Here is a 57,671-nt window from a genome sequence, read left to right as displayed (position 1 = left end):
AAATAAGGTCCAGGACTGATTTCCGGTAGAAATATCTTTCCCTGCTGTCTTCGCTTTCGCTTCGGTAAGCGGCAAAGGCAAATAGCCGTTCCCAAATAATTTATTGCTTGTGCCTTGCTTCAGGTTCAGTCCGTCGGGTGGCCACAATACCCAGGGACTTAATTGCGCCACACCATATTTTCCTTTCGGATTATCCCAGTCTCTTCCTTTGCCGGCTCCTGTACCATTTGCCCATCCAACGAAATTTAACTGAACCCCACCCATAATAAATTTTGGTGTTTTTGTGGCATATTCTGTATCGCGCCACCAGCCAAGTCCTCCTTCAATATCCGTATACAGTTTTTCCACAGGTAAAGGCTCGTCATTCTGCGGGAACATCCAGGTCCCAAACAATCCCGTTTGGAAATCCCTTCCGGGATATTCCTTCAGTAACGGATAAGCCATAGCATACATGGAATAACCGGCATTAAACGACTCGTCCACTTTTTGGGTTCGCGTAATCAGATAACCTCCCACATTTCCTTTTTGTATTCCCGTGTCCTTTATCAGAATATCCTGAGCCGAAACAGGCGGGATAAAAAGTAACGCAAGGGTACAGACAATTAAGGATTTAAATATAATGTCTCTTTTATCTTTTGTTGTTTTCATATATTAAAATGTATTAAATATTATTTATCAAGTGTAATTAGTATTACGTCTGTAAGGTGAAGTAATCACATGGTTCTGTAAGAATTACCAGATTAAGTCAGCTTATCTAAGCTGGTATGGTTTATAATAGCAAGGCATTTGTTTTTTTACATAATCCGCTGGCTCAAAAAACAGTTAGTTATTTGTATTGTCATTCCAAATCAATGCTTGTTATTTATTTTATCAAAGATATTAAAACAATATTACAAACTCAAATTATTAGCTGTTATATACCAGCCGCTATGGTTGCATTTGCAAACAGCTATACACGTAATTTTCATATTTACCTTGCTGTATAAATGGAACAAAGGATCCACCTACCAATACTTTTGGGTTGCTATTTTATAATATATGAACCTTTAGAAATAGCGTATAGTAAAGTACCACATCGCAAGAAATATTTATTTTCTGTTTTATAAAATTTAAACCTTGAAAAGAACAAAATATACTGATTCTCCCAGTATTTTATTAAGTATTTTGAATCAGCTTAAAAAGTTGCATTTTAATAAAATATAATCTACTTTTGAAATTTACATTAAAAAGAATAATTGTTGTAACATATTGCAACTGGGAACAAATAATTGGAATATCTTGCAGCTTATATTGCGCTTAACCACGATATTAGATTAAGTCATCTACGCTAGTCTTATCTGCAGCACTAAACTGTATGGTGATTTAATTCAGGATGAATATAGATTTTGCTAGACGGGCAATCTTATCCTAAAAATTTAGGCAGTTTCTACCAAGGTGAAAATTGACGCGGAAGTAAATAAATCGGGGAGCAGTATTTAAGATCCCGTAAAAATGAATAATTAGTTTATTTAAGCATATGAAAAATTTGTTTGTATTACTGATCCTGGGCAGTCTTATCATGACAGGAGGATGCAAAAAAGAAGCGAATCCTCCAAATATTATCGTCTTTCTGGCCGATGATTTGGGCTACGGCGACCTGGGATGTTATGGCAACCCGATTATTAAAACACCCAACATCGATATGCTGGCTACAGAAGGCGTGCGTATGACCGATTGCCATTCGGGAGGTACCGTGTGTTCCCCATCCCGGGCAGCATTGTTAACCGGCCGAAACCCATACCGTAGCGGATTCTTCTACATTCATGGCAAAAAAACCTACCTTAAAGAACAGGAAGTTACCATTGCGGAGCTCCTTCACGAACACGGCTACGAAACTGCTTTCTGGGGAAAGTGGCACCTTTCAACCCTGGAGAAAAACAGATACAGCCACCCCGGACCCAGCGAACAGGGTTTTGACTACTGGATGGGTACCACCCTGAATGCTTTTGGCGGACCTAAAAACTATAAAAAATTCATTAAAAACGGAGAGCCAGTAGGCGAAGTGGAAGGCTGGTACTGCGATGTGATTGTGGACGATGCCCGAGAATGGCTGAAAAGCAAACGTGACAAAGAAAAACCGTTTTTTATGTATGTATGTTCGCACGAACCACATACACCGATAGCTCCGCCCATAGAATACAGCGCGAAGTATGACAATGCGAAAGTGAACAAGCTGGAAAAAGGCATGAAATACGGACGAGTGGCGCGGCCCCAAAAAGATATTTCGGAGTACAAAAAAGAATACTACGGGACGGTTAATCAGCTTGACGATGCCTTTGGCAGGCTGATGCATACCCTCGAAGAATTAGAGTTAAAAGAAAATACCCTGGTGCTTTTCACGAGCGACAACGGGCCGGAAGCGCCCGTAACCACAGAAGAGTCTCTGGGTAACTGGGATGACCCCATCCGTGACAAATGCTTTGGCACACCGGGTGAGTTGCGAGGCATGAAACGCTTTCCGTACGAAGGTGGCCACCGCGTTCCCGGAATTGTTCGGTTTCCGGGCGTGATCCCGGAAGGGACAACAAGCCGTGAACTTTTTAACGGTTGTGATATTTTGCCTACGATATGCCAATTGGTAGAGATACCCGTTCCAACCAACCGAAACATTGACGGGTCAAATGCATTTAACGCATTTCTGAACAAGAAGGTTGACCGCGTTGCTTCGCCTATCTGGTTCTATCCAAACCACGAAGACACCTATTTCAGAATGCCACAAGTGGCAATGCGAAAAGACAATTATACACTGATTGGCTGGTTACCCGAAAAAACTGATTCGTTGGATTTAAAACAATGGATAGCTAAAAACGATCCAGTGAAATTTGAATTATACAACATGAACACTGACCCTGCACAGACAAACAACATTGCCAATGAACATAACGATATTGTTGAAAACATGAAGCAGGAAATGATTGCCCAATGGAGGGAAATGCGTGACGAAGGGCTAGAAACCATTCAAAACAATTAAGACACTTAAAGAAGCATTAGTTATGAAGAAATTACTTGCATTTACGTTGATTATAACTTTAGTAGCCGGAACCATTATTACAGCACAGGCACAAGACACAAAGCCCTTAAAAATAAGCCTTGAAGATTTATACAAAAACAACGTTTTCAGGCAGAAAGGAATAAATACCGTGCGTTGGATGAAAGACAACAAAGGGTATTCAGCTCTTGAAACCAATAAAACAATCGGTGGGAAAGATATTGTGACCTACGATGCCCAAACGGGAACCCGCACGGTATTGGTTTCTGCCGGAAAGTTAATTCCCAAAGGCGCAAAAAAGCCCATCGTCATAAGTAGTTATTCGTGGTCGCAGGACAACAGCAAACTTCTGATTTTCACCAATACACGTAAAGTTTGGCGTTACCATACACGCGGCGATTACTGGGTGCTGGATTTAAAAACTGAAAAACTCACGCAAATCGGAACTTCGTTGGAAGCCACCTGGCTGATGTTTGCGAAATTTTCGCCCGATGCAGAAAAGGTTGGTTTCGTTTACCAACAAAATGTGTATGTGCAGGATTTGGGAACGGGAAAATTGGAGCAATTAACAACCGATGGGGGCGATAACATCATCAACGGAACCTTCGATTGGGCCTACGAGGAAGAGCTAAGCTGCCGCGATGGTTTCCGCTGGAGTCCAGACAGCAAAAACATTGCCTTCTGGCAATTGGATACCGAAGGGACCGGGACTTTCTACATGATCAACAACCTGGATTCAATTTATCCCAAGTTAATTCCACTCCCCTACCCTAAAGTGGGCACCGACAATTCATCCGCAAAAATAGGTACGATAGCTCTATCCGATAAAAACATCAGATGGATGGATATTCCTGGCGATCCCCGGAATAATTATCTGGCCCGAATGGAATGGGCAAATTCATCGGATGAGTTGATCATTCAGCAGCTTAATAGAGAACAAAATACCAACAAAGTATTTTTTGCCGATGCAAAAAGCGGGGTTGCCAAAGTTGTTTATACAGAGAAAGTAGAAACCTGGCTCGACATTTACGATAACCTTACCTGGTTAAACCACGGAAAAGAGTTTACCTGGCTCAGCGACCAAAGCGGATGGCTACACCTGAATAAAATTTCAATAGAAAACGGTGTTATTACACCTGTAACCTCAGGCGGCTTCGAGGTAATTAAATTACTGAATATCGACCAAGATAAAGGCTGGGCATACTATATCGCATCGCCCGAAAATGCCACACAACGCTACCTTTACCGAAGCAAACTCAACGGGAAAGGCAAAGCAGAACGGCTTTCTCCATTAGAGCAGAGCGGACAACATGCTTATAACATTTCGCCGGATTGCAAATACGCCATTCATACTTTTTCAAACCATGCTGCACCACCGGTTTACTCAGTAATTTCGTTGCCCGATCACAGGGTTCTGCGTGTTTTAGAAGACAACAGTAATCTGAAAAGCAAGTTGGCGAATTACGAAATCCCAGAAAAAGAATTCTTAAAAATTGAAACCGATGAAGGGATGGAGTTTGATGCCTGGATGATAAAACCCAGCAATTTTGACCCCTCGAAAAAATACCCGGTTATATTTTACGTTTACGGCGAACCGGCCGGATCAACGGTGCAGGATAAATGGGTTGGAAATTTATGGGATCAGCTGCTGGCGCAGGAAGGCTACATTGTAATGAGTGTTGACAACCGAGGAACCAATACACCACGGGGGCGCGAATTCAGAAAAAGTGTTTATGAAAAAATAGGAATTCTGGCACCTATCGACCAGGCAGCTTGTGCACGGAAAATTATGGAATGGGATTTTGTTGATCCGGACCGTATCGGAATCTGGGGATGGAGCGGCGGCGGGTCAAACACCCTGAACTGTATATTCCGTTACCCTGAAATTTACAAAACCGGAATTGCCATTGCATTTATCAGCAACCAGTTGTTGTACGACAATATTTACCAGGAACGCTATATGAACCTGCCTAAAAACAACATGGAAGGATATAGGGACGGGAGCCCTATTACTCATGCTAAAAACCTGGAAGGAAACCTGCTTTTGATTCATGGTTCGGGGGACGACAACTGCCATTACCAAAGCTGCCAGATGTTGGCAAATGAACTGATAAAACAAAACAAATACTTTACAATGATTGATTACCCCATGCGATCGCACAGCATCAGCGAAAGAGAAAATACCACCATGCACCTGCGAATGACCATGCTCAATTATTGGAAAAAGAATTTGCCGGCAGGAGCAAAATAAGAAATAGGATCATTTTAATAGGATGGTGATTGCGCACCATTTAGACAGGGGTAATCAGATAAACAATCCATGTGCGGATTTTATAAACAACAATACATCCATTAGGGATTAAAGTTCAGTAAATGAGAAAACCGATCAAAATAATAAAAGCAGGCGAGATTAAGCAAAATTATTCCATGCAAAAGGCAATTGATGCCATGGAACATGCATTTTCCTCCTTGTCGTCGGGCGAATCTTTTGTGCCGCAACGATTTATGACAACATTGCCCACAAAGGAATTGCTATTGCTTTTTAAGCCGGCTTTTGTTGAGAAAGACAAGAAGGTAAGTATAAAATTCCTGACCCAGCGCGAAGGGGTTTCTGTGCCGGGCATTCCAACCATCCAGGGAATTATCTTGTTAGTTGATTCGGTTACGGGAGAGATACTTTCGATGATGGACGGTGAGTACGTAACTGCACTGCGTACCGGAGCCGCAAGCGGATTGGCAACACGTTTTCTTGCCCGAAAAGATGCACAAAACATGGCACTGTTTGGTTGCGGCATCCAAGGTAAAACGCAATTGGAAGCGGTGCTATGCGAACGAAAAATAAAAAAAGTTTTTGTTTTCGATAAATTTCGGGAAGCTGCAGAACAGTTTATTCATGAGATGCATGAAAAATTTCAGATTGAAATAATTTATTCCGAGGAAACTTCTGTATTAAAAGATGTTGATATTATTTGTACAGCCACAAATTCTACGGCCCCCCTTTTCAAGAAAGACGAAGTAAAACCGGGGGTACACATTAATGCCATCGGCTCGTTTCAGCCCCATATGCAAGAAATCGACCCATATCTAATTAAAGCAGCCAAAGTTTATGTTGACCAAACAGAACCTTGTCTAAAAGAAAGCGGCGATCTGATAAAACCATTGAAAGAAGGAATAATCACAGCAAACCACCTTGTCGGCGAGATTGGCGAATATTGTCTGAATAAAATTGCTGGCAGGAAATCTGAGACTGAAATCACAATTTTTAAAAGTGTTGGCGTGGCCATTCAGGATTATGCGGTAGCTGCAGACATTTATGGCAACTCAATAGGCGAGTCATTTGGACAGGAAATTAATCTTTTTGAATAATGAAACAACTACCGAGCATTTTTAACGATGTAATTGGTCCGGTAATGCGGGGGCCTTCAAGTTCGCATACCGCGGCATCCTGGCGCATCGCCAGAACTGCCCTGGATATCTTAAACGAAGGGTTGCGGAAAGCATGCATTGAGTTCGCCGAAGATGGGGCCTGGGCACCAAACTACCGCGAACAGGGTACCTGCATGGGTATCAATGGAGGGCTTTTGGGACTTGAGATTACCGACCCTGCCATGAAAGATACCGATAATCTTGCCATTGAGAAGGAAATAGAAATTAGTTACCGGGTAAGTTCTTTTGAAACATCTCATGCCAATACGGTAAGATTAACCTTGTGGGGAACGTCAAATAAGAAAGTGCAGATTGTGGCAATCTCCAAAGGTGGCGGATCTTTTCAAATACAATCAGTCAATGGCTATAATGTACAGATAAATGGCGATTTATATGAAATTCTTTTCTTCACAAATATGAAGGATGATTTAGAATCCATGTTACCGAAAGGTATAGATCTTCAAGTATGTGAAAAAGAAAACAGTTATTTGTTTAAGCTCAAATCGTCTTTGCCTTTTAGTTCGGATTTTATACTTCAACTTCAAAAGAAATCAGGTGTTGAAGATATTTCCATTGTAAATCCCATTCTTCCGGTTGTTTCTGGCAGACAAACCCCAATGCCTTTCGGTTCGATAGATTCTTTACTTAGTTATGCCGATGAAATTCAAATGGATTTGGGAGATCTGGGACTTCTTTACGAAAAACATTTAAGCGGATTAACGGAGTCAGAACTAAACGAAAAGATGGCCACACTTGTACAGGTTGTACATAACAGCATTGATATTGGTTTGGCCGGAACAAAATATGAAGATCGGATATTGCATCAGCAGTCTCACTTGATTTCAAAAGCAGAGGGTGAGGGTAAATTGACAGGTTCTGTAATGAACAATATTATAGCCAACGTTAGTGCATTGATGGAATCCAAGAGTGCCATGGAGGTGATTGTCGCGGTTCCTACGGCCGGTTCCTGCGGAACTGTTGGCGGCTCGTTACGCGCAATTGCCGAAGATATTCAGGTAGACACTAAGAAAGTGGTCAAGGCATACTTTGCTGCCGGAATTGTTGGTGCATACTTTGCCATGGGGCCGGGTTTTTCTGCCGAAGAACACGGATGTCAGGTAGAATGCGGTGCTGCATCCGGGATGGCAGCAGCTGCTATTACGCAGCTTATAGGTGGAACTGCAAAACAAGCCGTCGGGGCTGCTTCAATGGCTATTCAAAATATGATCGGCCTGGTGTGCGATCCGATTGCCGATCGTGTCGAAGCTCCTTGTCTTGGCAAGAATATTAGTGCTGCGGTAAATGCTTATTCGTCTGCAATAATGGCTGTTTCGGGTTTTGATGCGGTAATTCCGCTTGACCAGGTAATCAATACCGTGGCAAGAGTGAGTAAAACCATGCCGTCCTGTGTGAAATGCACGGGAAAAGGTGGGTTAGCCATTACTAAAGAAGCAATTCGAATTAAAAATAAACTTAATCGGTCATGACACATAAATTGTTTTACTTCATCATCTTGTTATCCAGTTGTTATTCTGTTATAGCACAATCCCATACCGTTCAATCCCCTTCGGGAGAAATCAAAATCGAAGTGGAAGTGGATGATGTTTTAACGTATCGGGTGTTTTTTAAAGGAGAAGAAATCGTTGCAAAATCTGAAATTGCATTTTCGATTGATAACGGAATGACATTTGGAAAAGATGCAAAAGTCCGAAGTATAAAAACAACGAAAATTTCGAAGGAGATTCATCCTGTTGTTCCTCGAAAATTTAACCTCATTAAGGACGAATACAATGAATTGCAATTGGATTTTAAAGGAGGTTATTCATTACTTGCGAGGGCATATGATGAAGGTGTTGCTTATCGTTGGGTGTCGGACAGAACGGGCAGCTACACTGTTATGGACGAAACGGTGACATTCAATTTTAAAGACGATCATAGCATTTGGTTTCCCGAGGAGAAACAGGTGTATTCTCATCAGGAGCGCGAATACCTTCACTTGAAGTTGTCGGATGTCACCTCCGAAAGGTTCTGCTCAACAGGCACGCTGGTGGTGTTGGAGAACGGAATAAAAGTCTATATCTCGGAGTCGGACCTGGTGGATTATCCCGGAATGTTTCTTCGAGGATCGGACAAAAATCCACATGCACTTGTGGGAAAATTTGCAGGGTATCCGCTCGAGGTGTTACCAAAAGGAGACCGTAATGCTAAAGTAATAAAACATGCCGATTTTTTGGCCAAAACACAGGGGAAACGAAATTTTCCCTGGCGGGTAATGGTCGTTGCCGCCAATGATGGGGATCTGATTTTGTCGGAGCTGATTTATAAGCTGGCCACACCTTTGCAGCTGGATGATACAAGCTGGATTAAACCGGGGAAAGTGTCCTGGGATTGGTGGAATGCCAATAACATTTACGGTGTAGATTTTAAAGCCGGTATTAACACGGAGACCTATAAGTATTATATCGATTTTGCCTCGAAATATGGATTGGAATATATCAACCTGGATGAAGGCTGGTATCAGTCCGGTGATGTGCTAAATGTGATCGATGCCATTGATATCCAGGCATTGGTAAATTATGGTAAGACCCGAAACGTGGGGTTGATATTGTGGGTGACCTGGAAGGAGCTGGATGAAAACCTGGATGCCATACTTCAACAATTTGAAAGTTGGGGCATCAAAGGTATTAAAGTCGATTTCATGCAACGAGACGACCAATGGATGGTCAATTTTTACCACCGGGTGGCTCAAAAGGCTGCGGCCAAACATATGCTGGTCAGCTATCATGGGGCTTATAAACCAACCGGGATGAGACGTGCTTACCCAAATGTCATTACCCGCGAAGGTGTAATGGGAATGGAACAAAGCAAATGGGGTTTTGACGCCAATCCGAACAACGATTTGTTATTGCCCTTCATTCGAATGGTTGCCGGCCCCATGGATTATACACCAGGTGCAATGAAAAATGCAACCAAACACAATTTTAGACCCATCGGAAAAGAACCCATGAGTTCGGGAACCCGTTGCCACCAGCTGGCCATGTACGTTGTATTTGAAAGCCCGTTGCAAATGCTAGCCGACAATCCATCAAATTACCATCGAGAAACTGAATGTATGAAGTTCTTATCTGAAGTTCCTACCATATGGGACGACACAAAAGTACTCGATGCCAAGCTTGGGGAGTACATTGCCTTGGCGCGCAGATCCGGTGAAAAATGGTTCGTGGGCGCTATGACCAACTGGACAGAGCGGGAAATGCAACTTAACTTTGACTTTCTGCCCGAGGGAAACTATACCCTAAAAATTTGGCAGGATGGTGTAAATGCCCATCGGTATGCGGCTGACTACAAAATGAAGAAGCAATCGGTTCGGAAAGGAGATGTTTTAAACATTCATCTTGCTCCTGGAGGTGGTTGGACGGCAATTATTACAAAAAATTAATAATCCTATGACTACAAAATTTCATAACCTGTTTTTCTGCTTGACCTTAATATGGTTGTTCGCATGCACAGCTAAGGATCAAAAACCAAACGTTGTATTTATATTAACCGATCAGTGGAGGGCCTCGGCCTTTGGATACGCAGGGGATGTTAATGTGCAAACCCCTAACCTGGATAAGTTAGCCGGCGAAGCTGTTAGTTTTAAAAATGCAGTTTCGGTATGCCCGGTATGTACCCCTTATCGGGCCTCACTGTTAACCGGAAAATACCCAACATCAACCGGCATGTTCCTGAATGACTTATACCTTCCGGAAGAAGAACTTTGTATGGCTGAAATATTTAAATCTGCAGGATATAACACGGCATACTTAGGTAAATGGCATCTGGATGGTCATGGCCGGTTTAAGAACGTCCAACCCGAACGCCGACAAGGTTTTGATTATTGGAAGGCACTGGAATGTTCTCATGAATACAATAACATGGCTTATTATGAAAACGATTCTCCGGAAATAAAGTACTGGGACGGATATTCACCATTTGCTATTTCAAAAGAGGCTCAAAACTATATTGACGAACATGCACAAGATGAAAATCCATTTTTACTGTTTGTTTCCATAGCCGCACCGCATTTCCCACATCACAGTGCACCGGAAGAATACAAGGCTCTTTATCCAGAAGATGCGATTAAAGTTTCACCCAATGTTCCAGCAGAATTGCATGCCAGAATTAAAAAAGAGCTAAATGGTTACTATGCCCATTGCACGGCTGTAGATAAAGCTATCGGTGATTTATTAGATAAATTAGAGAAAGCCGATGTAATGGAAAATACAATTGTTGTTTTTACCTCCGACCATGGAGAAATGATGGGCTCACATGGCAACCGCCCCAAAAGCAAACAGGTAGCCTGGGATGAATCAACAAGGGTTCCATTTCTCATAAAAACTCCATTTAACACCGACGATGGAGAAGTTGTAAATGCGCCAATCACCACACCAGACATTCTTCCAACCTTGTTAGGATTAGCCAATGTAGATATTCCACAGACAATAGAAGGAGAAAACATCTCAGAGCTGGTTAAGTCACCCGATTCTGAAGTGGACCGCTCTGTTTTATTTATGAATGTCTGTCCCTTTGGGAATGAATATAAATTCGACGAGTACAGGGGAATACGTACAAAACAATATACCTATGTAAGCTCGCCTGAAGGCGCGATAATGCTCTTCGACGACATAAAAGATCCCGAACAATTAAACAACCTTGCAAATAAAGAGGAGTTCGCAAAAGTGCAACAATCACTTACCAAAAAACTTCAAAAGGAATTGAAAGAAATTGGAGATGAGAATTTTCAGAAACGAGAATATTACCTTGATAAATGGAACCTTAAATTGAATGAGGGAAAAGTTGTCGACTATTCAGGTTTTACGCGTGGTGAAGGAGTAGTTCAGTCTCCCAGACTTAGTACAAAATAATTGAAGAAAAACATGATTCAAAGAAATACAAAATTCATGAAAATATTAAGCTTATTTAGCCTAGGTTTTTGCATTGCTTTTGTTGCTTGCAATACAACAACGACAAAAAAGAATGTTGAATTTAACTCTGACGATAAGGCACAATGGATTACCGATGAAAGTGAATTGCCCAAATCCGATTCATTATTTTACCTCGATTATCCGGCGCCACTTTTTAGAAAAGACTTTACCACAGATAAACCGGTTGAGAAAGCAACACTGATTATTACAGCTGCCGGTTATTACAAAGCCACATTAAATGGTGAGCCGGTTGGAAAAAACGAACTAGATCCGGCCTGGACCGATTTTAGCACACGCATTTACTTTTCGGAATACGATGTTACTTCACAACTAAATACCGGCGAAAACTGTCTGGGCGTGAAAATTGGAAATGGGTTTTACAATCCTCTCCCACTCCGGAAATGGGGTCGCCGCAACTTACGCAACGACCTGGCCAAAGTAGGTAAGCCTACTTTTATTGCCAAACTCCATATCGAATATACAAATGGAAAGACTGAAGAAATAATTTCAGATACAAGCTGGAAATATGCCTATGGTCCAATGCTGAAGAACGATGCCTATTTGGGGGTTGCCTACGATGCGCGTCGTGATATTGCCGGATGGGACAAAGCCGGATTTAAGGACAGCAAATGGAAACCAGCATTAATTGGCGAAGCACCGGGAGGAGAATTACAAAAAGCGGTTTCGCCTGGAGTTCAGATAACTAAAAGAATAACACCCGTTGATATTTCATCGCCCAAAAAAGGAATTTATGTGGTAGATATGGGCGTAAACTTTACCGGAACGTACAGAATTAAACTAGCGGGTAATATGGGCGACACCATCACTTTCCGTTTTGGGGAACGCATTTACGACGATGGCAAACTAAATCCAATGACCACCGTAATAGGCCAAATTAAACGCAAAGGTGTTGGCGGTCCGGGTGCTCCCGAAATCGCATGGCAAACCGACAGCTACATAATTGGCAGCGAAAAAGCCGCCTGGTTTCAACCTGAATTTACCTACCACACCTACCGTTACATGGAGGTTTCAGGCCTAAAAGTCAAACCTGAACTTTCTGATATCGAAGGGCTGTTCTTTCATTCGAACGTAGAAAACAAAAACAGTTTCTCGTGTTCTTCTGAACTATTAAATTCAATTCAGGAAATTACCGAAAGAACCTTTAAAGCCAACTTAATTAGTGTGCAGTCGGATTGTCCGGCGCGCGAAAAATTTGGTTATGGAGGCGACCTGAATGCCACCAGCGAATCGTTTATTTACAATTTCGATATGCAGGGCTTTTACCGCAAAACCATTTACGACTGGCTAGATGCCATGCGCGATTCGATGTTTGTGGACACTGCTCCTTTTGCCGGTGTAAAATATTGTGGAATCAGCTGGGAATCGGCTTACTTGCTTACCCAATATTACGTGTATTTATACTACTACGACACCGAATTGGTTAAAGAACTTTATCAGAAAAATATAGCGTGGATGGACAAAGTTGCCTACCTGCACCCCGATGGTTTGGTTGACAAAGGGCTGGGAGACCACGAATCGATGATTCGAGTACCGGTGCAACTTACCGGGACATGCCACTATTTGCAGTGCGCCCGCATTATGGAAACCTTTGCCAAAGAAATGAACGATACAGCAAATGAAGAGAAATACCGTCAATTGGCTGAAAAACTAAAAGGCATTGTTAAAGCTGAGTTCTGGGATATACCGGTAACATTTAAAATAAACAAACAAACCTTATTCTCGGCTTTGCTTTACCACGATATTATTCCTGAAAATGAAATGGAAGCCGCCAGAGACTCGCTAGAGCAAGCCATTAAGAATGGCCCTTCCGGACATTTTAGCACCGGTATTTTCGGAACAAAATACGCACTGGAAGCCCTTTCGGCAAATGTTTCTCCGGAGGCTGTTTTCGATATTGTGAACAGCACGGAATATCCCGGTTGGGGATTTATGATCGACAACGGCGCCACCACCGTTTGGGAAACCTGGGAAGAAAGCGACAACACTTTTTCGAATTGTCACCCCATGTTTGGCACCGTTACCGAATGGTTTTACCGCTGGCTGGGCGGTATTCGCCCGATGCCCGAAGCTCCGGGATTTAAAAAGTTTGTTCTCGCACCTTCCACTCCAGAGGAATTAGATTTTGTGAATTGTTCGTACCAATCTCCTTACGGAGAAATTATTTCGAACTGGAAAAAAGAAGAAAACGGAACTTGTGTTTTTAAAATGACAATTCCTGAAGGAACAACTGCTCAGGTTAGCGTTCTAAAAAATTTATCACAAGAAATTATCTCGATAAAGAAAAATGATAAAGAAATAAGAGACAAACTTTCGGTGTCCAAAGCAAGAAACATCTTATTGGAAGAAGGTAAGTATGAAATTACAGTTTCAGAATAAATTAAGTGTATATCAAATAAACTTAACTGCAACTTTTTAAATACTATCCCAATGCTAAAAAATAAATCAATCCGGATTTTTTATATGGTGATGTCCATATTTTTGATGACGCATTGTAGTTCTGTTAAAAAAGATTTATCCGAAGAAAAATTCTTAAATCCAACAACAGAATACAGGCCTTTGGCATTGTGGCCCTGGTTAAATGGTTTTGTAGATACAACAAAACTTGTTTACGAGCTTGAACAAATGCATGATAAAGGTTTGCGTGGTGCGGTAATTTGGGATATTGGTTCGTTGGCCGATCCTGATAAAATAATTCCGGAAGGCCCTGCATTTCTTGGTAAACAGTCGTTAAATAATATTTCGATTGCACTGAAAACAAGCAAAAAGCTCGGTCTGGATTTAGGCATGGTAGCATCAAGTAGCTGGAATGCAGGAGGCGAATGGGTAGATTCTACCCATGCCAGTATGCAGTTATTAAGCACCAGCCATTTGGTGGAAGGCCCGGGAACTAAAAAAATTACCATTGGAATACCGGAATCACAATGGGGAGAAACCAGGACCTTTTCAAGAATCACATCCATTGCTGTTCCCTATTCCGACTCCGGAATAATTGACACCAATATCAACAAAACCATTTTATTGGATGATTTTATTTCAGAAGGCAAATTTATTAATTGGCAGGTGCCTGAAGGAAAATGGGAAGTGCTTACTTTTTTCATGTGTAATACTGGTCAAAATCTAGTATGCCCCAGTCCAAAATCCAAAGGACTGGTAATTGATCATCTAAGTTACCTGGCAACCCAAAGTCATTTTGATAGTATTATATCACGCCTAAGCTCGATTAGCACACCCGATAATCACCTGAAGTTTTTTATGCTCGACAGTTATGAGGTCTGGCAAATGAAAGACTGGTCGCCTCGGTTTATTCAGGAATTTAAAGCACGCTACCAATACAATCCAATCCCACACCTTCCTCTCTTGCTGGGACATAACTGCAAAGACAGTGTTTTTGCGGAACGGTTTCGCGGCGATTACAGCCGCCTGGTAAGCGACATGATGATTGAAAACCACTTTGCGCAGTCGGTTGATATAGCCGAAAAAAATGGAATGAAAATGTTAACCGAAGCCGGTCATGGAGGCAGTCCGCGCGTTGACCCACTCAAAGCACTGGGGAATTCACACATCCCAATGGGTGAATTCTGGAACAGGAAACGTCATTGGGTCACTAAAGAAGCAGCTAGCGCAGCCCATATTTACGGGAAAAAGACAGTGGCGGCCGAGTCGCTTACAGGGTGGAATCATTGGCAACATGGGCCTACCGATTTTAAACAGCTCATCGATATTGCTTTTTGTGAAGGTCTTAACCAGGTGGTTTTTCACACCTTCGATCACAACCCTGAAATTGCAGGAAAGCCGGGATTTGCTTATCACGCCGGCGAACACGTAAATGCAAATGCAACATGGTGGCCTTATGCCAGGCCTTTTATGGATTACATTGCAAGGTGCTCGTATATGTTACGTCAGGGAAATTTTGTTGGCGATGCATGTTTATACTATGGCGATCAGGCCCCCAATCTGGTTCCTCCAAGAAGGATAGATCCAAATATAAAGCCAATTTTCACAGAAGATAAGTGCTTGCATTGTGGCGATACCAAACCTGTAGATGCTGGCGACTTACCAGGTTATAGCTACGACTATATTAATGCCGATATAATAAGTAATGCCTTAATCTCGAATGATGGGAAATTGGTGTTGCCATCCGGGCAATCTTACAAGGTAATGTTGCTGCCCGACAGAAATGACAGATCGCTGGAAGTTTTGAAAAGCCTCGAAAAATTGGTTTTTGATGGAGCTGTTGTTATTGGCCCGAAGCCCGAAAGAACACCGTCGTTAAAGAATTACCCCAGTTGCGACCTCGAGGTGAAAGAAATTGCCGGCAAAATGTGGGGCAACTGCGATGGTGAGAAGATCCTTTCAAATAAGTATGGCAAGGGAACAGTTTATTGGGGAAAATCGGTAAAAGAAGTGCTGGAAGAGCTGAACATTCCTCCTGATTTTGAAGCACAAGGAATTGACAATTGCGATTATCATATCGATTTCATTCATCGCCAAACAGAAACAGAGGAGCTTTATTTTATTTCAAATAGCAGCCCGGCCAGCGAAAAAATAACAGGCATTTTTAGGGTTGACCAGAATATGATTCCGGAAATTTGGGACGCCGAAACCGGACTGATACAGCGAGATGTTGTGTATTCAAAAGTTAAAAATGGAATTAGCATTGAGCTTCAACTCGAAGGGCTTTCTTCCAGGTTTATCGTTTTCAGGAATAATTCAACTCGAAAAAATGATGCCGGATTAAATTATGATTTGCAATTCGGTTTTAATAAAAAGCAAAAAGTAACAGAAGTAAGTCCTATCGATTTAGGGGCAAACTGGGAAATTAATTTTGATGCCAATATGGGCGCCCCAAAATCTCATCATCTTGAAAAATTGACCAGTTGGTCGGATATTGGTCATGAAGGCATTAAGTATTATTCAGGAGCGGCTAATTATAAAAGAAATTTTACGGTGGCAAAGGAAGCAATCTCAAAAAAAGTGGATGCTTTTGTGGTTTTTGAAGATGTGCAGGAAATAGCGCAGGTTAAGTTGAATGGCAACGACTGTGGAATTATTTGGACACCACCATACAAAGCCAACATTACCCCCTTCCTAAAACAGGGCACTAACGAAATAGAAGTTCAGGTGGTAAATGCATGGAATAACAGGATTCTTGGTGATTTGAGAAATCCCAACAAAAAAAGCTATACCAATACAAATGTTAAATATAAATTTAACCCGAATAGCTCACTTTTAAAATCCGGATTGATTGGGAACGCTGAAATAATCTTTTACAAAGATTAATTATTTTAATAAACCAAAGCGATGAAAATCAATACTAAACTGACTTATCAACTTACTTTTATAATACTTTTCGCGATTACCTTTTGTGGCTGCCAGTCATCACAAACACAGCAAGAAGAAAAACCAAATGTACTTTTTATTATTGCCGACGATTTAGCCGACCGCCTGCCTTGCTATGGTGATACTGTTGCCGTTGCGCCCAACCTGGATCTGCTGGCACAGCGCGGTGTTGTTTTTGGCAATAACTTTTGTCAGTATCCCACCTGCGGACCAAGCCGAGCATCCCTGCTTTCAGGCTTGTATCCTTTCGAAAGCGGATATACACACATGAAACCGGGAACATTTAACGAGCACTTGCCGGGGGTAGTTTCTTTGCCGCACCTTTTCCGCAAAAACGGATATTTTACAGCGCGCGTAGGCAAGATTTTCCACATGGGCATTCCTGCCGGAATTGGAGGCCCCGGCACCGACGACAATCTTGCCTGGGACGTGGCCGTAAACAACACCGGCTACGATGCCAGTCAGGAAGTATGGGACAATGCAACACATGTTGGAGAAAAAGGAAGCCGGGGGGTAAAAATTGTCTATTCAGCTCCCGATATTGAAGATACAAAAATGGCAGATGGACAAGGACTGGAAAATGCCATTCAGCTTTTAACAGAAAACCATCCGCAAAAAACAGGGAAGCCTTTCTTTTTAGCTTATGGGATTTACCGTCCTCATCCGCCCATGATTGTTCCGAAAAAACACTGGGATGCCATCGATATTTCGAAATACAAAATTCCTGAAGTGCCTGAAAACGACCGCGACGATATTCCTGAAATAAACTGGCATTTAAAAGGCGAAAACTTCAACTTTATTCCCGATACTCATGGCGTAAATTATGCACATGCCTATTATGCCGCCATTCATTTTGTGGATGATTTGGCAGGAAAATTAATTGACGAACTGAAAAAACAGAAGCTTGCAAAAAATACCATTATCGTTTTTTCCGGCGATCAGGGATTTCATTTGGGCGAACACGGTCACTGGCACAAATCATCGATGTTTGAAGAAGCTTGCCGCGTACCCTTAATTATCGTTGACCCACGCCAAAAAGAAAAAGCGAAGACATGCACTAATCTGACCGGTTTGATTGACATTTATCCAACCCTTTGCGAACTTACCGGAATTGAAGCCCCTCATAAACTTTCAGGCTTAAGTTTAAAGCCACAATTAAACGATGTGAACACACCTGGTAAAGCCTTTGAATTTACCATGGGCTCCCCCAAAGGCTATGGAATAAGAACCGAAAAATACCGTTACACCGAATGGCGAGAAGATAGCGTTCATGCCGATTTTTCGATGCTCTACGATTTGGAAAAAGACCCAAATGAATTTAAAAATCTGGTTGACGAAAAAGTATATGAAAAAATAGTACAAGAACTGAACGCTAAACTAACCAAGAAAATAATCCAATAAGTAATATGAAACGAACATGAATTTTTATTATTCAAATTCACAAATAAGAAGAATTAAAATTCATCGGGAGTTCCGTCGAATACAAATGAAGAATACAATTGTAATAAGATGAAAAAACTAAACCCAAAAAAAATAGTTTTCCTGAGTATAATTATGGTTGTCGCAACCATACTACAAGTGAACGGACAAAAGAGTGCGAAAGAAGATATTGCAAATCAACTGACACTTTGGTACGATAAGCCGGCCGAATCGTGGATGAAAGAGGCATTGCCAATAGGTAATGGTCCTATGGGTGCTATGCTTTTCGGCGGTACAGATATTGAACGGATTCAATTTAATGAAATTAGCCTTTGGAGTGGCGACCGCTTGCAGAGTGGAGCTATAGAAGAAGAAGATATGGGATGTCATCAGGCTTTTGGTGATATCTTTATTGAGCTTGGACATACACAGGCTAAGGTAAAAAACTACAAACGTCAACTTGACATTAGCACTGCTATCCATACGGTTGAATATGATTACGAAGGAGTACACTATAAACAAACTGCCTTTGCTAATCATCCTGCTAATGTGATAGTTGTAACACTTACTGCTGATAAACCTGGAGCTTACACAGGCCGTGTATGGCTAACCGATATGCACAATGCGAAGATTACCCGAGCAAATAATAGGATGTCTGCTGTGGGAAAATTGGACAATGGCTTTGAATACGAATCACAAGTTCAGGTACTAGCTAAAGGAGGTAAACTAAAACACGCAAATGAGAGTACGGAAAGAATAGTTCCTGCAGTACCAATTGGTGGTTTACATTTTATTAAATGTGATACCTTGACTTTGATTCTTAGTGCCGGAACAAGTTTTGAACAGGACTACGAAAAAGAGTGGTTGGGAGAGCATCCTCACCAAAGAGTTACAAAAGCAGTTGATGCCGCTTCAGCGCAAAGTGCTGAAGCACTTTTAATGGAACATTTGGAAGATTACCAATCTTTATTCGGACGTGTTTCTTTCGATTTGGGAAAAACGGCTCCTGAATTACGCAAAAAAACCACTCAGGAACGCTTACAGGCCTATAAAAATGAAAAATCTACCGACCCGGAACTGGAGGCCTTATTTTGTCAGTTTGGTCGTTACCTGCTAATTAGTTGCTCTCGTCCCGGAGCTTTACCAGCCAACTTGCAGGGTATATGGAACAATAGCAACAGTCCGGTATGGGCAGGAGACTACCATTCAAACATCAATCTTGAAATGAATTACTGGCCTGCAGAAACGGCAAACCTTGGTGAATGCCATGTTCCATTTATTGATTACGTTAATAGCATAAGAGAAGTTAGTGCTAAAAACACAAAAAGGCATTATGGCGACGTTCGTGGATGGACAATTCAGACAATGAATAACGCTTGTGGAATTTCGTTTTGGAAATGGAATGGACCGGGGAGCGCCTGGTATGCCCAACATTTATGGGAACACTATGCTTTTGGTCGCGATAAACAGTACCTGCGTAATATGGCCTACCCCATTCTAAAAGAAGTTTGCCACTTTTGGGAAGACCATCTGGTGAGAAGGCCCGACGGAACATTAATAACCCCTGATGGTTGGTCGCCTGAACAGTATAAATACGAGCCAGAAGAGGGTGTGACTTATGATCAAATGATTATTTGGGATTTATTTAACAACACCGTTGAAGCTGCCGATGAACTGGGAGATGACAAAGAATTTAGAAACCATATTGCCCAAATGAGGGATGATTTGTTAAAACCGGCAATCGGTCGTTGGGGGCAACTAAAAGAATGGGAAATAGATAAAGATAATCCGGAAGACAAACACCGACATGTTTCTCATCTCTTTGGTTTATATCCCGGAAGACAAGTAAGCGTAGTAACTACTCCGGAATTGGCAGAGGCTGCTCGTGTTTCGCTAAATGCCCGTGGCGACGAAAGTACAGGCTGGAGCCGTGCATGGAAAATTAATTTCTGGGCAAGGTTGGGTGATGGAGACCGCGCCCACAAACTACTTGGCAGCCTTGTAAATATTGTTGATGAAACAAAAACCATTTATGGCAAAAGCGGTGGTGGTGTATATGCTAATTTGTTATGCTCTCACCCTCCGTTCCAAATTGATGGTAACCTGGGAGCAACAGCCGGTTATTGCGAAATGTTAATGCAAAGTCATGCAGGACAAATACAATTATTACCTGCACTACCTTCTGTATGGGCTACTGGTTCGGTAAAAGGTTTATGTGCTCGAGGAGGTTTTGAAGTGGATTTAAATTGGAAAGATGGTAAGCTAACAACAGTTACTATTCTCTCAAAAGAAGGTTTGCCTTGTACTGTTAATTATGGCGGTAAAATAAGAAAGTTTAAAACTGAAGCCGGAAAAAAATACCAATTAGACAAGAGTCTGAGATGAATAGCTTTAGAAAAAACATTATAAAAAATACACGATGAAGGTGTCATTTTCCATTTTAATTGCAAGCTTGTTGTTGCTTACATTAAACAACTGCAAACAAAAGCACGCAGAAGAAACAAAGCCCAACGTTATCCTTATAATGACCGACGACCAGGGCTATGGCGACTTGGCTTGCCACGGAAATCCGTATGTAAAAACACCAACTTTAGATAAATTGTACGAGGAAAGTGTTCGCTTTACCGATTTCCATGTTGACCCGTGCTGCGCCCCCACCCGCTCAGCACTTATGACCGGATGTTATTCGTCGCGAGCAGGCGTATGGCATACCATTGGTGGCCGATCCTTATTAAAAGAAGGCATGACAACCATTGCCGATGTATTTAAGGAAAACGGATACGAAACCGCAGTTTTTGGAAAATGGCATTTGGGAGAAAACTATCCTTTCCGACCAATGGACAGAGGTTTTAAAGAGTCGATAGTACATGGTGGCGGCGGTGTTGGCCAAAGTCCCGATTATTGGGGAAACGATTATTTCGACGACAGCTACAAACACAACGGAAAATTTGAAAAATACGAGGGCTATTGCAATACGGTTTGGTTTTCGGAGGCTTTAAAATACATTCAGAAAAACAAGGAAAAGCCTTTCTTTTGTTATGTGGCTACCAACCTTCCGCACGCTCCCTTACGTGTTGGTGAGAAATATATTGAACCTTACAAAAATGATTTATCCGACCGTTTGGCAAGTTATTATGGCATGATTACCAAATTGGATGAAGATATTGCCACATTGTTGCAGGGAGTGCAAGAATTGGGACTGGAAGAAAATACCATCCTTATTTTTATGACAGATAATGGTCCGTGTCCCTGGTTTGGCGGCATCGATATGGATTTTGAAACCGGCTACCCCAAAGAAGGTTACGCCGCCGGAATGCGCGGCGGAAAAATTTGGGGCTACGAAAACGCACACCGCGTGCCCTTTTTTATTCGCTGGCCTAAAGGAAATATTGGCGGAGGAAAAGATATTGACGCCCTTTCGGCACACATCGATGTGATGCCAACGCTTATTGACCTTTGCCAACTGAATAAACCGGAAAAGCTGGATTACGACGGGCAAAGTCTGGCTCCCTTGCTGAACGAAGACCTACAAAACTGGGACGAGCGCACTTTATTTGTACACAACCAGCGGGTTCAGTTCCCGGTAAAGGATAAAGAATATCAGGTTTTAACCGACAAATGGCGACTGGTAAAACGCGAAAAAGATGAATTGTACAACATAAAAAAGGATCCCGGACAACACAACGACATTGCAGCTAAGCACCCTGATGTAGTTAAAAAACTATACAAAAAATACGAAAAGTGGTGGGATGACACCTCGGTGGGTTTTGATAAGTATTCCCAAATTTACATCGGTTCTGAACACGAAAATCCAACATGTCTGTATTCACACGACTCATTTTCGAGGCAAGGGAAAAGGGTTTGGGTGCTACATGTTGACCGCGATGGAGAATACGAATTCAAGGTAAATAAATGGCGGCAGGAATCGGGGAAAAGAATGGTAGAAAACAAAACCGGAGATAAGGATTTGCCTCTAAAAACAGCCTGGCTAAAAGTGGGAAACATTGAACGGGAAATGGAAATTACGCCCGACATGCAATCGGCAACATTTACCGTCAACTTAAAAGCCGGCACCTCTTGTATTCAGGCTTGTTTAAAGTATAGGGAAAAAGGAAAAAGAACCTCAGCCAACTGTGTTTATGTAAATTATCTGGGCGAATCGGATGGCGAAATTTCTGAAAATTACATTCCAGCCAATCCCGATGATGTGCTTCGAAAGAATTATGAGCAGAAAGTTATTGCGTTTGATTAAATCCCATTCCAACACCAACATGAATCATTTTTAAGAACAAAACATAGGGTAAACATAAAGCAGAAACGTCAATATAATTGAAACTTGGAACCAACCTTAACCTAAGGCTAGATACTTAATTATGAAAATTACGAAACCTTACATGCCACAACTGTTAAATTACATAAAGTGTACATTCTTGTTCCTGTTACTTTTTACGGTAACTACCAACGGACAGGAAAAAGTATTTCCGGGTGCCGATGAGCAAACGCCATCGAAAGCGCAATATTTTTCGTGGATTAACAACACCAACGAAGGTGCCACCGAAGAACACACCCGGGTTAACCTTGATTTTTTTGGCTGGTTAAAAAGGGAATACGGCATGCAGCTCGATATTTATGCTTTTGATGCAGGTGCCATTGACGGGGCACGCTTTTATGGAAGCATTTATTCCGACCGCTTTAAAAACCAGTTTCCCAACGGTTTTGATCCATTGTACACTCAGGCAAAATCGTTAGGTATACGATTGGGTGTGTGGGGAGGTCCAGACGGTTTTGGCAATACGCCGGAAGAGGAAAAAGCACGTACCGACCAGATGGTAAAACTCTGCCGCGATTACGAATTTGCATTGTTCAAGTTCGATGCAGTTTGCGGCCCCTTGCGCCCCGAAAAAGAAGATGCATTTATAAACATGATGCAGGAATGCCGCAAGTACAGTCCCGATTTAATATTGTTGAACCACCGTCTTGGGCTAACAAAAAGCAAACCTTATGCCACCACTTTTTTATTTGGCGGCGCCGAAACGTATATCGATGTGCACATGACCAATACCATGACTGCACCGCACCATCGCGCACAGGCTTTGTCGCGCAGAATAGTTCCCGGGTTGAAACGGCTTACCGAAGACCACGGAGTGTGTCTGTCGTCGTGCCTCGATTATTGGGACGATGATTTGATTTTGCAGGCCTTCAACCGCTCTCTCATTTTAGCTCCTGAAATTTATGGAAATCCATGGTTGTTAAACGACACAGAGTTTTCGAAACTGGCACGCATTTACAACCTACACCGAAAATACAGGGATATTCTGATTGATGGAAAAACACTTCCCGAATCGTATGGTCCATACCCGGTTTCTAGAGGAAATAAAAACACACGAATTGTAACCTTACGTAACCTGAAATGGACTACTGAAACCTATACCGTAAAACTCGATGAGGAAATTGGTATGGAAGCAAACGAGGAGATTACCTTGATTCAGTTACATCCTTCTGAAAAAATACTGGGCACCTATAAAAAAGGCGACCTGGTTGAGGTTGAAGTACAACCATTCAGGGCATCAATGCTGTTGGCAACCACCCAAAAGTATAACGAACCAGCTGTGGTAGGGGCTGATTTCAGGGTAATAAAAAATGTAGTCGGGCAACCCGTTAAAATAGAAGTTTTGGGAATGCCGGGCACAACATCCAGCATTTCATTGTTGAATGCCGACGAATACAAATCTGCTAAAATTGCCGGGAAAGAGGTTACCAAACTTCTGAAAGGAAAAAACATAAAACTCACATTTCCTGGCGAAGCACTTACAAATATAACCCACCGCAAGTTGGGCGATTTAACCGAAACTTTCATTCCTGAAGACGCGGATGCTTTATATGAAGCCACAGCTTATGCCGCCGACAACAATGCACTGGAAGTACGATCGCTGCAACGCTCGGGCGAAACTTCTATTCCTGAAGTACAGGCTGCTCGAGATGCCTTTTTTAACCAGCAAGCTTTTATTGATCGTGGAGTTTGGGATAAAAGCCTGTTCGATGGTGATTTAAAAACCGGCTTCTGGCCAACCCAACGCTACAAAACCGACCATCGTGTAAGCTTTCGTCTCGACCTTGGAAAGGTGCAGCCATTGGATGAACTAAAAGTTTTTGTCCCTGATGTATTTTCGCTACTTCCGCTGCAACCCGATGAAGGCCAAATTATAGAAATTTCTACCGACCTGAAAAACTGGGAAGAAATAACTTATCTTGCTGATACAGAAATCAACATTGAAATCGGAAAACAGGTGCGTTATCTACGCTTTAGAAATTTCCCCCAACAAGTAACTGAAATTGAAGGATTTGTTTCAGGAAATAAATTGGACAGAACGGGTTGGAGGGCCTCAAATCTATTTGCTCACCCAAGGTATAAAAAAACCCAAAAAGCCTGGAAAAAAACAGTCGTTCTGGATGAAATCCCTGCCAACAGCTATTTGTGCATAGCCATAAACGGTGTACATGGAAAAGAAGGTGCTTTTGCCGCGGCAAAAATAGGTGATGAATTGATAGGTGCACCTGACCGCGCGCCATCGCACCTGTGCAACCCATGGGAATATTTCAACCCAAGAAGGGACAGCAACTACACATACTATATTCCGGTAAATGAAAATTATTTGGGAAAAGAAATGGAGCTCTTTGTTTTTGGTTACGATAAAAAACATCTCGACTTTAAACCGGAAGTTTGGATTACTGCTTATCCTTTCCCCTGGGAAAAAATAGAGCTGGTATTGGAACCTAAGAAGAATGAAAAATTAATGATCGACTAAATACGTAACCATGAGAAATATATCCATATTTATAACTGCTTTCATCCTGTTTTCTTTTTTATACTCATGCAAAAGCAGGAAAGTAGAAAATAAAAAGCCAAATATCATCTTTATCCTTACCGACGACCAGCGATGGGATGCACTGGGTTATGCCGGTAACAAAATCATCCAAACTCCCAATATGGATCAGCTGGCACAATCTGGCCTGTATTTTAAGAATGCCTTTGTAACCACCCCAATTTGCGCTGCAAGTAGGGCTAGTATTTTCACTGGTTTGTACGAAAGAACCCATAATTATACATTTGGAAAAAACAAGCTAATTGCCGATCCATATATTTACGACAGTTACCCGTATTTACTTAAAAAAGCGGGTTACCAAACCGGTTTTGTAGGAAAATTCGGAGTGAGAGTTAACGATGGAATGCTTGACACTATGTTTCACTCAAATATAGTAACAAGGTATCCCTATTTCAAAGAAGTACAAGGAAAGCAGGTACACCTGGTCGATATTCATGGCGATCATGCCATTGACTTTATCAAATCAAATAAACAAGAGCCTTTTTGCCTTTCCCTTTCATTTTGGTCCCCGCATGCAGATGATGGTTCAGAAGAACAATATTTCTGGCCCCAAAGATGCGATAGCTTGTATATAAACGATCAAATACCTGTTCCCGAAACTGCTGATCCTGCCTTTTTTGAATCGCTACCGGAATACCTGAAAACCACAATGAATAGAAAAAGGTGGCACTGGCGTTATGATACACCTGAGAAATACCAGGAAATGGTAAAAGGCTATTATCGGATGATTAGCGGTGTGGATGATGTGATCGGTAAAATACAGAATACTTTGGAAGAAGAAGGTATAGCTGAAAATACGGTGATTATTCTGATGGGCGATAATGGTTACTTTATGGGAGAACGTGGTTATGCCGGCAAATGGCTTATGCACGAACAGTCGTTACGAGTACCTTTAATGATATACGATCCCAGACAGCCGATAATGGAAAGAAGCAAAACGCTGGAGGAAATGGTATTGAATGTGGATGTAACACCGACAATTTTGAACCTGGCGGGACTTGCTGTTCCGGAAAGATACCAGGGAGAAAGCCTGACTGCCTTTTACGGTGAAACACCCCAACATTGGAGAACCTCGATTTTTTGTGAGCACCGCTGGAAAAACAATGCATTAATTCCCAGAACCGAATGTTTCAGGGACAACGACTGGAAATTTATACGCTACGACGATGCCCCCGAATTGATGGAACTGTACAATTATAGTAATGATATAAACGAAGTCAAAAACCTGGCTTACGAGCCGGAATATAGGGGTAAGGTGGAATATTATTCACATAAATGTGATTCGATTATTGAAAGTTTGGTCAGTGATCGAGTTGAAAACGCGAAATAAAAATTTAATGAAACTGATCTACTATCTGTCGAGTTCGCTCTTGGTATTCTTAGCTTTTAGTTGCTCCAGGCCAGCTGAAAAAGAAGCCCAGTGGATTACTGTACCTGGTTTTGAACATGCCGAAAACCAATGGTTTCAAATTCGCAAAGAAATTAAGCTGAAGAAGCAGCCCGAAACCGCAATTGCAACAATTGCTGCAGATAGTAAATATTGGTTATGGATTAACGGAGAATTGGCAGTTTTGGAAGGTCAGCTTAAAAGGGGCCCCAATCCCAGCGATACTTATTTCGATGAAATTGACCTTGCCCCCTGGTTAAAAAAAGGTAAAAACACCATTGCCGTTCAACTTTGGTATTTCGGGTGTGATGGTTTTTCGCACAAGGATAGTAAAATGGCCGGTTTCTATTTTAACTGCGTTTCAGGGAAGGAAAGGATGGTAAGTGATTTAGGATGGAAGATCCGGGTTGACAGTGCCTATCAGGATGCAGGAATACCCCGCAAAAATTTCCGCCTACCCGAAAGCAACGTTCGTTTTGTGGCGACGCAACATCATCAAGGTTGGCAACTGCCCGGATTCGATGACTCAAAATGGCGGAATGCTGTTGAGATTGGAAAAATTGGAACCGCTCCCTGGAATGATTTGGTGAAACGGCCGATTCCGCAATGGAAAGATTTTGGGTTGACCAAAGTAACTGATTTGAAACGAGACAGCAACCGGGTGGCGATGAAGCTTCCCTACAATATGCAGTTTCACTTTTGGCTGAAAGTAAAATCTGATGCGGGAAAACAGATTGAAATCACCACAGATAACTTTTACAACTTGAATGATATCCCCTTGCGCGCAGAATATGAAACCAAAGGGGGAGTGCAAGAATACGAACATTTACCCTGGCTAAACGGTGAGGAAGTGTATTTCGACCTTGAAGAAGGCGTTGAAATCCTGGAAGCCGGATACCGCGAAACAGGATATAACTCCGAATTTGATGGGGAATTTAAAGTCGATGATGCAGATTTGATGACCTTACTTGCAAAAGCGGAACGTACGCTTTATGTAACCATGCGCGACAATTTCATGGACTGTCCCGATAGAGAGAGAGCACAATGGTGGGGCGATTTGGTTTTGGAAATGGAGGAAACATTTTACGCAATGGACAACACGGCAATCGACCTTTCGCGCAAAGCCATTTATGAGCTGGTGGATTGGCAGAAGCCCGACAGCACGCTATTTTCTCCCATTCCGGCGGGCAACTGGGACAAAGAACTGCCGCAACAAATGCTGGCAAGTATCGGGTGGTTCGGTTTTCGTCATTATGTGCAATATACCGGCGAACAGGAGATGTATAACAAAGTGTTTCCAGCCGTGAAAGAATACCTGTCGAAGTGGCAGGTCGGTGAAGATGGCTCGGTGCCCTTCAAAAAAGGGGGCTGGAACTGGGCCGACTGGGGCGGAAAACTGGACAAAACCCTGTTGGAGCATGTTTGGTATTATTTGGCGTTGAAAGGTTATGCTGAAATGGCTGAGTATGTGAATGAACCTGGCGAGAAGAATCGTGCTTTGGAAAAAATGGAGCGCGTTAAGAATCATTTGAATTCGGAGTTCTGGACAAAACAAGGCTATCGTTCACCAAACTATAAAAAAGAAACAGATGACCGGGGCAACGGATTGGCCGTGGTTGCCGGTATCGCTGATCCATCAAAATATCCGGTATTAAGGAACCTTTTATTTGAAACCCGACACTCAAGCCCTTACATGGAAAAATATGTTGAAGAAGCGTTGTTTGTGATGGGAGAGACCGAACTTGCCCTAACACGAATGAAAGAACGGTATAAACCAATGATAGACTCCGAACACAGTACCCTTTGGGAAATTTTCCATGATGGAAACTGGTCGCACAACCACGCATGGAGCGGAGGCCCGCTTTCTCTAATGTATAAATACCTTGCGGGTATAGAGCCGGAAAAACCAGGATTTAGCGAGTTTCATGTTTTTCCGGAACCCGGAAACTTCAAAAGTATGTCGTGTTCCTTCTCCACCGTAAAGGGTAAAATAAAACTTGCATATGATAAGCTGAATACAAAAATATCCTACCAATTAGTGGTGCCGGACCAATCTTCCGCCATTATCAGAATCCCCAAAAACAATAAGGATTTTAAGGTGCAAGGAGAGCGTAAACATATAGAATTAGTACAACGTGAAGACAATTTATATAAATACTTCAAGCTGGAATCAGGAAGCTGGGAAATAGTGGTTGATACTAAAACACAATTTAACAATAAGGAACTAGCTTCAAAATAAAACAAAACTATGTTTAGCAAAAAAACTTATATAGAAAGAAGAAAGGTACTGAAGGAACGAGTAGAAAAAGGCTTGATACTATTCTTTGGGAACGACGAGTCACCCATGAACTATGCCGATAACACTTATCATTTCAGGCAAGACAGTACCTTTTTGTATTATTTCGGCATAAATCAGCCTGGATTGGCAGCGCTAATCGATGTGGATAACGACCGTGAAATTATTTTCGGAAATGAATACACGGTGGAAGACTTTGTATGGATGGGGCCGCAAGCTACTATTGCCGAAAAAGCCGATGCTTGCGGTATAAAAGAAGTTGTGCCCGCAAAAGAACTTGAAAAACAGGTTAAAGCTGCAAAACAAAAAGGACAAACTATTCATTTCCTGCCTTTGTACCGTGCAGAAAACAAAATTAAGTTGCAGGAACTCACCGGCATTGCGCCCAACGAGGTGGCAACATGCTTCTCGGTAGATTTGGTGAAAGCTGTGGTTAGCCAACGCGAAATAAAAACAGAAGAAGAAATTGCCAGCATTTCGCAAGCTGTTGATGTTTCTGTTGATATGCACGTGGCGGCCATGCGCATTGCCAAACCCGGAATGACAGAGGCTCAGGTAACTGCGGAGATTCATAAAATAGCCCTTGCCGAAGGTGGAAATATTTCATTCCCTATAATAGCCACGAAAAATGGACAGACTTTGCACAACCACTACCACGGGAATACTATTAACCGTGGCGACATGTTTTTAATTGATGCCGGTTTCGAAAACGAAATGATGTACGCCGGTGATTTATCGAGTACAATACCGGTAAGTAAAAAATTCAGCGCCGAGCAAAAGGAGATATATCAGCTGGCTCTTGAATCTCATCAGGCGGCAATCGATACCTTAGGTTTGGGAATTCCGTTTAAAAACGCCCATGAAGCGGCTTGTACAACCATTTTCGATGGATTGAAAACTATGGGTTTCACCAAAGGAAACCCCCAGGATGCCTTTGAAGCCGGCGCACACGCACTATTCTTTCCGTGTGGAACCGGACATATGATGGGACTGGATGTGCACGACATGGAAGATCTGGGTGAGGTATGGGTAGGATACGATGGCCAACCCAAAAGTACGCAGTTTGGATTAAAATCATTACGACTGGCCAAACCGCTGCAGGCAGGACATGTTTTCACCATTGAACCGGGAATTTATTTTATCCCTGAATTGATTGACCAGTGGCGTGCACAAAACAAGTTCAACGATTTTATAAACTGGGAAAAAGTGGACAGTTATCGGAATTTTGGTGGAATTCGAAACGAGGAAGATTTTGTAATGACCAAAAACGGCCCACAACTTTTAGGCAAACCAAAGCCAAAAACAATTGAAGATATTGAATCCATAAGAGCAGAAACGGAATAAAAAATAATGATTATGAAAAAACAAACTGGTGTTATCTTGTGGCTAGTGTGCCTGCTTTTTTCGGGTATAACAGAGGCACAAAATTCGGGTAGAAACAGGGACTGGTCAGAAAAAGAAATTGACGTATTTCTTAACGAATCCGAGCTGATTCCCATTATGATTAACGGAGATAAGGACAACCGTATAAACATAGTCTTAATGAACCGCTGGACATCCAACGAAAAGGCGCCTTATAATTCTCCGGAAATGCGTGATGAATTTATAAAAGACATTAATGAATCGTTAATTGCAGCCTTAACGCCGGGTGATTCCAAGGCACAAACGGCCTATGCCAACTACCGCGAATTTTTTAACGTGTATGGTTTGTGGTATCCCAATTCACCCGAGTGGAACGTAGGAATTAACGGTAATGCGGTAGATGCGATGCGCGACAAACTCTTCCTGCCCTGGAAAGATGAAAACCTGGGATGGGCAACATTTTTGGTTCTGCCGAATCTGGATAATGGTGGCGGAGGTGCTGGCAGAAATCTGGAAGCAAGGGTCGGAAGAGCCCTGATTGCAGGAAATGGAATAGCCAAGATGCTGCACGAGATTGCCCACACCTGTATGAGTATTGGTGATGAATACACGGGTCCAGCAACCGGAACAAAGGCGAATCCTACTTACACAGTTTCAACCGAATACGAACGCGATAAAATAAAATGGCGGAAATGGATTGAGCCCGAAACACCGCTTCCAACACCGTATACCGCACAATACAAAGATAAAGTTGGAGCATTTGAAGGTGCGCAATATCATTTGGTCGACTATCACCGCTCAACAGCACAGGGATGCATTATGGGCGCAGGTGTTTTTGATAATACCGAAAAAATGTGCCCCATTTGCGAGCAACGGGTTGCCATGCGGGTGAACAAACTGGTAAATCCGATAAATAACATAACGCCTGCCAATACTAAAATCGCTATTGACGGAAAAACCAAGATTCATTTCGCCATTGACCATATTACACCCACTCCAAACACACAGGTGGTACGCTGGATTTTAAACGGCAAGACTATTGCTACCGGAACGGATGAAGTTGACGTTGAGTTTGGAGAATTGGCAAGCTACGAACTAAACTGTTCCATTACCGACGAATCACATTTTATCCGTCCCGACCCACCTTACGCAAAATATCCGAAACGCGAGGTTGTTTGGGAAATAACCAATTCGGCACCAACATCGGATGCAAAAGAATTGGTGCTAAGCATAATAAAAGAACAACAAAAAAATAAAGTTACACTAAAACCGGTTGTTACAGGAGGAACACCTCCGTTCTTTTACGCTTGGTCAAACGGAACCAGTTCAAAGGTATTGTCGGATGTTACCGCCGGAATATACGAAGTTAAAGTTACCGATAGTGATTACAGGTCCGCTAAAGCAAAGGTTTTGGTGGGTAATAGTGAATTCAATTTTTCAACCCATTCTAAAAATCAGAAAAAAAACGATGCTGATTTTAATATAGCATCTAAGATTGCTGCCTCGGCAAAGGATAAGAATAACGGAAAAGTTGAGGTAATTGCCACCGGTGGCAAAGCCCCATATTCATTTGTTTGGACAGACGGGCTGCATAAATATTCCAAGGGAATCGTTTATGAAGCAGAAGATGCCAGCATAGAAATCCCAGGATATTCGGCTAAAGAATACTTCGATGCCAGCAACAAATATATGGTTCAGTTTAACGAAAAAGAAGGCTCCATCAGTTGGCGTGTTGAGGTGGCTAAAACCGGAACCTATCCAATTGACATTGCCTACGCCGGTGTAGCCCGGAAAGGAACGCCCATGGAAGTTTCCGTGAACGGGAATACGATTGAGAAAGCACTGATGTTTCATCCTACACGCCCTTTGTACACTGGATGGGAAAAGGCAGTGGTGAAGGCCCATTTAAATGAGGGAGAGAATACCATTTGTTTGAAATCGACCGGAAAATCGGGAGCCAATATCGATTACCTGCGCGTTCCGGGATCATTTGAGATTATTCCTGCAAAAGGTAATAAACGGTTCGATATGAAACCGGGTGAATATTCCGTGCTGATTACCGATGCTAAGAATAAAGCGACAGAGAAAACGCTGATCGTTCCGGAGGTGTACCCTTTCGAAATTGACAATCTGGAAGTCGAAATTACAAAGCCGGGCGTTTTAAGTATTGTGAATCCGTTGGAAGGTTATACTTACTTGTGGTATTCCGAAAACGTGCCATTATTCAAGGCTGAAAAATTTGAAAACGCACTTTTCGAAGGAAATGAATTTAAGCCGGAGAAGCCCGGAAGTTATTATGTTTCTGCAAAAAACAACTATTCAAATGTGGAAAGCAGCAACCGTATTTGCATTGCCGTTGGCGATAAACCGGAGTCAAACACAATTCACGAAATGAGCCCGTCCCGCTTGGGTGAAGACCACATTAAACTCTGGTTTGATGCCAGCGATTTAGATGGTGACGGAAACGAAGACGGAGCTATTCCTCAACGAGGCCCGGTTAAAAACTGGATGGAAAAGACCTGGAAGAATCCGGGTAAGATTTTTACCAAATACGAGCCTAACTCACTTAACGGCAAAGGCGTAGGTGCCTTCGGCAGTGTTTGGGTATCCGATCTGGGTAAAAAAATAAGCGGTATTCAAACAGTTATTCTGGTATATAAAGAAAGTAGCTTAACATTTCCCGGGAAATGGATTTTCAGGGATTTGAACAAATACCTGGGTGCCAGCAAAGACCCTTCGAAAAGCATCTTTGATTTCGATACGGTTGATGAAAAAACTAAAAAAGCAAGTGTTTACCTGAACGGTGGAAAAATTGACCCGTTCAACACGCCCAATCCTATGGACTATTGCATTCTCACGGTAGAATTTCCTGAAGTGATTGAAGATAAATTTGAAAGAGTTGAAGGGTTTTGGGAAGGAGATATCGCCGAAATGATTTTTGTGGATAAAGCACTCACTGAATCAGAAAGAATAGGTATTGAGGAATATTTGCGTAAAAAATGGTTTGCTGCGGTTGACCTGAAGTTCTGATCCCGAGGCGCTTAAAGAATGTAATCATTCATTACAACTCTATCAGTAAAATGATAAAAACAAAACAATAAAAACAAATTTCCTAAAAAAACACAAATATTAAAACATGAAAAAGAATTATTTAATCTGTGTAGTAATGGCACTAACGATTTTAGCAGGCTGTGCATGCGAAAAAAAAGACAACACACTAACCAGCCAGGAAAAGAAAGAAGGTTGGAAATTATTATTCGACGGTGAAACTACCAATGGATGGCGCGGTTTCAACAGCGCTGAAATACCGCAGGCCTGGAGTGCCACCGACGGTACTTTAATGTCCGCTGGCGAAGGTGGCGACATTGGCGGGGACATCATTACGACTGAAAAATATGATAATTTCCATTTGAAACTGGACTGGAAACTTTCCCCGGAGGGTAACAGTGGAATTATGTACCACGTGGTGGAAGCACCTGAATTAAAATCTACGTATTACTCGGGCCCTGAATACCAAATTATCGACGACATAGGATTTCCTGGTGGTGTAACGCCCTACAACTCTACCGGTGCCGATTATGCCATGACTCCGGCGGATACAACGCAAAAAGTACTTTATCCCGTTGGCGAATGGAATAGTTCAGAAATTATCTTCGATAACGGTAAAGTAAGCCATTACCTTAATGGCAAAAAGATAGTTGAATTTACAGCCTGGACAGAAGAATGGAAAGCCAATGTGGCGAATGGAAAATGGAGCAAATATCCTGCTTATGGCAAAGCAAAGACCGGGCACATTGCTTTACAGGATCACGGAAGCTATATTTGGTTTAAAAACATAAAAATTAAAGCGCTATAAACCATGAAAAGAAGAGATTTTATAAAAAACCTGGCTGCATTTAGCTCGGTAACCATCCTGCCCTCATCGGTTTGGGCACTTACAAAAAATGGAAAAATAAGAACGGCTCACATTGGTGTTGGCGGTATGATGGGAATGGCAGATCTTACGTCGATAGCCTCGCATCCCATGGTTGAAGTAACTGCCTTGTGCGATGTGGACTCTAATTACTTAACTGCCGCACAAAAAGCATTTCCCAGAGCAAAAGGCTTTACCGATTACAGGAGAATGTTTGATGCACTGGGCAAGGCAATAGATGCCGTGGTGATTACCACTCCCGACCACACCCACGCTCCTGCCTCGCTGATGGCCATGGAAATGGGCAAACCTGTGTATTGCCAAAAGCCACTTACCCATCACGTATCGGAAGCCAGAGCCATGCGCAAGTATGCCAAAGACAACAACATTATTACGCAAATGGGTATTCAGTGCCACTCCAGCGACATGTACCGCCAGGCCGTTGTTTTGATACAGTCGGGCATTATTGGCAAAATAAACTGTGTGCGTGCATGGTCGCCCAAAAACTGGGGATACGATGGACCTGCTCCATCCGGTAGTGATCCTATACCAAAAACTTTAGACTGGAACCTATGGCTGGGCACGTCCCCGGAAAGACCTTACAAAGAAGGCCTGTACCATCCCGCCAACTGGCGTAAAGTATTGGATTATGGTTGTGGAACATTGGGCGATATGGGTGTTCATATTTTTGATACTCCTTACACGGCGCTCAACCTGGATGTGCCCAAAACTGTTAAAACCAGTTGTCGCAAACCTACCGGTTTCGGTCACCCCGAAAATAACTTAGTGGAATACCAATTCCCGGGAACAGACTATACAACCGATAAATTTAAATGGATATGGTACGATGGACCGGGGGCTCCGGAAAAGCATAAAGATTTGAAATTGCCCAACGATGAAAAATTGCCGGAGCAAGGCGCCATGTTTGTTGGTGAAAAAGGAAATTTATTGTTGCCGCACTGGGATTACCCCAAATTAATTGTGGATGGCAAATACGAGAAAATAGATTTCCCAACACTGGAAAAAGTCGACCACTACCATCAGTTTATCGATGCCTGTTTGGGCAAAGCTGAATGTAGCGCACCGTTCACCTACGGAGCAAAGTTAACCGAGGCTATACTTTTGGGTGTTATCGCCAACCGTTTCCCAAAAAAGAAATTACACTGGGATATAAAAAACGCAAAATTTGCAGAGGCTGAAGCCAATCTTCTTCTGAAAACAAAATATAGAAAGTTTTAATTCAATAAATTTCTCCAACCCGGCACGTATTGCCGGGTTGGGAATTCACTTTTGCAAAAAAGATTAACGTTTCAAATTAAGCATGAAAAATCATTTTATACCCCTGCTTTTAATACTTCTTGTAATATCGTCAGTAAATAAAGCACAGAACATTTACAAACAGAAAAATGCCCCGATTGAAGACCGTATTGAGGATTTGCTGTCGCGCATGACACTGGAAGAAAAAGTAGCTCAAATGCGCATCTTTCATGCCAATAAAGGAATTACCCTCGACAATGATGGAGGTATTCTTTTAACGGAGGATGTTAAAGGAAGATTGACAAACGGGATTGCCGGAATCAAAAACCCGGGAGAACAATATAAGCCCGAGGAGTCTGCTGCTTTGAATAATCAACTTCAAAAATATATTATCGAAAACAACAGGCTCGGTATACCTGCCTTTTTTATCACCGAATCGTACAGTGGCATTGATGCCGAAGGCTGCACCCGTTTTAGCCGACCGATTTCACTTTCGTCAAGTTGGAATACAGAAATTGTAAAAAAGGTATACGATACCATGGGTAAAGAAGCACGTTTGCGAGGCTTACACCTAACTCACTCTCCTGTGGCCGATATTGCCCGCGACCCCCGATTTGGGAGAATGAGTGAAGGATGGGGGGAAGACACCCACTTAACAACGGAAATGATTGTGAGTTCAGTAACCGGAATCCAAGGTGATTACGATGGTTTAAAAAGCACACACATTGGTGCCGTAACCAAGCATTTCGCGGGTTATGCACAGGTTCTAGGAGGCACAAACTTTGCCGCCATGGAAATTTCTCCGCGTACTTTAATCGATGAAATATTCCCTCCCTTTAAAGCGGCTATTCAGCGAGGAAAAACACTCGGGATTATGGCTTCTCATTCCGATATTAATGGTGTAGCCAGTCATTCAAACCCTTGGTTACTAACCGAAATACTGCGAGACGAGTGGGGATTTAAAGGTTATACGGTTTCCGATGCCAACGACATTGCCAGGTTGCATTATTTTATGAAAGTAGCCGAAACGCCTGAAGAGGCTGCTGAGCTTGGTTTAATAGCCGGAATGGACGTGGATCTATACGCCGATGATGCCTATGCTCTTCTTCCGAAAATGGTGGAAAAAAACCCTGAATTGAAACAATACATCGACCGCTCGGTAAGGCGTGTTTTACGAACCAAGTTTATATTAGGTTTATTTGATAATCCTTATACGAATGTAAAACAAGCAAAAAAATCAGTACGAAGCAAGGAGGCGGTTGAGCTTGCCCATAAAGCCGATCTGGAATCTATTATCTTGCTGAAAAATCAGAATCAGACCTTGCCTGTTTCTTCGGAAAAGAAAATTAAAATAGCGTTGGTCGGTCCTGTGCTTGACGAAAGCACCTTGTCTTATTTTGAAGAGATTGCGAATGACAACATCACTTTCTTCACTGAAAAAGGGTATCGTTTAACCAACGAAGTGCGGGGAACTCCTGCCCTAACACCTGAAGAAGATTGTAAAGCTGGAATTACTAAGATTATTGAAACCGCCAAAAATTCGGAAGTCATTATTCTTTTCGCGGGAGGTGATGAATTTACCTCCAAAGAAGCATTTTTTGGTTTTGCCACGGGCGACCGCGACAACATCGACCCGGTAAACTTTCAGGACGAATTATTGATTGAATTAAAGAAACTAGGAAAACCTGTAGTTGTTGTTCTTAAACACCGCCGCACCTTATCTGCTAATGCTATATCGGAATATGCCGATGCCATTTTAGATTGCTGGGAGCTTAGCGAATTTGGCGACAAAGCAGTGGCAAAAATGATTTTTGGTGAAGCAGTACCTTCAGGAAAACTGCCTGTGACGGTTCCTTGCTCCATTGGTCAAATCCCGTTTCACTACAGTCAAAAAGAAATTAATTATAAAAAGGGTTACTTATTCACCCAAAATAGTCCATTATTTCCTTTCGGTTTTGGATTAAGCTATACAACTTTTGAGTTTTCAAATCTACAGCTGTCGGATTCCACACTAACTTCGGAATCAGAATTAACAGTTAAAATAGATGTTAAAAACACGGGGAAATTGGTAGGGAAAGAAGTAGTACAGTTGTATGTAAAAGACCTGATAGGTTCGGTTACCCGCCCCAACAAAGAGCTAAAAGCTTTTATAAAGATTGAGCTTGCCCCCGGGGAAACGAAAACGGTGGAGTTTGCGGTAACACCCCAAATGCTCGAGTTTACCGGGATTGAAATGAAAAAAGTGATTGAGCCAGGTCAGTTTATGATAATGGTGGGAGGTTCTTCAAATGAAGTACTAAAAGCTAATTTCAAGTTTAAAAACTAATTTTAAATGAAAAAAAACAGATTATTAGTAATTACTTGTAGCATTACGGCTCTGCTGCTGATCTTTGGTTACACCGAAAAACAACCCAAGATTCTGATAATCGGCGATTCAATATCGCTGGGTTATACCTCTACCGTAAAAGAAATGTTGAAAGATAAAGCCATTGTTAGCCACAACAAAGGAAATGCGAAACACTCCGGTTATGGATTGGAGAATCTTGAAACTTGGATTCAAAAGGACGATTACGATATTATCCAGTTCAACTGGGGGCTTTGGGATCTGTGCTACCGGCACCCGGAATCGAAAGTGCAGGGAAACCGTGATAAAATAAACGGAACCATAACTTTTTCACTGGAAGAATACGAGCAAAATCTCGAAGCCATTGTCAGGCTTTTAAAGGAAAAAACAAACGCCAAATTAATTTTTGTCACTACTAGCTATGTTCCCAAAGAAGAGGCAGGCCGATTTACAAAAGATGCACGAAAATATAACAAGGTGGCAAAAAAGGTGATGAAAAAGTATTCCGTTCAGGTGAATGATATTTATAAAAAGTCGAAACCGATTCATAAAAAATATGGTCAAGGAAACAACGATGTTCATTACCAGAAAAAAGGATACCAAGAGTTGGGTAAAGTGATTGCCACATACTTGGAGGATGAAATAAGATGAAAGGTTCGTTAAGCAATCAATGTGAACCCTAAAAATAAGTGAATGATACTACAGCAATTAATTTTATCAGTTTTGATCGTCGGGTTAGTTTCTTGTCAATCCGGGAAGAATAAGATTGTAATATCAGGAACTATTAAAGGTGAAAACCCTGGAAAAATTGAATACACCAACCCCATTAACGGAACCTGTAATTGGTGGTTCACAAAATCAATTGAGCCCGACTCGCTTGGCAACTTTAAAATTAACATCAAATCGGATATTCCCCTGTTTTTAAAACTAAGAACAACATATAAAAAGCAGGGAACTATAATTGTAGAACCAGGCAAACAATACAAACTTATTTTTGATACATCAAAAGAAAAAAATGTACTGTCGGTAACCGACGAGAGCTCGGTTATACAGGAAGCTTACGGTAAATTCCCTAACCCATTTCACATCCAGGATGGGGCACGGGAATTTTTACGCGATTCGCTGGCAAGCAGGATTAAAAACACCATTGAACAGCGAAAAACAAGGGAGATAGCTGAAATCGAAAAACATTTTTCCCAAAATACAATCTCAGAAGATGTATTCAACCTGATAAAAACCGACAGGGAGTGTTACTACGATGCAGTTTTGGCAACCACGGCATGGATCAAAAAAATGATGGAAATGCAAGGTCGCAAAAACTCCTTCAACCCTGATTTTGAACAGCTGTGGTATGATGCGTTTCGGCCTGCCCTGTTTAAGAAACCTGAAATTATAAATACGCAGTGGTTTAACTTTTATACCGAATGCTACATCTATTTTCAGGAATATAAGAACGGTAACTTTACCAAAAATAAGTTAGAAGAGTTAAGGAATTTGGATAATACAATAACCTACAGGGTCGAAAAATCTAAAGAATACTTGCCGGCAGAATTTTGCGAGAACTACCTTGCCCATTATTTGTATGAAAAATGTTTTCAGAAAAAATATGAAAAGGAATTAATCGGGTTATTCAATGATTTTAAAACCAACTATCCGGAAAGCGAATACAATTTTTATATTTCTCCATTAATTGACGAGATTGTAAAATTCCATAAAACCGCTGATTTAGACTTCCATGAAAACATTCACTTTGTGGATGAATACGAAAACATCAATACGCTGTCTGAACTTGCAGGTACTTTTACTGAAGGAAAAATTTACGTGGATGTTTGGGCTACCTGGTGCGGACCGTGCAAGGCAGAATTTGAACACAAAGAAGAGCTGAAAAGAATGTTGAATAAATACAACATCCCGGTATTGTACATTTCCATCGACCGCGAGAAAAATTCTGAACGCTGGAAAAATATGATAAAGCACTATGAGCTTGAAGGCTATCACGTGAGGGCAAACAAAGAATTAGCAGAGGAATTAAGAAAGATATTTGACAAAAACGGCTCACTAAGCATTCCTTGGTATATTTTAATTGATGCCGAAGGTACTATTCTTAATAAACGTGCAAGCCGTCCATCAAATCTATCGGCACTGGAAAAAGAAATTAACGAAAAATAATAAGTACGTATGAAAAAAATTGGTATTAACACATTAGTTATTGCGTTTATTATCCTTTTAGGACTTGTTTCATGTCAAACACCCACGAAAAAGGAAGATACCAAACGCCCCAACATCATTTACATAATGACCGATGACCACGGTTACCAGGCTATGAGCTGTTACAACGGGGCGCTGAATCAAACGCCCAACATTGACCGCATTGCCAACGAAGGGGTACTGTTTACCCAAGGTTTTGTAACCAACTCGATTTGTGCGCCCAGCCGTGCCGTTATGCTCACCGGAAAACATTCACATATAAACGGGCACATGAATAACAGCCAGGTGTTTGACGGCAATCAGGTTACCTTTCCCAAACTCCTGCAAAAGGCAGGCTATGAAACAGCCATGATAGGTAAATGGCACCTGGAAAGCGACCCTACTGGTTTCGACTATTGGAACATACTTCCGGGACAAGGCGATTATTACAATCCCGATTTTATTGAAATGGGCACCAAATCGAGAGTGGAAGGTTATGTTACCAACCTGATTACCGATTTCAGTCTCGACTGGCTAAAAAACAGAAACCAGGAGAAACCATTTTGTATGTTGTTGCACCACAAAGCCCCGCACCGCTGCTGGATGCCAGACACGGCTTATCTTGATATGTACAACGACGTGAAATTCCCCCTCCCCGAAAATTTTTACGATGAGTATGAAGGACGCCAGGCTGCCGCAGAACAACGTATGCACATGAAAAACTTTTGCCCGGTAAACGACTTAAAGATGTACGATAAGGAAGGTGAGGTACAAGGACCGTTGCGCAAATATTTTAAACGTCAGATAGACCGGTTGGATGAAAAGCAACGCGCGGCATGGGACAAAGCCTATGAAAAGGAAATTGAATACTACAAAAAGACCAAGCTGGAGGGTAAAGAATTGTTGGAATGGAATTACCAGCGCTACCTGGAAGATTATTTGCGCTGCATTGCCTCGGTTGACGATAATATTGGCCGGGTGCTCGATTACTTGGACGAAAGCGGTTTGGCGGAAAATACACTGGTGGTTTACACCTCGGACCAAGGTTTTTATTTGGGCGAACACGGCTGGTTCGACAAACGTTTTATGTACGAAGAATCGTTTCGCACACCACTGCTGATGAGACTACCGTCCATCGTAAAAAAGGGTAAAATAAACCAACTGGTACAAAATATTGACTTCGCCCCAACCTTCCTTGATTTGGCGGGCGTGCAAATTCCCGAGGCCATTCAGGGCGAGTCGCTGGTTCCATTATTAAAAGGTGAAGCAGGAAATTGGCGCGATGCGCTTTATTACCATTATTACGAATACCCCGGCCCTCACTCGGTAAAACGCCATTACGGAGTAAGAACCGACCGTTACAAACTCATCCATTTTTATAACGATGTTGATCAATGGGAGCTGTACGATCTGCAAGAGGATCCTAACGAGGTTAACGATCTTTATGGCAAAAAAGGTTATGAGAAAATTACACAAACCTTGTTTAATAAATTGATCGATTTGCAAAAACAGTATAACGACACCACTGTGTCGGAAGTGCATTTAAACTAGTTAAATCATGATTAATTCATCGGGTGACCAACGGTTTTGTAAGGGATCCACCCGATGAATGGATTCTTAAAAAAAGCAAGATGACAATAAAAAAAGCAGTACTTACATTTTTCTTAACCATTTTCGTTGTTTTCTTTTGCCTGGGTCAAGACCAAAAGACACGCCCCGTAAAACTTTTTATATTAGGCGGTCAGTCAAACATGGACGGCTGTGGAAAATCGGAAGAACTACCCGATGCTTACAAGGTTCATCCCCACAACACCATGACCTGGGACAACAAAAAGAAAACCTGGGTATCCTTGGGAACCGATTCTTTTGCAGAAAGACGCAAATATAAATTTGGTCCTGAAATTGCTTTCTCGCATTTATTGGCGGAAAAATACCCGGATTATACCATTGCCATTGTTAAAACCTCGGCTGGGGGAACTAAGCTATGGAAACACTGGCTGCCCAATCAGGGAATGTACAGTCGTTTTCTTCAGAATATGGAAAATGCCATGCAGCAACTTGCCGATAGCGGTGTTGTGTGCGAAATAGACGGCATGCTATGGATGCAAGGCGAATCGGATGCTGAAACCATTGAATGGGCCAATGCGTACGAAAAGAACCTGAAGATACTTTTTGAGGATGTACGTGAACAAACCAAAAAAGACGAACTTCCGATTGTTATGGGACGTATTTCTATTGGCTTGCTGAGAGAAACACCCTGGACTTTTGACTACACCGAAAGAGTGCAGATAGCACAAGAAAAAGTAGCTGCGGAGGACGAGAATGTTTTTATCATCAACACGGATAAAATTAAAACCCTGAAAGACAACACCCACTTTAACAGCGAGGCTCAAATCTGGCTGGGCAAAAGAATGGGTAAGATCATGATCCGACAAATCAAAAAAAATAAACAATAAAAAAGATAAAAGGTCGTGTTGGGTAAATAAACAAAAGCGTGCTCAACATGACGGGCAATCAATACAACCTAATTGTTATCCTTTTAATATATAACCTATATCCCTTATTGATTTTTTTAACAGCAGCCTTGATCCTACTTATTATTATTATTTTAGTAAGTGCTCATTTTTTCTGTATCAGAGAGATTGTGTTCAGTCGTCATCTTACTATTTGTAATTATATATCCTATATTTACGAATATTTATTATTATTATTCAGTTTTTAGTAATTATTTTGCATTTATTATTCAAATAACATACTTTCGAATACTATATTAATATGTACATTTAAATATTGTTTAACCATTAACTAATCGCAATAATTTGGCTTTTAAAAACATTACAAATGAATTAAAAATTTAGACCACTTAACTTATCCCGCGATTTACAATCAGCAACAAAGGGACAGAACCTTTTCTTACTGCATTGGAAACGATTTAACTTAGATTTTTAAACGAAAAACTTTTATTTATGAAAAAAAAATGGTCATTTTTTGGACGTTCTCCTGAGGTATCAAAACAGCTATTTAAAAAGTTTGCAATTACCTTATTTTTATTACTAACGATTCAGATTACAAATGCTGGCGCTCAAAAATCAATTACCGGTGCTGTTGTTGATGATACCAGGCAACCACTGCCGGGAGTTTCCGTTATAATAAAAGGTACAAGTATCGGTACCGTAACCAGTACCGAAGGAATCTACAACATCTCCAATGTTCCGGAAGATGCAATACTCGTGTTCAGCTTTATCGGTATGACTTCACAGGAAGTTGTTGTTGGCACACAAACAACCATCAACGTAACCATGTTATCCGATTACATTGGCATTGAGGAAGTGGTTGCCGTTGGTTATGGAACCAAGAAAAAAATAAATCTCACAGGCGCTATATCCGTTGCGGGTAGCGAAGAGTTAGAAGCCCGTCCGGTAGCCAATGTGCAACAAGCTTTACAGGGCGTTGTCCCTAACCTTACAATCACAACATCATCAGCTACAGGCGAGCCTGGAGCAGACATGGCAATGAATATCAGGGGACTAACATCTATTGAAGGGGATAGCGAACCCTACGTGTTGGTTGATGGTATCCCGATGGATATAAACGACATAGATCCCAACGACATAGAGTCTATTTCGGTATTAAAAGATGTTGCCTCAACTGCTATTTATGGTGCAAGGGCCGCGTACGGGGTAATTCTAATTACCACTAAAAATGGCAAAGCCAATAGTGGTATTAAAGTAAGCTATTCATCAAATTACGCCATTACTTCCCTTATTAATATGCCTAAAAATGCCGATCCTCTTTCTTTTGCATACACAATGAACGAGGCCAGGGAAAATTTAGGGAGTTCACCGTATTACAGCGACGAAAAGCTGGAGTGGATTGCAATGAATATGAAAGAACCAGGAAGTGCCCCTGAAGTGCTCGAAAGCAGCAACGGTTTAACCTGGAATTTGGGAACCGACGGCCTAAACGCTTCGGCAGCTACCGATTGGCATTCAATTATTTTTAAAGATTATAGTTCCAGAACGAAACACAACCTGAATTTGTCGGGCGGAAATGAAACCTTAAGGTATTATTTATCTGGCGGTTTTTATGATGAAAAAGGACAATTAAAACAGGCCGATGACTTCTTTAAACGATACAATATTGATGGAAAGATAAATGCAACCATAAATGACTGGATGAAGCTTTCTTTCTTAACCAAATATAAATATGTAGAGGAGGAATATCCTGAACACAAAACTTTAGGAAGGTCGTTTATTATGTTGCTCACGACCAGACTTAAGCCTACCAAGCCGGCGTATTACCCCGGCACGGAAGTATGGACTGGTAGAATTGGTGATATGGAAATGAACAAAACCAATAACATTGAAAGACAATTGGTGCTGTCCCCAAGGATAACTCTGGAGCCTGTAAAAAACTGGGTTACGAATATTGAAGTGAATTACAGGACGAACGACAACCGCAAACAGGCTGTATTTCCGCGAATTCCATATGCCATTCCCGACGGAACCGGAGGTTCAACAGTTCTGTATTCAAGTTCAGAAAATACGGAATACAGAGACTATATGTATTCCAACAACTACTTTTCCCCAAATATTTATACGGAATATTCAAAAGCTGTAGGTAGCCATAATTTTCATGTCTTAGGTGGTTATCAGCACGAGGTTTACAACTACAACAACCTATTTGCTACTGCAGCTTATTTATTAACCGATGAAATTCCTTCATTGAGCACCGCTGTTGGAGAGAAAACAATAACTGACGGACTAGGGCACTGGTCAACTCAAAGTGTTTTTGGACGCTTTAATTACAATTTTGCAGAGAAATATTTGATTGAGTTCAATGGTAGGTACGATGGCTCGTCAAAGTTCGAAAACGGTGAACGTTGGGGCTTCTTCCCTTCTGTATCAACTGGCTGGATTGTTTCAAAAGAGAATTTTTTCCCTTTGAAGGACGCTGTGAATGTATTTAAATTAAGGGGTTCCTATGGTTCTGTGGGAAACCAGAATGTTAGCAATTATTTATATATCCCAACCATGTCTGTCGGATTGTCAAACTGGTTGTTTAGTGGTGAACAATTATGGGGAGTTGGCAGTCCAGACATTGAAAGCATCAACTTAACCTGGGAAGAAGTAAAGACCATGGATTTTGGATTCGACCTACAAACCTTAAACAACAGGTTAGGCGTCAACTTTGATTGGTATGAATCAAAAACCACCAATCTTGTTGGTCCGGGAAAAGAACTTCCCGAAATCTTAGGTACTGACGTTCCGAAAATAAACGAAGGAGAAGTAACTACCCGCGGATGGGAAATTGAAATCTCGTGGAAAGACAGAATCAAGGATTTTTCATATAACATAAGGGCTGTTTTATCGGATTATCAAAGTGAAATTACCAACTATAATAATCCTACAAAAATTTTATCTTCTTATTATGAAGGGCAAAAGCTAAATGAGATTTGGGGTATGGAAACCGACGGTTTTTTCCAGTCAGAATTGGAAGTGGATACTTGGGCACTCGACCAAAGTGATATCTATTCGGGCGCATGGGCTCCGGGCGATTTAAAATATGTAGACCAGGATGGCGATGATGCCATTACCATAGGAGACAATACCAAAGACAACCCGGGAGATAAAAAAGTAATTGGTAACAGCACCCCAAGATTCCAATTTGGATTAAACGCCAATGCTTCATGGAAAGGATTCGATTTCTCATTCTTAATTCAGGGAGTTGGCAAAAGAGATCTGGACTTAAGAGGCTTAGGAACTTTCCGTGGCCCCAGTAACGGACAATTACACGCCAATGTATATACAGAACACCTGGACTACTGGCGAGATGACTCTAGCCCATTGGGAGCCAATCCTGATGCTTATTTCCCTGCACCCTATGTTGTATTTACAGGCCAAAACGACAAAAATTACCGTTACCCTACAACACGTTTCCTTCAAAACGGTGCTTATGTCAGGTTAAAAAACGTTCAGGTGGGCTATACTATACCAAAACTAATAACCGAGAAAGTTAAAATTTCCAATGCCAGAATTTATCTATCGGGCGAGAATTTGTTAACGTTTACCGATTTAATGATTTATGATCCGGAAGCATTTAATGGAAGACAAGGGCGCGTAGGTGACCAATATCCGTTAAGCAGAGCATTTTCACTAGGTTTAGATATTAGTTTCTAAAAAGTGAATAATGAGTTCTTACAATACAGAACAAGTTACATTAAATGCAATTTTTTATTTAAAATAGAATGAAATGAAAAAAATAATATATACACTATTTCTATTTACTGCAGCAGGACTAATATTCAATTCCTGCACAGAAGATATCTTAGACAAAACTCCCTTGGATGAGATTTCTGATCCCGATTTTTGGAAAACAGAGAATGACTTACAACTTTATTTAAATAATTTATATCCATCCGTATTTTCAGGCTGGGGGGCCTCTGGGCAGGCACCTTCACCAGACCTTGGTACAGACATTATCCTGGAATCAGACTTATGGTATGGCAGCTCATATACTGCACGCTTAGACGGAACAACTACTGTCCCTGCATCAGGCGGCGGATGGAGCTGGGATGATGTTCGTGATGTAAACTATTTCCTTGAAAACGCCGACCAGGCTGAAACAGGCAACTTAAAGGATCATTATATTGGAGAAGGCTATTTTATTAGAGCATGGAATTATTTCAACTTACTAAAAAAGTTTGGGGATCTGCCAATAGTAAAATCAGTGGTAGATGTAGATGACGATGAGATTTTATATGGTTCCAGAAGCTCTCGTTCCGACGTGGTTGACTTTATCATTGAAGACCTTGATATGGCCATTGCCAAAATGGAATATGCTTCCGAAGCCGGTGCTTCAAGGCTCAACAAAGATATTGCCAACTTATTTAAAGCCAGGGTATGTTTATATGAAGGCACATGGGAGAAATACCATGCAGAAACCGTTTTCGCTGGCGATACCGATGGAACCAAATATCTGGAACTTGCAGCCGAAGCAGCCAAAAGTGTTATGGATGCCGGAAATTATTCATTGGTAACCGGAGATACCGAAAGGGCTTATTATAATCTTTTTGTACAGACCGATTACAGTAGCAATTCAGAAGTACTGTTCTACAAACATTACGATTACCTTACTTATGGTATCCAGAATTCATTGTGGAACCACCCAAATGCCCAGGGGATAACACAAGAAATGTTTTCGAACTATCTGTGTGCTGATGGTTTACCTTATGCTGTAAGTCCCCTATTTAAAGGTGATTCTACATTAGCTGTTATAGAAACAAACCGCGATCCAAGGTTAGACCAATCGCTTATTGTTACCGGCGAGTTAGATTATGTTTCCCTGAATGGCGACTCTGTGTTTTACGATATCCCTTATATGGTTTGGGACCCAACAGGCTACGAACTAAAAAAGTTTCGGACAGAATGGTTAGATGCATCACTTAACAATCGTACAAGAGACATTGGTTTTATTCATTTCAGGTATGCAGAGGCTCTCTTAATTTATGCTGAAGCAAAGGCTGAGTTGGGAACCATTACACAAAGCGATATAGATTTGACTATTAATCAATTAAGAGACAGGGTAGGGATGCCACATTTGAACATGGCTTCGATTACGGTGGATCCAAACTGGCCTGATTATGGCAACACCTTGAGTGATGTTTTATATGAAGTTAGAAGAGAACGTGTTGTTGAATTGTTTGGAGAAGGCTTCCGTTTCGACGACTTAATGCGTTGGAGAGCACATAGCCTGATTGTAGGAAAAAGATTCACGGGCACCTTGTATACCGATGAAATCGAGGCTGAATATCCTGGTTTGAAAGTAAACGACGAAGGTTACCTGGATCCTTTCAGGGACATCTTAAACACCGGATATTATGGATTTAATTCAGAGAGAGATTATTTACTTCCGTTACCGACCAACGAATTGACAAAAAATCCTAACCTGAGCCAAAATCCAGGTTGGTAAATATTGTGTATTTATTAATTGACCATTTTTTTTAAAGAATGAATGGACTGGTTTTACATTACTTTAAAACCAGTCCATTTTCTTGTTGTTATTACACATTCAGAAAAATGATTAAGTTATATTGCAAAAACCTTTTTTCAATTCAAGATGAGTACACATAAATTGCTTTTACTATTGTTTTTTGCTTATTTTTATTTCCCTTCATACGGCCAAAATAACTTGTTTACCCGACAGGACTCGCTTCGGGGCAGCATAACTCCTGAACGCGAATGGTGGGATTTGACTTATTATCACTTATCCGTTAAGATAAATCCGGCGGACAGCAGCTTTTCCGGAACTAATAAAATAGGTTACCGTGTCAACAAATCAAAGCAATTAATGCAAATCGACCTGCAGCCGCCAATGAAAATCACCCGGGTTGTCCAGGAACAAAACGAGTTGGAATATGGAAGGGAAGGAAATGCATGGTTTATTGAGCTGAAAGCTCCTCAGCGACAAAACGACATACAGTATTTGGATGTTGAATTTAGCGGCAAGCCACAAGTCAGTAAAAAACCCCCGTGGCAAGGTGGTGTGAGCTGGGGCAGGGACAAAAACGGCAAACCGCTTATTGTTACGGCTAATCAGGGCGATGGCGCCAGCTTATGGTGGCCCTGCAAAGACCATCCCTACGACGAGCCGGACAGCATGTTGATTAGCATTACGGTTCCGGAACCTTTAATGAATGTTTCAAACGGACGACTAAGGAACCTGGAGCACCATAACGATGAAACCAATACTTCGCATTGGTTCGTATCCAATCCAATTAACAATTACGGAGTAAATATCAATGTGGGCGATTACGTTCATTTTAGCAATGTTTACGAAGGCGAAAAAGGCGATTTAGACTGCGATTACTGGGTGCTTCCGTATAACCTTAAAAAAGCGAAAAAGCAATTTAAGCAGGCTCATTTAATGCTGGAAGCTTTTGAGCACTGGTTTGGTCCTTACCCGTTTTACGAAGATGGCTACAAGCTGGTGGAAGTTTCCTATCCAGGTATGGAACACCAGAGTTCGGTCACCTACGGAAATGGCTATAAAAATGGTTACGGAGGACGCGATGTGAGCCGAACCGGATGGGGTGATAAATTTGACTTTATCCTGGTTCACGAATCGGGACATGAATGGTTTGCCAACAGTATTACCAACTGGGATGTAGCCGACATGTGGATACACGAAAGTTTTATTGCCTACTCTGAAAGTTTATTTGTCGATTACTTTTGGGGAAAAGAAGCCGGTGCAACCTACTGCCGTGGCACTCGATTGAACATCAAGAACGACCGTGCCATCATCGGGCAATATGATGTAAATAGCCAGGGATCGGGCGATATGTACGCCAAAGGAGCTAACATGCTGCATACCATTCGCCAGATTGTTAACGATGACGAAAAATGGAGACAGATGCTGCGCGGGCTAAACCAGGAATTTTATCACCAAACAGTGAGGTCGGAACAAGTTGAGAATTATATCTGCCAAAAAAGTGGACTTGACCTGAAACCGGTGTTTGATCAATACTTAAGAGACACGCGGATTCCTACATTTGAATATGCTTTGCTTGGTGATGAAATGCGCTACCGTTGGGCAAATTGCATCGGTGGTTTTCAAATGAAAGTTGCCGCTTATATAAATGGGGAAATACACTATTTAACCCCAGGCACAACTTGGCAGAACCTGAAAAAAGAACAGCCCATAAAGACGGTTGAAATGGATAAAGATTTTTATACAGCGGTTTTTAAAATTTTACACCTTGATACCAATAAATAAGCAATTACTCTGATAAATTCATTAGCCATGGCTTTAAAAAAAAATGCTATTTGCAACACACATGGCTGATAGCACTTTATCACCCGCCTAAAGTTGTATGTACACCATATAATTCAAATACATTTAAAATCTCTTGTTCTCTTTCTACAGATAGCGCTTCCATATCTCCCTTGTCATAATCGACACCCAGGTTCCGGTACTTTTTTTCGGCAATGTTATGAAACTTCAACAAGTTAACCGTCGGTTTTTGACCCGGTAAGGCAGCAATAAAACGTGCCGAATCCAGGATGTTCTTGTCGTCATCGTTAACGCCTTTTATCAGAGGTATTCGGATATTAAAATTGGCACCGGTAGTTGCCAGCATTTTTAAATTCTCAAGGATTAATTCATTATGAACGCCTGTCCATTTCTTATGTTTGTCGGAATCCATCATTTTTAGATCGTACAAAAAAAGATCGGTTCTTTTGGCTATGTTTAATAAGACGTCGGTTTTAGCATAACCGGAAGTATCTATACAACGATGTATTTCTTCCTGTCCACAGGCGTCTAATACAGGCAGTAAAAACGCGTGGTGCATGAGGGGTTCTCCACCCGAAAAGGTAACACCTCCTTGGGAGGTGTCCATTAACAGGGTTTCTTTTTTTATCAATTGCATTACCTGGCTTGTAGTCTTCGCTTCACCGACTATCTCCATTGCTTTTGTGGGGCATACCTCCGCACAATCTCCACCTAATTGGCACAAATCATTGCCTACAATGCCTGGCCCGGTAAGTTCCAAGGCATTAACCTTACATGCATTAACACACTCCTGACATCCGATGCACTTATCAAAAGCATACATCCGTTCCGCCTTCCGGCTTTGACTTTCCGGATTATGGCACCATTTACAACGGAGCGGACACCCTTTCAGAAAAATAGTGATCCTGATACCCGGCCCGTCGTTAATGGCATATCGTTTAACATCGAAAATTAGGGTTGAATTTTTCATAACACCTAAGCTATCTTAAAAAGATTCATTCTCCGTACGGTCAATCACCTCCTGCTGAAGATCTTCGTTCATATCGTTAAAATAATCGCTGTATCCGGCCATGCGCACCAACAAATCTTTATAATCTTCCGGATTTTTTTGAGCCGCCCTTAATGTAGCCGTATCAACAATGTTAAACTGAATATGGTGCCCTCCCAAAGTGAAATAACTTCTGATTAGCTTACCCAACTTGTTTATATCCTCCTCCTTTTTTAATAAGCTCGGAAGAAAACGCTGGTTTAACAATGTTCCGCCCGAACGAGTATGATCCAGTTTTGTCAGCGAGCGGATTACAGCTGCCGGTCCATTGATGTCGCAACCATGCGATGGCGAGGTTCCGTCGGAAATAGACTTCCCTGCCAATCGCCCGTTGGGTGTTGCCCCCATCACCTTACCAAAATAAATATGGCAAGTGGTTGATAGCATATTCAAGTGGTATTTCCCTCCTTTTATATTGGGTTTGCCATCAATGGCTTGAATTAAATCGTTGTATACTTTCAATGCAATATCATCTGCATAATCGTCGTCGTTTCCAAAAAACGGTGTTCTGTTCACAATCCGCTGGCGCAGCACCTCTTCTCCGCTAAAATTATTGGCCACGGCACTGAGTATCCGTTCCATATCAAATGTTTTGTTTTCGAACACATGATATTTTAAAACAGAAAGGCTGTCGGTAACCGTACCTAAACCGGTACACTGAATGTAGTTTGTATTGTACCGTGGACCCGCATTGTAATAGTCTCTCCCTTTTGCGATACAGTCATCGATCACTACCGATAAAAAAGGCGCTGGAGAATACTTGGCAAACATGGTATCTATATAATTGCTCACCCTCATTTTCTGATCAACCACATAATTCAACTGCTTTAGAAAAGCGTTATATAAATCTTCATAAGTATTGAACTCCATTGGGTTGCCCGACGTGCAACCAACAAATTTCCCGGTTACAGGATCAACACCGTTATTCAAGGTAATTTCCAATATCTTTGGGGTATTAAGATACCCGGTCAACACATAGGCTTCCTTACCAAAAGCACCTACTTCGATACAACCACTGCATCCGCCCTCACGCGCATCTGTCAAAGATTTCCCCTGGGAAAGCATCTCGGTTATATAAGTTTCCGGACTAAATACTGACGGATAACCGTGCCCTTGCCTGATAACCTTACATGCTGCTTTTAAAAACTTATCCGGTGTCTTATGACTGATATGCACCGATGATCCCGGTTGAAGCAGGTGAAGCTCCTCAACCACCTGGAGCATGATATACGAAACCTCGCTAACACCATCGGATCCATCGGTTTTAAGTCCGCCTATATTAATGTTGGTAAAATCGTTATAGGTACCACTTTCCTTTGCCGTGATTCCTACTTTGGGCGGTGCAGTTTGGTTGTTCACCTTAATCCACATGCACGAAATTATTTCTTTCGCCTCATCGCGTGTCAAGGTGCCCTCAGCTATTTCTTTTTCGTAAAAAGGAGCTAGGTGTTGGTCGAAATGCCCCGGGTTCATCGCATCCCAACCATTCAATTCGGTAATGGTTCCCAGATGAACGAACCAGTACATTTGCACAGCTTCATGAAAGGTGCGGGGAGCATTGGCCGGAACCCAACGGCACACTTCCGCAATTTTCAACAATTCTTTTTTTCGCTTAGGGTCATTTTCTGTTTTTGCCTTCTCCTCGGCCAAATTAGCGTGGCGCTCTGCAAAGACGATAGCTGCATCACAAGATATATCCATGGCTTTCAGCTCCTCGGCTTTGTCATTCGCGGCTGCATCGTTCAGGTAATCCAATGAATCGAGGTGAGCTTTTATTTCCTGCTTAAAATCGAGCATACCTCTTTTATATATTTTACCATCTAGACATGTATGCCCCGGAGCACGTTGCTCCATAAACTCGGTAAACAATCCGGCTTCGTAGGCATTCTCCCATTCTGCGGGCACATGGCTAAAAATGCGTTCGCGCATTGTTCTTCCTTTCCAATAAGGAATCACTTCTCTGGCGTAAGTATCTATATCTGCCTGGCTAATGGTATACGGTTGCTGTTCACGCGTATTCAACACGTGAAAATCGTCCACACTATGGCAGGTCAGTTCAGGGAATGTGGGTACCGCTTTAGGCTCTGGCCCCCGTTCTCCAACAATGAGTTCATCGTCGCCTAAGTATAACGTCTTTTTCTGGCAATGATCCAAAAAAGTCAAAGCTCTTAATACCGGGATAGAATGTTTCCCATAATGTTTTTTATAAAAGTCGGTTTGATGCAAAGCCCTTTCGATAGAGATGCTCGGTTTTGCCTTGAAACTCAATTCGCGCAAATGTTTTATCCTGAGGTTCATACCAGGACCTATCTCACTTTTTAAAGGCGCATAGAAATTACCCTGAACGGAAGCTGCCCGCTCTGCCGTTTTGTTCGTTTCTTGTTTTCCAAGTAATTCTTTAATGGAAGCTACCCCGGTTTCACTGGGATGCGTTTTATCATTATTTGTTGTTGTCATTATTATGGTATCTGAGGTGTAATGATTTACACAGCTTTAGTGGACTATGAAAACATCTTACATGTAATTACAGAAGATTTGTGCGAAAACCGCAAAGGAGGATTACAATCAAAAAAACGAAAGCAAGCAATATTCTTTAACGTCATATTACAAACAAGAATATTCTAATAGTAGAACATCAGGCATTCATATAAACAGCGATAGCCTTTGATTATGTTGTAATGTATGTTCATATATTGCACATGAATAAGATACCCAAATATCGCACTTTTTCCAGTGAATTACAAATCAGTTATTTTTTTGTTGGATACATTTATATTAAAATTTAATCAAGAAGCATTATTGCTTAACCTACATCAAAAGAAGATCTATTTATCTGCAAATCTATTCAGTAACTCCCCAATCTTTGTTTGGAATTGGCCCCATCTCAAAAACTAATTTTCCACCTTTCATTAGATCGTTATGATGTAACCAACTTACTTTGTATGGTGTTCCATTTAAGGTAGCCGACTGAATATACATGTTCTCCCTTGAATTGTTATTGGCAATGATTGAAAAGGTTTTACCATTCCCCACATTAATATCTACTTTATTCAGCACCGGACTGCACAGTTGATAAATAGGATCGCCAGGACAAGCAGGATAGAAACCCATTGCGCCAAATACGTACCATGATGAAACTTGTCCACAATCATCATTTCCGGGAAGGCCCCCTACATCATTAAAAAAATACTTTGCCAACATGTCGCGGACTACTTTTTGCGTTTTCCAGGGTGTGCCGATAAAATTATACATATATGGTGCATGCATCGAGAATTCATCGCCAACGTAATACATGTCCTTCTTGAAAAAGTCATCCAGATAAGCTTCCAGTTCTTTTTCGCCACCCATAAAATCAGCTAAGCCGGGAACATCGTGAGGAACTAATAAAGTATGGTTCTTATAATACACCTCTGTATCATGATCTGTACCTTGTGCCCAAACACTAATACTTTTATCGTAAGGAGGCAGCCACTCGCCATTTAATTTTTTTCCACGAACCAAACCTGTTTCACTATCTAAAACATTTATGTATCGCTTCGAACGCATCATAAACTCATTGTAATAGTCTTCTTTACCCATACCCTTAGCCATTTGAGCTATACAATAATCATCGTAAGAAAACTCTAGGGTTCTAGCAACTGGTTCCCCATAAAATCCGAAAACATCTGCAGGTACGTAGCCTATGTCATTGAAGTACTCTATTCCTACGCGACCAGAGAAACCACGGTTTCCCTTTTCAGTCGCGTTTTTCAACATCGCCTCAAAAGCCAATTCTGTATCAAAACCTCTTATACCTTTGACATAAGCGTCGGCAACAACTGCATCGGCATGCGTTCCCATCATAATGCTTCGATACCATGGATTCGGCCATTTTGGCAACCAACCACCTTCACAATAGGCATTTAACATTCCGTTGATAATGTCTGTCGTTTCTTGAGGTTTCACAATCACCCAAAGTGGATGCAACGAACGGAACGTATCCCAGATCGATAAGTCGGTGTACATCTCGCCTTCATGGACCTGATAATCAAACGGGCTGAAATATCTGCCTCCTTCATTCAGGTTACGTGGATTCACAAAACACTTGGTTAAGGCGGTATAAAAGATGGCTTTATCATCCTCGGTGCCTTCTGCCTGAATCATGTTTAACTCCTTATCCCAAATTGCAGCACCTTTAGCAACAGCCTTATCAAAATTAAAATCAGGAAACTCTTCTTCCATATTAGCTCGAGCCTGCGCAATATCAATCAAAGAAGTACCCACTATCATTTTCACTTTCTCCTGATCCTCAGTCGCAAAAGTAACATAAACAGCATTACCGTCCGCTCCTTTAAGTGCCAGTTGAGAACCCTGGTTTGGATCAGTTTTTACTGGTTCGGCGCATCTTAAATGCATCTCGGTTGTACTGGAACCATCGTAATACTCAATGCGTATTTCGTATTTCTCCCCTTTTGTAAGGTTCACGTTGTGCACATTGGTTCCGGTTGCCCGATACATCCATTGATCAATTACCATTTCGTCATTGATATACATTCGCGTACCATCTTTGGTGGTTAATTCGAATGTGTGTTCTCCGGATAGCCTTGCCACAAGTGTACCGGAATATCTTGCCGAAAAGAAATCGGCCACAACACCTTCGGCAGGTTCTTTCAACCAATTGTAGTTCAACTTAGAATATTTTACCACTACTTCAGGTTTACCCTTCAATTTATCATTATTAAAATACTCCGCCGTAAAACCATCAGGTACTAGCCCGGTATCAACCACATTGGGCAGTAAATCTATATGGTGAACTTTAAAAGGCTTATCGAATTTGGCTACGAAATGATTTTGGAAGTGACCTGCAATTACTGAATATCCCTCAATTTCGTTTCTATCCGGAATAACTTTATAGTTCCCCGGAACAAAAACACCATCAATTAATACTGACAATGATTCTGATTGGGGAAAAGTAAACTGAAAAAAAGCCGTTTTCGCAGCAGCAGTTAATTCTGCCTTAATAGAGTAGTCATCCAACTGTACCGAATAATAGTGAGGTTTCGCCGTTTCACTATCGTGATTAAATTTTGATGCACGGGCATTGGCATCAATTTTCACTTCACCAGTCATTGGCATAATGCACATAGCACCCCAATCGCCAACTACTGCACCGTTCGGGTAACGCGTACCTCTAAATCCCTGTATTTTATCCTGGTCGTACCAATATGGAACAGGAACTGTAACTACCCGGTGAGTCCAAACCGCAGTTTGCGGTGTCCAATGCGTTAAAGCCGACGGATTACCAACAATAGGCGAAACATACCCCATCGGTTCCTCCACCTCAGTGACCGTAATATCGGCAATACTTGCCGCACTGCCTACTCTTGTATCTACATAGGATAATTTTGAGTTTTTACGCCACCGCTCTCCTTTTTTTAATGATATAGTACACCCAAAAAAAATCACACTTAGCGTTACCATCGATAACGCTTTTTTAATCGTTCCGTTCATGTTATTATAGTTTTTTGGTAAAGACGCTAATTCTCAAAGTGAAATAATCTCCAAATTAAGTTCGAAGCAACATATCCCTTTGAACCCGCCATATGCATTAGAAATTCTATTACACATTGAAATTACTTTAAAACAAGCCCTTCGTTGCATCACTTCAACTCACCAGAACGATGCTCCCGAAAGTAATCGGGAAAAGTGATGCCTCGTTTCAGTAATGCCTTGTTTTATTGTTCTTGCAATGCTCATGACGAACCTCCAATACATAATCCGGGTTGAATTTAACAACCTTGACGCCATGGTTTCTGAAAATTTGAACTGCCAAAAAAAATGCTCCTTGAAAATATCCAAGAAGCATTCTAACTAGTCCTACATCATTTCAACAATTTATCCTTCCATAGATTTTTCCAATTCACGTGCATGAATCAAAAACTCCTCAACATTCATCTCTTTAAAGTAGATTAAACCATGGCTGGCCCTAATACTTGGATTTTCATTGGTATAGAAATAATCTTTACCTAACAGGTACTGAACATTTTCCAGTTGCTCTACCCAGATGTTTTTAGCCAAAGTACTGAACTTGCCATCCAGTTCATAACTAGGGAACGAAGCATTCACCTGGCTCAGGTAACAATCACTAAATGATTTATCCAGCACATCCATCGCATTCAGACTAACAGGTACCATGACATTGGCATCGGATGGTGCAAACTTGAACCACACATTACGATAGCCCCAAATTCGCAGGGTGCTTAGGTCTTCCTCTTTATTCCAAGCCCTGATAGCTTCGGCAATAGCCTGGAGTACTTTGTAATGTGTATCCGGACCGCTTCCTTCAGGGTCTAATGCCAAACTGATTACGGTTGGCTTTTCTTTTTTGAATTCTTCAAGAATAGGTGCTACATCACGCTCTCTATTGGGTTGTTCTGTAAAAATATCACCGGTATAAAACCCTAAACGAAGATGGCGAACATTCTTAACCTGAACACCCGAATGTGCCCAAACCAATTCTTCTTCGAACTCGCGAATCATACCTTTTAATTTCTGTATTTTTGGTGGATTTTTTTGCCCATCGTAACTTTCGCGTATATTGGAAAGAATGGCATTGATGCTATTTCTTAGTCCATCATAATCTTTCACTTCCCAAATCTGAACGATAGCCCTTACCACTCTGTGACAAAGCCCCCTTACTCTTTCCAAAGGCTCATCGGATGCTACATTTAACAGGAAGTGGTATACATCTTTATCCCACTTAAATTTATAACCGGACTCAAAAAAGTCAGGAAACTCAATCATTTGAATCCTTCCTTGATCGAGTAGATTCTTAGTATAATCGAGCGTTTCTGTCACAAAACTGTTTGTTACTGCCGTAAACCCTGAAGTAAGTACTGAGAAGATAGACTTATTGGATTTCTCCCTCAGGGTACGATTTACATGTGGTTGAATTCCTAACTGAATATCATCATGGTGTGGGCCAGTATGATAAAAAACCTGATTCTTTTCCGGCTCTAGC

The 57,671-nt window shown here is 41.6% G+C and carries 31 protein-coding genes (2 of these 31 cut by a window edge); 26 read left to right on the top strand and 5 right to left on the bottom strand.

The features are described 5' to 3' along the window. On the bottom strand, window positions 1-648 hold the 5' end (the start) of the coding sequence (locus tag ACRD64_RS04975) for a hypothetical protein (protein WP_430932119.1). Its footprint begins 1,026 nt before the window's first position; only the first 648 of its 1,674 coding nucleotides appear in the window; it begins with the start codon at window positions 646-648; the stop codon falls past the left edge of the window. 868 nt (window positions 649-1,516) lie between these two features. On the opposite strand from ACRD64_RS04975, the gene ACRD64_RS04970 reads away from it, so the two are divergent. From ACRD64_RS04970 to ACRD64_RS04845, 26 genes are all read left to right on the top strand, one after another. Further along, on the top strand, window positions 1,517-3,010 hold the full coding sequence (locus ACRD64_RS04970; RefSeq protein ID WP_430932118.1) for a sulfatase family protein: 1,494 nt from the start codon (window positions 1,517-1,519) through the stop codon (window positions 3,008-3,010). A 22-nt stretch (window positions 3,011-3,032) separates the two neighbouring features. Then, complete coding sequence (locus tag ACRD64_RS04965) at window positions 3,033-5,279, top strand: S9 family peptidase (protein ID WP_430932117.1); 2,247 nt, start codon at window positions 3,033-3,035, stop codon at window positions 5,277-5,279. Window positions 5,280-5,401: 122 nt separating this feature from the next. After that, window positions 5,402-6,394, top strand: coding sequence for an ornithine cyclodeaminase family protein (locus ACRD64_RS04960; protein ID WP_430932116.1), 993 nt, complete (start codon window positions 5,402-5,404; stop codon window positions 6,392-6,394). Beyond that, window positions 6,394-7,941, top strand: coding sequence for an L-serine ammonia-lyase, iron-sulfur-dependent, subunit alpha (locus ACRD64_RS04955; RefSeq protein ID WP_430932115.1), 1,548 nt, complete (start codon window positions 6,394-6,396; stop codon window positions 7,939-7,941). Before ACRD64_RS04960 ends, ACRD64_RS04955 begins: the two co-directional genes overlap by 1 nt. Then, entirely contained in the window at window positions 7,938-9,893 is a 1,956-nt protein-coding gene (locus ACRD64_RS04950) for a glycoside hydrolase family 97 protein (RefSeq protein WP_430932114.1), read from the top strand. The genes ACRD64_RS04955 and ACRD64_RS04950 overlap by 4 nt, the downstream gene beginning before the upstream one ends. Before the next feature lie 7 nt (window positions 9,894-9,900). Then, the gene (locus tag ACRD64_RS04945; protein ID WP_430932113.1) at window positions 9,901-11,361 is read left to right on the top strand and encodes a sulfatase family protein; all 1,461 of its coding nucleotides are present in this window, start codon (window positions 9,901-9,903) and stop codon (window positions 11,359-11,361) included. A gap of 36 nt (window positions 11,362-11,397) precedes the next feature. Further along, window positions 11,398-13,818: a family 78 glycoside hydrolase catalytic domain gene (locus ACRD64_RS04940; RefSeq protein WP_430932112.1), complete on the top strand. Its 2,421-nt coding sequence runs from the start codon at window positions 11,398-11,400 to the stop codon at window positions 13,816-13,818. Between the two features lie 51 nt (window positions 13,819-13,869). Beyond that, window positions 13,870-16,722, top strand: coding sequence for a glycosyl hydrolase (locus tag ACRD64_RS04935; protein WP_430932111.1), 2,853 nt, complete (start codon window positions 13,870-13,872; stop codon window positions 16,720-16,722). A 21-nt stretch (window positions 16,723-16,743) separates the two neighbouring features. Further along, window positions 16,744-18,183, top strand: coding sequence for a sulfatase (locus tag ACRD64_RS04930; protein WP_430932110.1), 1,440 nt, complete (start codon window positions 16,744-16,746; stop codon window positions 18,181-18,183). Window positions 18,184-18,291: 108 nt separating this feature from the next. Then, window positions 18,292-20,586, top strand: coding sequence for a glycoside hydrolase family 95 protein (locus tag ACRD64_RS04925; protein ID WP_430932109.1), 2,295 nt, complete (start codon window positions 18,292-18,294; stop codon window positions 20,584-20,586). 34 nt (window positions 20,587-20,620) lie between these two features. Next, complete coding sequence (locus tag ACRD64_RS04920; RefSeq protein ID WP_430932108.1) at window positions 20,621-22,453, top strand: arylsulfatase; 1,833 nt, start codon at window positions 20,621-20,623, stop codon at window positions 22,451-22,453. Window positions 22,454-22,574: 121 nt separating this feature from the next. After that, window positions 22,575-25,007: a hypothetical protein gene (locus ACRD64_RS04915; RefSeq protein ID WP_430932107.1), complete on the top strand. Its 2,433-nt coding sequence runs from the start codon at window positions 22,575-22,577 to the stop codon at window positions 25,005-25,007. Window positions 25,008-25,017: 10 nt separating this feature from the next. Further along, entirely contained in the window at window positions 25,018-26,415 is a 1,398-nt protein-coding gene (locus ACRD64_RS04910) for a sulfatase family protein (RefSeq protein WP_430932106.1), read from the top strand. Between the two features lie 7 nt (window positions 26,416-26,422). Then, window positions 26,423-28,711, top strand: coding sequence for an alpha-L-rhamnosidase C-terminal domain-containing protein (locus tag ACRD64_RS04905; RefSeq protein WP_430932105.1), 2,289 nt, complete (start codon window positions 26,423-26,425; stop codon window positions 28,709-28,711). Window positions 28,712-28,720: 9 nt separating this feature from the next. After that, complete coding sequence (locus tag ACRD64_RS04900) at window positions 28,721-30,112, top strand: aminopeptidase P family protein (RefSeq protein ID WP_430932104.1); 1,392 nt, start codon at window positions 28,721-28,723, stop codon at window positions 30,110-30,112. A gap of 12 nt (window positions 30,113-30,124) precedes the next feature. Then, a complete protein-coding gene (locus ACRD64_RS04895) occupies window positions 30,125-33,160 on the top strand; it encodes a hypothetical protein (RefSeq protein WP_430932103.1) in 3,036 nt (1,011 codons plus the stop codon). A gap of 106 nt (window positions 33,161-33,266) precedes the next feature. Then, window positions 33,267-33,986: a 3-keto-disaccharide hydrolase gene (locus ACRD64_RS04890; protein WP_430932102.1), complete on the top strand. Its 720-nt coding sequence runs from the start codon at window positions 33,267-33,269 to the stop codon at window positions 33,984-33,986. Between the two features lie 3 nt (window positions 33,987-33,989). Beyond that, window positions 33,990-35,282 (top strand): Gfo/Idh/MocA family protein, encoded by a 1,293-nt coding sequence (locus tag ACRD64_RS04885; protein ID WP_430932101.1) that lies wholly within the window; start codon window positions 33,990-33,992, stop codon window positions 35,280-35,282. Window positions 35,283-35,364: 82 nt separating this feature from the next. Beyond that, window positions 35,365-37,626 carry a glycoside hydrolase family 3 N-terminal domain-containing protein gene (locus tag ACRD64_RS04880; protein ID WP_430932100.1) on the top strand — a complete coding sequence of 754 codons (2,262 nt, stop codon included), beginning with the start codon at window positions 35,365-35,367 and terminating at the stop codon, window positions 37,624-37,626. 6 nt (window positions 37,627-37,632) lie between these two features. Continuing rightward, window positions 37,633-38,295 (top strand): SGNH/GDSL hydrolase family protein, encoded by a 663-nt coding sequence (locus ACRD64_RS04875; RefSeq protein WP_430932099.1) that lies wholly within the window; start codon window positions 37,633-37,635, stop codon window positions 38,293-38,295. 42 nt (window positions 38,296-38,337) lie between these two features. Continuing rightward, window positions 38,338-39,813, top strand: a complete 1,476-nt coding sequence (locus ACRD64_RS04870; RefSeq protein ID WP_430932098.1) for a TlpA family protein disulfide reductase — start codon at window positions 38,338-38,340, stop codon at window positions 39,811-39,813. A 9-nt stretch (window positions 39,814-39,822) separates the two neighbouring features. Then, complete coding sequence (locus ACRD64_RS04865; protein WP_430932097.1) at window positions 39,823-41,382, top strand: sulfatase family protein; 1,560 nt, start codon at window positions 39,823-39,825, stop codon at window positions 41,380-41,382. 80 nt (window positions 41,383-41,462) lie between these two features. Next, window positions 41,463-42,287, top strand: a complete 825-nt coding sequence (locus ACRD64_RS04860; RefSeq protein WP_430932096.1) for a sialate O-acetylesterase — start codon at window positions 41,463-41,465, stop codon at window positions 42,285-42,287. A 510-nt stretch (window positions 42,288-42,797) separates the two neighbouring features. Continuing rightward, the gene (locus tag ACRD64_RS04855) at window positions 42,798-46,010 is read left to right on the top strand and encodes a SusC/RagA family TonB-linked outer membrane protein (protein ID WP_430932095.1); all 3,213 of its coding nucleotides are present in this window, start codon (window positions 42,798-42,800) and stop codon (window positions 46,008-46,010) included. A 73-nt stretch (window positions 46,011-46,083) separates the two neighbouring features. Next, a complete protein-coding gene (locus ACRD64_RS04850) occupies window positions 46,084-47,802 on the top strand; it encodes a RagB/SusD family nutrient uptake outer membrane protein (RefSeq protein ID WP_430932094.1) in 1,719 nt (572 codons plus the stop codon). A 147-nt stretch (window positions 47,803-47,949) separates the two neighbouring features. Continuing rightward, window positions 47,950-49,605 (top strand): M1 family metallopeptidase, encoded by a 1,656-nt coding sequence (locus ACRD64_RS04845; protein ID WP_430932093.1) that lies wholly within the window; start codon window positions 47,950-47,952, stop codon window positions 49,603-49,605. Window positions 49,606-49,684: 79 nt separating this feature from the next. Here ACRD64_RS04845 and ACRD64_RS04840 read toward each other — a convergent pair whose 3' ends face one another. The 4 genes from ACRD64_RS04840 to ACRD64_RS04825 all read right to left on the bottom strand — a co-directional run. Continuing rightward, window positions 49,685-50,593 (bottom strand): glycyl-radical enzyme activating protein, encoded by a 909-nt coding sequence (locus tag ACRD64_RS04840; RefSeq protein ID WP_430932092.1) that lies wholly within the window; start codon window positions 50,591-50,593, stop codon window positions 49,685-49,687. Between the two features lie 15 nt (window positions 50,594-50,608). Next, window positions 50,609-53,128, bottom strand: coding sequence for a trans-4-hydroxy-L-proline dehydratase (gene hypD / locus ACRD64_RS04835; protein WP_430932091.1), 2,520 nt, complete (start codon window positions 53,126-53,128; stop codon window positions 50,609-50,611). A 384-nt stretch (window positions 53,129-53,512) separates the two neighbouring features. Then, complete coding sequence (locus ACRD64_RS04830; RefSeq protein WP_430932090.1) at window positions 53,513-56,161, bottom strand: GH92 family glycosyl hydrolase; 2,649 nt, start codon at window positions 56,159-56,161, stop codon at window positions 53,513-53,515. Window positions 56,162-56,545: 384 nt separating this feature from the next. Next, window positions 56,546-57,671, bottom strand: the 3' portion of a protein-coding gene (locus ACRD64_RS04825; protein WP_430932089.1) for a glucosamine-6-phosphate isomerase. The gene runs 1,190 nt beyond the window's last position; the window shows 1,126 of its 2,316 coding nt (coding positions 1,191-2,316); its start codon lies off the right edge, out of view; the stop codon is at window positions 56,546-56,548.

This window comes from Saccharicrinis sp. 156, assembly GCF_050589685.1.
Taxonomy (GTDB): domain Bacteria; phylum Bacteroidota; class Bacteroidia; order Bacteroidales; family Marinilabiliaceae; genus Saccharicrinis.
This window is presented reverse-complemented; position numbering and strand designations above follow the sequence as displayed.

Coding starts and splice junctions, on each gene's coding strand:
- ACRD64_RS04860 (WP_430932096.1), top strand. CDS start 41,463: ATGACAATAAAAAAAGCAGTACTTACATTTTTCTTAACCATTTTCGTT.
- ACRD64_RS04950 (WP_430932114.1), top strand. CDS start 7,938: ATGACACATAAATTGTTTTACTTCATCATCTTGTTATCCAGTTGTTAT.
- ACRD64_RS04940 (WP_430932112.1), top strand. CDS start 11,398: ATGAAAATATTAAGCTTATTTAGCCTAGGTTTTTGCATTGCTTTTGTT.
- ACRD64_RS04935 (WP_430932111.1), top strand. CDS start 13,870: ATGCTAAAAAATAAATCAATCCGGATTTTTTATATGGTGATGTCCATA.
- ACRD64_RS04965 (WP_430932117.1), top strand. CDS start 3,033: ATGAAGAAATTACTTGCATTTACGTTGATTATAACTTTAGTAGCCGGA.
- ACRD64_RS04845 (WP_430932093.1), top strand. CDS start 47,950: ATGAGTACACATAAATTGCTTTTACTATTGTTTTTTGCTTATTTTTAT.
- ACRD64_RS04850 (WP_430932094.1), top strand. CDS start 46,084: ATGAAAAAAATAATATATACACTATTTCTATTTACTGCAGCAGGACTA.
- ACRD64_RS04955 (WP_430932115.1), top strand. CDS start 6,394: ATGAAACAACTACCGAGCATTTTTAACGATGTAATTGGTCCGGTAATG.
- ACRD64_RS04830 (WP_430932090.1), bottom strand. CDS start 56,161: ATGAACGGAACGATTAAAAAAGCGTTATCGATGGTAACGCTAAGTGTG.
- ACRD64_RS04890 (WP_430932102.1), top strand. CDS start 33,267: ATGAAAAAGAATTATTTAATCTGTGTAGTAATGGCACTAACGATTTTA.
- ACRD64_RS04840 (WP_430932092.1), bottom strand. CDS start 50,593: ATGAAAAATTCAACCCTAATTTTCGATGTTAAACGATATGCCATTAAC.
- ACRD64_RS04880 (WP_430932100.1), top strand. CDS start 35,365: ATGAAAAATCATTTTATACCCCTGCTTTTAATACTTCTTGTAATATCG.
- ACRD64_RS04870 (WP_430932098.1), top strand. CDS start 38,338: ATGATACTACAGCAATTAATTTTATCAGTTTTGATCGTCGGGTTAGTT.
- ACRD64_RS04885 (WP_430932101.1), top strand. CDS start 33,990: ATGAAAAGAAGAGATTTTATAAAAAACCTGGCTGCATTTAGCTCGGTA.
- ACRD64_RS04930 (WP_430932110.1), top strand. CDS start 16,744: ATGAAAATCAATACTAAACTGACTTATCAACTTACTTTTATAATACTT.
- ACRD64_RS04925 (WP_430932109.1), top strand. CDS start 18,292: ATGAAAAAACTAAACCCAAAAAAAATAGTTTTCCTGAGTATAATTATG.
- ACRD64_RS04910 (WP_430932106.1), top strand. CDS start 25,018: ATGAGAAATATATCCATATTTATAACTGCTTTCATCCTGTTTTCTTTT.
- ACRD64_RS04875 (WP_430932099.1), top strand. CDS start 37,633: ATGAAAAAAAACAGATTATTAGTAATTACTTGTAGCATTACGGCTCTG.
- ACRD64_RS04905 (WP_430932105.1), top strand. CDS start 26,423: ATGAAACTGATCTACTATCTGTCGAGTTCGCTCTTGGTATTCTTAGCT.
- ACRD64_RS04855 (WP_430932095.1), top strand. CDS start 42,798: ATGAAAAAAAAATGGTCATTTTTTGGACGTTCTCCTGAGGTATCAAAA.
- ACRD64_RS04865 (WP_430932097.1), top strand. CDS start 39,823: ATGAAAAAAATTGGTATTAACACATTAGTTATTGCGTTTATTATCCTT.
- ACRD64_RS04915 (WP_430932107.1), top strand. CDS start 22,575: ATGAAAATTACGAAACCTTACATGCCACAACTGTTAAATTACATAAAG.
- ACRD64_RS04920 (WP_430932108.1), top strand. CDS start 20,621: ATGAAGGTGTCATTTTCCATTTTAATTGCAAGCTTGTTGTTGCTTACA.
- ACRD64_RS04960 (WP_430932116.1), top strand. CDS start 5,402: ATGAGAAAACCGATCAAAATAATAAAAGCAGGCGAGATTAAGCAAAAT.
- ACRD64_RS04895 (WP_430932103.1), top strand. CDS start 30,125: ATGAAAAAACAAACTGGTGTTATCTTGTGGCTAGTGTGCCTGCTTTTT.
- hypD (WP_430932091.1), bottom strand. CDS start 53,128: ATGACAACAACAAATAATGATAAAACGCATCCCAGTGAAACCGGGGTA.
- ACRD64_RS04970 (WP_430932118.1), top strand. CDS start 1,517: ATGAAAAATTTGTTTGTATTACTGATCCTGGGCAGTCTTATCATGACA.
- ACRD64_RS04945 (WP_430932113.1), top strand. CDS start 9,901: ATGACTACAAAATTTCATAACCTGTTTTTCTGCTTGACCTTAATATGG.
- ACRD64_RS04900 (WP_430932104.1), top strand. CDS start 28,721: ATGTTTAGCAAAAAAACTTATATAGAAAGAAGAAAGGTACTGAAGGAA.